This is a genomic window from Sphingomonas baiyangensis (genome assembly GCF_005144715.1).
Lineage (GTDB): Bacteria > Pseudomonadota > Alphaproteobacteria > Sphingomonadales > Sphingomonadaceae > Sphingomonas > Sphingomonas baiyangensis.
The window spans coordinates 504,661-562,331 of the sequence record NZ_SWKR01000002.1; the positions used below are offsets into that span (position 1 = coordinate 504,661).

Genomic DNA, 57,671 nt, shown 5'->3' on the forward strand with positions numbered 1-57,671 from the left:
ATGTGCGCACGCTCACCAGCCCGCTGGTGCGGCTCGATCGGCTGCCCGAGCTCAACGAGGTGCCGAGCGACCCCGATGCGCCGCTGCTTCCCGACATCGACATCGACGTCAACCGGCTCGAGATTGCGCGGATCGAACTGGGCGAGGCCGTGACCGGCCAGCGCCACATCGCGCGCGTGGCCGGCGGAGTGCATATCGCCGATCGGCGCGCGCAGCTGACGGCGAACGCCGCGACGATCGCCGCGCCGGGCGTGGCAGGCGGCGACCGCATGACGCTCGCGCTCGATGCGGTGCCCGACGACGATCGCTTCGACCTCGACCTCAAGCTCAATGCACCGGCGCAGGGCCTGGTAGGCACGATGGCGGGCCTGCAGGCGCCGCTGTTCGTCACGATCGATGGCGACGGGACATGGGCGCGCTGGCAGGGCCGGCTGGCCGGAACGCTAGGCGGCGCGCAACTCGCCAATATCGGCGTCGATGCGCGCGACGGCTTCTTCCGTGTGCGCGGAGCCGCGCGACCGGGCGTGTATCTCGAAGGCCCGGTCGAGCGGCTGACCGCGCCGCAGCTCGATATCGCGCTCGACGCGCGGCTGCTCGAGAACCGCCGGCTCGAGCAGCAATTGCGCGTGCGATCGGATGCGCTGTCGGTTGCCAGCCAGGGGCTGATCGATCTCGGCAACAGCCGCTTCTCGAACGTCCGCGTCGAGGCGCTGCTGCTGACGCCGGGGGCAATCCTCGACAATCTCAACGGTCGCTCGGTGCGCGCGGCAGTGGCGCTCGAAGGTCCGTTCGCGACGCCGACGGTCGATTACAAGGTGCAGGCCGCGGCGATCGGCTTCGGCGAAACGATCGTCGAGCAACTCTATGCCGAAGGCCGCGCGACCGTCGATGCCGACCGCATCCTCGTACCCGTCAATGCACGCGCCGCGCGGATCGCGGGGCTGAACGCGGCGGTGGGCGGCCTCGTCACCAATGTCGCGATCAATGGCGACATCGCCTATTCGGGCACGCAGGTGCTGTCAGACAATCTGCGCATCCGTTCGGACCGCATCGACGCGACCGCGATCATCGTCGCGGATCTCGAATCGGGCCGCTACACCGGCGCGCTCAACGGCCGCGTCAACGAATATGAAGTTGCCTCGATCGGCATCATCGATCTGCAGACCAATGCCGATCTGGTCGCCACTGCCGATGGCTATGGCATTCGCGGGCGCGTGGTGGCGCAGACGCGGCGGCTGTTCAACGAGGGCATCGCCAATTTCCTCGGTGGCAACGCGACGACGGCGTTGAATGTCGCGCTTTCGCCCGAAGGCATCGTGACGTTCGACAATCTGCGGCTCAACGCGCCGCAGTTCCGCATCACCAATGGTTCGGGGCGCTATGACTTCGCCGGACCGCTGCTCGTCAACGCCGATGCCTATTCGACGCAATATGGTCCCATCACGGCGCGCGTATCGGGCAGCGTCGCGGCGCCAGTGGTGCTGGTGCGCGCACCGCGCCCCGGTGTCGGCGTCGGGCTTGTCGATCTCGTCGCCAACATCCGCGGGCAGGGCGACGCCTATGCGATCAACGCGACGGGCGGCACCGATTACGGACCGTTCGATGCCAATGTAGTGCTGCGCACGGCACCGCGGCTCACCGCCGATATCCGCGATACGGTGTTCGCCGGCGTCACCTTCAACGGCCGCGTCGCCGCGACCGATGCAGGGCCGTTCACTGGCGCGCTCAATTTCGCCGGATCGGGCATCGCAGGCGATGCGCGGCTCGGCGCCGCTGGGCGCTTCCAGCGCGTCGATGTCGATGCGCGCGCGGCCAATGCGCGTATCCCGGGTGACCTCGGCATCACCATCGGTCGCGCGCTGATCGACGCGTCGGTCGTGCTGTACGACGATGCTCCCGCCGCGGTATTCGATGCGCAGGTCGCCAATTTCCGCCAGGGCGAGTTCGTCATCACCGAGGCGCGCGCGCGTGGCGACTATCGCGGCGGATCGGGTACGGTGCAGGCGCTCGCGACGGGCTCGTCGGGCGTGCCGTTCCGGGTTGCCGCCAATGCGCGCCTCAGCCCGCAGCAATGGCTGGTGGCACTCGACGGCGAGGGCAACGGCATCGGTTTCCGCACCGCAAGCCCCGCGCGAATCCTGCCGGCGAATGGTAGCTATCGCCTGTTGGCCACGCGCATCGATTTCGACCAGGGGACCGCGCGCATCGCCGGCAGCTATGGCGACGGCTATGCGGTGCAGGGGCGGCTCGACAAGCTCGACCTCCAGATCGCCAACGCCTTCGTGCCTGGGCTCGGCCTGAGCGGCAGCGCGACGGGCAGCTTCGACGTGCGTCAGCCCGCAGGCGCGGCGAGCCCCACGGGCAGCACGCGCTTCCGCATCGCCAATTTCCAGCGCACCAGCCTGTCGACGGTATCCGATCCGGTCGACATCCAGGCGGTGGGGTCGCTGGGCTCGGGCAACAGCAATCTGCGCGCTATCGTCCAGCGGCGCGGCGCCACGATCGGCCGCATCAACGCAGGCATCGGTGCGGGCAGCGCGCTGACCGGCGGCATCCGCTACAACGGGCCTGCCTCGGTATTGTGGTCGTTGAGCGGAATTGCCGACCAGCAGCTCGAAGGGCCGATCGGCATCGCCGCCGACTTCTCGGGCACCACGGGCGCGCCGCGCGTCGCGGGCGTCGTGCGCGCGAACGATCTCGTCTACGAGAACGAGACCTTCGGCACACGGCTTTCGAACATGCGCATCAACGGCCGCTTCTCGAACGACCGGTTCGAGCTGACCGAGCTGCGCGCGACTGCGGGCGAGGGTACGGTTACGGCGCAGGGTTATGTCGGGCTGGCCGCCAATAGCGGCTTCCCCATCGACGTGCGCGCGCAACTCACCAACGCCAGTCTTGCGCGCAGCGACATGCTGGGTGCGACGGCCAATGGTAACATCCGCGTCACCAACGGCCCAGATGGCGGGCTGATCCAGGGCGACATCGTGATCCCCGAGGCGCGCTACCAGTTCATCCGCCAGGGATCGGCCGAAGTGCCCGAACTCACCGGCGTGCGCCGCCGTACCGACGCGCTCGAATCGCCCGCGAGCGAGCAGCGCGCGGCCGCCGGACCGCCGGGGCTGTTCCGCCTCGCGATCAACGTGCGCGCCGACAATCGGCTGTTCGTATCGGGCATGGGCCTCGAATCCGAATGGGAAGCCGATCTGCGCATCACCGGCACGTCGGCGGCGCCGCGCATTGCCGGCACGATCGAATCGATCCGCGGCACCTATTCGTTCGCGGGCAAGCGCTTCGAGCTCGATCGCGGGATCATCAGCTATGAGGGCAACGACCTCACCAACCCCAACATCAACCTGTCGGCGAGCACGACGGCCGAGGGGGTGACGGCGATCATCAACGCGACGGGCACCGCACAGCGCCCCAACATCACCTTCACCTCGACGCCGGCTTTGGCGCAGGACGAGGTCCTCGCGCGATTGCTCTTCGGCCGCTCGGTGACCAATCTGTCGGCGACCGAGGCGATCCAGCTCGCTTCGGCACTCAATTCGCTGCGCGGATCGGGCGGCGGGCTCAATCCGCTTGGCGAGTTGCGTCAGGCGGCGGGGATCGACCGGCTGCGCATCCTCGGCGCCGACGAGGCGAGCGGACGCGGCACCGCGCTGGCGGCCGGCCAGTATCTCACTGACGACATCTATATCGAGATCATCACCGATGCGCGCGGCTTCACCGCGACCCAGCTCGAGGTGGCGCTCAGCCGCGCATTGAGCGTGCTCTCGCAGACAGGGTCGTTCGGCGGGTCGAGCGTCAACTTCCGCTATTCGCGCGATTATTGAGGGCGGCTGGGACTTCCGTTGCGAAACGAAATCGAATAATCGGTACGGCCTGAGAGGGTCGCCGATGCAGACGCAGGATTTCGACGTGATCGTGGTGGGTGCCGGGCTTTCGGGCATCGGCGCCGCGTGGCATCTCCAGTCGCAACACCCGCAGCTCCGCTATGCGGTGCTCGAAGGCCGGGCGCGCAAGGGCGGCACCTGGGACCTGTTCCGCTATCCCGGCATCCGCTCGGATTCGGACATGTTCACGCTCGGCTACGGCTTCCGGCCTTGGACCGAGCAGAAAGCGATCGCCGATGGTCCCTCGATCCTCAACTATGTCGAGGAAACCGCGCGCGAGGCTGGGATCGACGCGCATATCCGCTACAATCATCGCGTCGTCGCCGCCGACTGGTCGAGCGATGACGCACGCTGGACGTTGACCGTCGAGGTGGGCGAGGATCGCGAGCGCCAGCTCTGGCGCTGCGGCTTCGTGCATATGTGCACGGGCTATTATCGCTACGACCGCGGCTATACGCCCGACTTCGCCGGCACCGACGACTTTGTCGGCACGCTGGTGCATCCGCAATTCTGGCCCGAGAACCTCGACTATGCCGGCAAGCGCGTGGTGGTGATCGGCAGCGGGGCCACGGCGGTCACGCTGGTGCCCGAAATGGCGAAGCAGGCGGCGCATGTGACGATGCTGCAGCGATCGCCCACCTACGTCGTCTCGCGCCCCGCCGAGGATCGCATCGCCAACGCGCTGCGCCGCGTGCTGCCGGCGGCTGCCGCCTATGGTCTCATCCGCTGGCGCAACGTGCTGTTGCAGCAATTCTTCTACAAGCGGATGCGCGCCAATCCCGCCAGCGCCAAGAAGCGCCTGCTCGGCTGGGTGCGCGACCATCTGGGCCCCGACTACGACATCGATACGCATTTCACGCCGCGCTACGATCCGTGGGATCAGCGGCTGTGTCTGGTGCCCGATGCCGATCTGTTCGCCGCGATCAGCGCCGGCCGCGCCGAGGTGGTGACCGACCATGTCGAGAGGCTGATGCCCGAGGGTATCCGGCTCGCGTCGGGCCGGGTGCTCGAGGCCGACATCATCGTCACCGCCACGGGCCTTGAATTGCAGCTCATGAGCGATATGCCCGTCACCGTCGACGGCGCGCGCGTCGATTTCAGCCGCACGCTCAACTACAAAGGCATGATGTTCAGCGACGTGCCGAACCTTGCCTACACCTTCGGCTATACCAACGCCTCGTGGACGCTGAAGGCCGACCTTACCAGCGCCTATGTCTGCCGCCTGCTCGGCGAGATGCGCGCGCGCGGCGTCCGCATCGCGACGCCGCGGCCCGGACCCGGCGACGTGGCCGACGAGCCGTTCCTCGATTTCAGCTCGGGCTATGTCCAGCGCGCGATGGAACGCTTCCCCAAGCAGGGCGCCCGCGCACCGTGGAAGCTCCACCAGAGCTATGCGCGCGATCTGCTGGCATTGCGCTTCGGCCGCATCGATGATGCGATGGAGTTCTCGAACCCGCCGGACGCCGCTCAGGCCGCCTGATCTTCGTTTTTCGCCGCACTGCGGAACCGCAACGGCAGCGAAACATTGGCCGTGCGGGAGGCCGTTTTGCACGATATGATTTCCGCGCCCGCTGGTGATGCGCCGCCGACCGGGCTGCTCGATGGCGCCAGCCTGTTTCTCGATTTTGACGGTACCTTGGTCGAGCTCGAGGATCGTCCCGATCTGGTGCGTGCCGATGCCGAGCTGATCGAGCTGGTCCATGCCGTGCAGGCGCGGCTCGATGGACGCCTGGCGATCGTCACGGGGCGGTCAAGCGCGCATATCGCCGAGTTGTTCGGCGATCCGGGGTTCGCGATCGGCGGCAGCCACGGCGTCGAGTTCCGCTGGCCCGATGGCCGCGTCGCGGCGCCCGAAGTGCCGGCAACGCTTGACGAGGCGGTAGCCGCGCTGCGGGCATTCGCATCGTCGCGCGAAAATGTGCTGGTCGAAACCAAGCTCTTCGGTGCGGGCCTGCATTATCGCATGGCGCCGCAGCATGAGGCCGCCGCGCTCGAGATCGCCGAGCAACTCGCAGCCGATCACGGGCTGCATCTCCAGCCGGGCAAGATGATGATCGAACTGCGCGCCGCCGCCGGCGACAAGGGCACCGCGATACGCCACCTCATGCAGACAGAGCCCTTTGCCGGGACGAAGCCGATCTTCATGGGCGACGACGTGACCGACGAGGACGGCTTTCGCGCGGTAGCGGAGATGGGCGGGGCAGGGGTACTCGTCGGCGCACCGCGTGACACTGCCGCCGGCTGGCACCTGCCCGATGTAGACGCGGTGCGCGCATGGCTTGCGGAGGCGGTGCGATGAAAAGCCCCTCGATGGAATTATGGCCGATCGGCAATTGCCAGGTGTCGGCGCTGATCGACGATCGCGCGCGGATTGTCTGGGGCTGCGTGCCGCGTGTCGATGGCGATCCGACCTTCTCGTCGCTGCTCGACGGTCGCGATCCCGACAATGCCTCGGCCGTGGGGCTGTGGGCGATCGACCTTGAGGATTGCGCGCAGGTCGAGCAGCATTATGTGAAGAACACCCCCATTCTCGTCAGCCGGATGACCGACAGTCATGGTGGCGTGATCGAGGTCACCGATTTCTGCCCGCGCTTCGAGCGGATGGGGCGTACCTATCGCCCGGTCGCGTTCGTGCGGACCGTGCGGCCGGTGGCGGGCAGTCCGCGCATTCGCGTGCGGTTGCGGCCGACGCGAAGCTGGGGCGATCCCAATGTCGAGCGTACCAGCGGATCGAACCATATCCGCTATCTGCTCGAAGGCTTGCAGCTGCGCCTGTCGACCAGCGCGCCCGTGGGGCTGTTGCAGGAGGAGCGCAGCTTCCGCGTCGAGCAGCCGCTGCACTTCTTCCTTGGCCCCGACGAGAGCTTCGCGGGCAATCTAGCAACCGCCGTCGAGGAGATGCTCGGCTATACGCGCCAGCACTGGCAGAACTGGGCGCGCGGGCTGGCGACCCCGTTCATGTGGCAGGACGTGGTCATCCGTTCGGCGATCACGCTCAAGCTGTGCCAATATGAGGAGACGGGTGCGATCGTTGCGGCGCTGACGACCTCGATCCCCGAACATGCGGGATCGCAGCGCAACTGGGACTATCGCTACTGCTGGATTCGCGATGCCTATTACACCGTGCAGGCGCTCAACCGCGTGGGCGCGCTCGACGTGCTCGAAGGGTATCTCGGCTATCTTCGCAACATCGTCGACGATGCCAAGGGCGGCTATATCCAGCCGCTCTACGGCGTGCTGGGCGAGGCCGAGCTGCACGAGTGGGAAGCGCCGCGGCTGGCGGGCTATCGCGGCATGGGGCCGGTGCGCGTCGGCAATCTCGCCTACGAGCAGGTGCAGCACGATGCCTATGGCCAGATCGTGCTATCGAACGTGCAGGCCTTTTTCGACGAGCGGCTGCTGCGCATGGCAGGCGTCGAGGATTTCGAGGCGCTCGAGCGCGTCGGCGAGCGTGCCTGGGAGCTGTACGACAAGCCCGATGCTGGGCTGTGGGAGCTGCGCACGCGCCAGTCTGTGCACACCTACTCGGCCGCGATGTGCTGGGCCGCCTGCGACCGGCTTGCCAACGCCGCCGAGCGGCTGGGCCTGGGCGAGCGGCAGGCCTATTGGGCCGAGCGCGCGGCGACGATGCGCGCGACGATCGAGACGCGCGCATGGCGGCCCGATACAAATCGCATGTCGGCGACCTTTTCGGGCGATGATCTTGATGCGAGTCTGATCCAGTTGCTCGATCTGCGCTTCCTGTCGCCCGACGATCCGCGATTTCGCGGCACGCTTGCGGCGGTCGAGCAGGGGCTGCGGCGCGGCAGCCACATGCTGCGCTACGATACCGAGGATGACTTCGGCCTGCCCGAAACGGCGTTCAACGTATGCACCTTCTGGCTGATAGAGGCGCTGCATTTCACGGGTCGCGATGCCGATGCACGACAATTGTTCGAAGAGATGCTATCAAGGCGCACCGCCGCCGGGCTTTTGAGCGAAGATATCGATCCGCAGACCGGCGAATTGTGGGGCAATTACCCGCAGACCTACTCGCTTGTCGGCATGATCAATTGCGCCGTTCTGCTGAGCAAACCCTGGAGCGCGATCCGTTGAGCCGCCTCATCATCATTTCCAACCGCGTGTCGGCGCCGACCGATTCGAAATCGGGCGCGCAGGGGGGGCTGGCTGTGGCGCTCTCGGCGGCGCTGCGCGAGTATAAGGGGCTGTGGTTCGGCTGGTCGGGCGAGGTGACCGAAAAGTTCAGTGGCCACATCAATTTCCAACGCAACCACGGCGTCACCACCGCCACGGTCGACCTCGAGGAGCAGGATCTCGAAGAATATTATAACGGCTACGCCAACCGCACGTTGTGGCCACTATTTCATTACCGCATCGACCTCGCCGAATATGAGCGCGATTTCGCCGGCGGCTATCAGCGCGTCAACGATCGCTTCGCCGACACGGTACGGCCGCTGATCGAGGCCGACGATATCGTCTGGATTCAGGACTATCACATGTTCCCACTCGGGAGCGCGCTACGCAAACGCGGCTGCCGCAACCGGATCGGCTTCTTTCTCCACATACCCTGGCCGCCGCGCCGCCTGCTGGCGGTGCTGCCCGAAGCCGCGGAGCTAGTCGGCCATCTGTTCGACTATAATGTCATCGGTTTCCACACCGACGAGTGGCTCGAAAGCTTCTGCGACTATGCCGTCGACGAGCTGGGCGCCGCCCGCGAGGGCGATACGCTCACGCTTGGCGATCGCACGCTCGAGGTGATGGCCAATCCCATCGGCATCGACACGACCGAGTTCGTCGAGGCATCGCGCAGCCCGACGGCACGGCTTGCCTATCGCCGGATGCGCGATTCGGCAGTGGGGCGTGACTTGATCGTCGGGGTGGATCGTCTCGATTATTCGAAGGGGCTCGAGGAGCGCTTCCTTGGCTATGAGCGCTTTCTTCAGGAGCATCCCGAGGAGCGCAAGGAGGTGTTCCTGCTCCAGATCGCGCCGCCCTCGCGTGGCGGGGTGGAGAGCTATCAGAAGATCCGCACCACGCTCGAAGGCCTGTCGGGGCGTATCAACGGCGCCTATGCCGATGTCGACTGGGTGCCCATCCGCTATGTCAACCAAGGCTATCCGCGCGACCAGCTGGCGGGCATCTATCGCGCGGCGCGCATCGGGCTGGTGACGCCGCTTCGCGATGGCATGAATCTCGTGGCGAAGGAATATGTCGCCGCGCAGGATCCCGAAGATCCCGGCGTCCTGATCTTGTCGCGTTTCGCGGGGGCCGCGGCGCAGCTGGGCGAGGGCGCGGTGCTGGTCAATCCGTACAGCGCCGAGGAAATTTCGGACGCCATCGTGGTGGCGCTCAAGATGCCCCGAGACGAACGCATCGCACGCTGGCGCGCGATGATGGCGAATGTCGAGGCGCAGGACGTGCGGTGGTGGCGCAAGCGCTTTACCGACGTGCTGATCGGCAGCGGCGAAGCCGCCGAGACCTTGCCATCGTCACGGGCGGTGGACGCCGGGCGCGACAGCGCATAGATAGCGGCGCGTGAACCTGCTGCCTCTCCTGTACGCGCTGCTGGCGGCGATGACGGGTATCGTCATGCCCGGCGCGAGCGCGGCCGAACGGCAGCTATCGGCGCCCGCCGCTCTTGCCGTCGGCGCACAGGCGCAGAAGGTTGCCGCGCTCGCCATTTCGGCGCGCGCTTCGGCAGCCGCGCCGTTCGAGCATTTGCGCCCGACGCCGATTGCCCTCGAGATTGCGTCACCAGCCGCCACGCGTCTGATCGATCAGCCGCGTGACCGGCTTACGGGACGCCGGCGCGAATAGCGCGACAGCGCATCCTTTGTCGCGCGACTGCGGCGTTTGCTTCGTTTTCTTTCCGCCCCGATCCGCCGCCATGCGCGTGCCGAGGGGCATTCGCACATAGACTGGATTTCTCGATGCTGGGTGGCCTTGCCAAGACCTTTTTCGGATCGTCGAACGACCGTTACGTCAAATCGCTCAATCCCATCGTGCAGAAGATCGCGAGCTTCGAGCCCGCGATGCAGGCGCTGTCCGATGACGACCTCGCCGCGCAGACGCAGCGCTTTCGCGAGCGGCTCGATGCCGGCGAGACGCTTGATGCGATCCTGCCCGAAGCCTTTGCGACGGTGCGAGAGGCATCGGTGCGCGTGCTCGGGATGCGGCATTTCGACGTCCAGATGATCGGCGGCATCGTGCTGCATCGCGGCGAGATCGCCGAGATGCGCACGGGCGAAGGCAAGACGCTGGTGGCGACGCTCGCGACCTATCTCAACGCGCTGCCCGCCACCGGCGTGCACGTCGTCACCGTCAACGACTATCTGGCGCGGCGCGATGCCGAGTGGATGGGGCGGTTGTATGGCTTTCTCGGCCTTACTACCGGCGTGATCGTGCCCAACCTCGCCGATCATCAGCGGCGCGAGGCGTATCATTCGGACATCACCTACGGCACGAACAACGAGTTCGGCTTCGACTATCTGCGCGACAACATGAAGTATGACCGCGAGTCGATGGTCCAGAAGCCCTTTAGCTTCGCGATCGTCGACGAGGTCGACTCGATCCTTATTGACGAGGCGCGCACTCCGCTCATCATCTCGGGGCCGACCGACGACAAGTCCGAGCTGTACCTCAAGGTCGACGCGATCGTCCGACAGCTCGAGGCCGACGATTACGAGAAGGACGAGAAGCAGAAGTCGGTGATCCTCACCGAGGACGGCACCGAGAAGGTCGAGCGGATGCTCGAGGCCGCCGGCCTGCTCGAAGGCGCCAATCTCTACGACTTCGAGAACACGCAGGTCGTGCACCACGTCAACCAGTCGCTGCGCGCCAACATGATGTTCAAGGTCGACACCGACTATATCGTCAAGGACGGCAAGGTCGTCATCATCGACGAATTCACCGGCCGCATGATGGACGGCCGCCGCTGGTCCGACGGTCTGCATCAGGCCGTGGAAGCCAAGGAAGGCGTCACCATCGAGCCCGAGAACCAGACGCTGGCCTCGATCACCTTCCAGAATTATTTTCGCATGTATCCCAAGCTTTCGGGCATGACCGGCACCGCGGCGACCGAGGCGGCTGAGTTCCACGACATCTACAAGATGAACGTGGTGTCGATCCCCACCAACGTGCCCGTCCAGCGCATCGACGAGGAAGACGAGTTCTACAAGTCGATGCGGGACAAGTTCATGGCGATCGCGCGCGCCATCAAGGAACATGCCGAGAAGGGCCAGCCGGTGCTCGTCGGCACCGTCTCGATCGAGAAGTCCGAGCTGCTCAGCGAGTATCTCCAGCAGGAGAATGTGCCGCACAAGGTGCTCAACGCGCGCTATCATGAAATGGAGGCACACATCGTGTCGCAGGCCGGGCGCGCCGGCGCGGTGACGATCGCCACCAACATGGCCGGCCGCGGCACCGACATCCAGCTGGGTGGCAATCTCGAGTTCCGCATCGCCGACGAGCTTGGCGAAATGCCCGAAGGGCCTGAGCGCGATGCCGCGATCGAGCGGATCAAGGCCGAGATCGTCGAGGAGAAGGCTGCAGTGCTTGCCGCCGGTGGCCTGTTCGTGCTCGGCACCGAGCGGCATGAGAGCCGCCGCATCGACAACCAGCTGCGCGGCCGTTCGGGACGCCAGGGCGATCCGGGTCTCAGCCGCTTCTATCTGAGCCTCGACGACGATCTGCTGCGCATCTTCGGGCCCGACACGATGTTCGCCAAGATGATGCGATCGAACATCGCCGATGGCGAGGCGATCGGATCGAAGTGGCTGACCAAGGCGATCGAGACCGCGCAGAAGAAGGTCGAGGCGCGCAACTACGATATCCGCAAGCAGGTCGTCGAGTATGACAACGTCATGAACGACCAGCGCAAGGTCATCTACGAACAGCGCGCCGACATCATGGATGCCGAAACGGTGGGCGACGTGGTGGCCGACATGCGCGCCGAGACGGTGAACGCCATCGTCGCCGAGGCGATTCCGATGAACAGCTATCACGAGCAGTGGGACGTCGAGCGACTGAAGGAGCGCGCGCGCGAGGTGCTCAATGTCGAGGCGCCCGTCGACCAGTGGATCGCCGAGCAGGACGGACTCGAGCCCGAAGGTGTCGAGAACCGTATCCAGGCAGCCGCCGACGCGCTGATCGAGGAGAAGTCGAAGGATCTGCCGCCCGAGAGCTGGGCGCAGGTCGAAAAATCGATCCTGCTCCAGAATCTGGACCATCACTGGAAAGAGCATCTGGCGATCCTCGATGCGCTGCGCCAGGTCGTGCACCTGCGCGCCTATGCGCAGAAGACGCCGATCAACGAATACAAGCAGGAAGCATTCGCGCTGTTCGAGCGGATGCTGACCAACATCCGCGAGGATGTGACGCGTACGTTCGCGATGGCGCAGTTCGGCATGCAGGCGCCGCCGCCGCTGCCCGAACTGCCCGACTTCCTGACGCACCATTTCGACCCGCTGACGGGCGAGGACAACAGCGACGACTTCGACGGATCGATCAACGTCGTTCCGCCGCGCCAGACGCCACGCCCCGAGCCCGAGGCGTTGGGCGACGATCCCGCAGCGTGGGAAGGGCGCGTCAGCCGCAATGCGCCGTGCCCCTGCGGGTCGGGGCGCAAATACAAGCATTGCCACGGCGCGCTGGTAGCCTGAGAAACGAAAAGCCCCGCGCGATGGCTCGCGCGGGGCTGATTACCGATTTCGACAGGGCGCCGACTTAGCGGCGCACATCCTCGGGATAGCGGATGTTCGGACCGAGATTCTCGATCACGTCGCGAGCGTCGAAAGCGCGGACGTCTTGCGGTTTCGGACCACGGCCGACCAGAATCTCGGCACTCGCCTCGTAGCGGTTGATCTGACGTACGTCGGTGATCCCGCCGCCGAAGCCGCCGCCCCAGCCGCCCCACGGACCCCAGCCGAAGCCCGGCCGCGCGAAACGCCACGACGGGCCCCAGAAGCCGCCACCATAGAGGCCGGGACCCCAACCCGGGCCGAAGCCGTTGTCGATGATCTGCGTGCGCGACTGGCGCTCGGTATCGCGGTTGGCGAGGACGAAATGGTCGTAGCCACGCTCGAGCGTGAGCTGCGCGGCGCGGAACAACAGATAACGCTCGACCGTCTCGCGCGAGGTAAGGCTGTTGCCCGCGAAGGTGATGCGGAAGCGGTCGCGCTCGATCTGCTCGTCGAAATAGCCGTTGGGCGCATAGCGCGAGCCCGTTGCAGGCTGATAGGGTGTCGGCGTTGCGCAGGCGGCAAGCGCAAGCGTGCTTGCCAGGGCCATCGCCACTGCCTTGTGCGCGTTGAGGGATCGAACGGGTCGCATCATGCGAGAACACTCCAGTCGTGGCCGACGCTAGCGGCGCGACGGCATGTCATCATTCAACGTCCGGCGCGCGCTTCGGCTCCCCGTTCGCAATTCGGTGAAGTGTGCAGGATCGTGGATTGCCCGACGATGAACGCGTGGCGTAGCGCACCCGACGGTCGCAAGCCAAAGTGCAAGCGCCAAAAAAAACGGCCCCCGAAGAGGCCGTCTCATTCAATCGCAAAGGCAGTCAACTCAATCGGGGCTGACCGGCTCGCCGTCCTCGTCGACAGCGGCCCAGATGCCGGCGCCAATCGCCGCCGCAGCAAGGACCGCTACCAGCACGGTGCCCGCTCCAGTGCCTTCTTCCTGCACGACGGCAGCCGATGCCGCGCCTACAGCGTTGTTCACGCGGGCATTCGCCTCTGCGCTCATCGCCGGCGCTGCGACGGCGCCCAGAAGAAGCGCGGCCATCGCGGTCTTCGCCGCTGCTTTCCGGATAACCATGTCAACTTCTCCCTGAATTCGTTTCGACGGCGCATTAACACTGACCGGCGAGATGTTCAACCCTGTTTGCCGCATCCCAGCACGAAATGCCGCAACGCAGTATCAGCTAGCTCGATCGTGAGTCGCTGTACGCCAAAACCCTTAATCGATCCTGCCGTTCCCTGCAAACGCGGCCTAACGCGTTTTCAGGTCTCGGGTACTCCGTCCGTTGCGCCGCGCTTCCGCAGGGTGCGGGTCGCGGCGGCGGGTTTCCAATTCTTTCATATTGGAATATGCGCGCTGCGGTGATGCTCGTGTTCGGGCGGGGGAGTGCGTGACATGATGGTACCGGCGATGCTGCGTGGCAGCCGACAGCTGATGGCGATCGCATTCGCGTTCGGCATGGCGCTTCTTCTTGCGGGGTGCTCGACGGGTTCGCGCGGCGGCCCCGTAGCCTATGACCGCACCGACTTCGTGGCGCCCGACCTTCCGGCGATCCAGCGCACTGCCGATCATCGGCTGATGCCGGGCGACGTGGTGACGATCAATGTTTTCCAGGTCGAGGCGCTGTCGGGCGAGCATACGGTCGATTCGACCGGAAACATCCAGCTGCCGCTTATCGGCGCGATCGAGGCACAGGGGCGTACGACGAGCGAACTCGCGCAGACGCTGACGACGCAGCTCGACGCGCGGTATCTGCGCCAGCCGCGCGTGCAGGTGGCACTTAAGGAAGCCGAGGCGGGCCGCATCACGGTCGACGGGTCGGTCACGCAGCCCGGCATCTTCGAGATTCGCGGCCCGACCACGCTGATCCAGGCCGTCGCGATGGCGCGCGGCACCGACCAGAACGCCAATCCCAAGCGCGTGGTCGTGTTTCGCACGATCAACGGCCAGCGGCAGGCGGCAGCGTTCGACCTGACCACGATCCGCACCGGGGTAGACCCCGATCCGGCAATCTACAGCAACGATATCATCGTGGTCGACGGATCGCGCTCGCGCCAGGCATTCCGCGACTTCATCCAGTCGGTGCCGCTGCTGGCGATCTTCCGCCCTTTCTAACGGCGTGCGCGCCCTGCGAGACCAGATATGAACGAACACGCGCCACGTAAGCTGCTGACCGCCGGACGGTCCGAACTCGCGACCGCGGGCGGCGTCGAAACGCTGCCCGATCACGTACGCGGCAATCTGTATGACCACACCGGGCGCGACGCCGAGGAATCGACCTATGCCGATCTCTGGCGCACGATCGTCAAGTGGCGGCTGGTGGTGCTCGGCGCGTTTCTGCTGGGCGTAGCGATCGCGCTGACCGTCACGCTGCTGACGACGCCGATCTATCGCGCGGCGTCGACGATCGAGATCGCTTCGGAAGAAGTGCAGATCATCGATACCAACGAATCGCAGACGTCGAAGATGCAGATGGCGCGTGCCGATTATCTGCGCACGCAATACGGGCTGCTCGAAAGCCGCGCGCTGGCCGAGCGGGTGGCCCGCTCGCTGGGCCTCGCCAATGTCGCGGGCTTCGGCTTCGCCGAGGGCGAGCAGCCCACGCGCGCAGCCGACGAGGCGGTTCGCCGCGCGACCAACGCAGTGCTTGGCGGTCTCGAAGTGACGCCGGTGTCCGATAGCCGGCTGGTGCAGATTTCGTTCGATCATCCCGATCGGCAGCGCGCGGTTCAGGTCGCGAATGCCTATGCGCGCAACTTCATCGAGTTCAATCTCGACCGCAAGCTGGGGTCGACGAGCTATACGCGCGACCTGCTGGCTCGGCGCCTCACCTCGACCAAGCAGCGGCTCGAGGAATCGGAGCGTGCCGCCGTTGCCTATGCGCGCCAGGCAGGCATCATCAACGTCGGCACGGGCGAGGGCGGCGATGGCGAAGGCGGATCTGGGTCGCTCACGTCCTCATCGCTCGTCGACCTCAATTCGTCGCTCAGCGATGCCGTGCGCGATCGTGTCGCCGCCGAGCAGCGTTTCCGCCAGTCGGGCGGCACCACGACCGAGGAGCTGACCAACCCGACGATCCAGGGCCTTCTCTCGAGCAAGGCGCAGCTCACCGCGCAGTATAGCGAGCTGTCGAACCTGTATCGCGAGGATTATCCGCAGATGCAGCAGATCCGCTCGCGTATCCAGGACATCGATCGCAGCATCGCGGCCGAGCGCGCGCGTGTGCGCAACGCGCTGCGTTCAGAGTTCGCCGCCGCGCAGGCGCGCGAGGGTGCGCTTCGCGGGCGCGTCGAGCAGCTCAAGGGTTCGGTGCTCAACCTCAACGACCGCAGCATCCAGTACAACATCCTGCGTCGCGAGGTGGAAACCAACCGCGAACTCTACAATGCGTTGTTGCAGCGTTACAAGGAAGTCGACGTCGCCGACGGCGTCGCCGCGAGCAACATCTCGATCGTCGACGAGGCGCAGGCGGCGCGGCAGGTGGTGCCCAAGCCGATCATCAACCTTGGACTTGGTGCGTTACTAGGTCTCGCGATCGGCCTACTCGGCGCGTTCGTCTGCGAGTTCATGGACGATTCGATCAAGACGCCTGACGATGTGGTGATCAAGCTGGGACTGCCGCTTCTGGGCGCCATCCCCAAGGCGCCGGGCGGTAGCAACGTGGTCGACGAGGTGACGACGTCGTTCGGCGAGATAGGCGAGGCCTATTTCTCGGTCCGCACCGCGATCGAGTTCGGTACGTCGGCCGGCGCGCCGCGTACGATCCTGGTCACGAGCAGCCGGCCGGGCGAAGGCAAGTCGATCTCGGCCTTCGCGCTCGCCAACGCCTTTGCCCGCGTGGGCAACCGGGTGCTGCTGATCGATGCGGACATGCGCAAGCCTACTCTCAAGGTGAAGAAGGGCGAGGCCGTCGGACTTTCGAACCTGCTGACGGGGCATAACGAGTTCGACCAGGCAATCTATGCCACCGGCAACGAGCATCTCTCGCTGATGCCGTCGGGGCCGGTGCCGCCGAACCCTGCCGAGCTGCTCGCGAGCCGCCGCACCGCCGAGGTGCTGGTGCGCCTGCTCGAACAGTTCGACCACGTCATCATCGACAGTCCGCCCGTGATGGGGCTGGCCGATGCCCCGATCCTTGCGGCGTTGTGTGAAGGCACAATCTTCGTGGTCGAGTCGGGTGGCAGACGGCTTGCGGTGCGGCGGGCGCTTTCGCGGCTGATTTCGGCCGATGCGCACATGCTGGGCGGCGTGCTCAACAAGTTCAACGCGCGCACCGCCGGCGCGGGCTATGGCTACGGTTATGGCTACGGCTACGGCTATGGTTCGGGCTATGGCTATGGCCAGGGCGCGCGATCGAAGGCGACCGAGATCCGGTTGTACAACGACGCCGAGAGCTGATTTCGGTGGCGCGCGACCTATCGATGGGCGCGATGCCACGCTTGGTGCCGCTGCTGGCAGGAGGCGCCATGCTGCTGGTGGCAGTGGCGGCGACGCAAGCGGCGCTGGCGGGAGCATTGGCGCGCAGCAGTCCCGCCACGGCGCTCGCGATCGACGATTCGCAGTCGGTTGCGCTCATCGCGGCGGGACGGGCGATACTTGGCGACGCTGACGGCGATTCGGCGCGCGCTGCGGAAGCGCTTGGCTATGCCCGACGCGCGGTCGCTGCGGCGCCAGCCTCGGCCGAGCCATTCTATCTTGGTGCAATCGCCGCCGAGCGACAGGGTGACGCGGACGCGGCGCTGCGGCTGATGCGTGCCGCGGTGCAGCGCGACCCACGCCTCACCAGCGCGCGGTACTGGCTGTTCGACCGTTCCCTGCGCGCACGGCGTTTCGGCGAGGCGATCGAGAATATCGACGCTTTCATGCGCATCCGGCCGAGCGTGCGCTTTGCCGTGGCCCAAGCACTAGTGCCGCTGCTCGGCGAGCCCGAGGCGCGCGCCGGCCTCGCACGCGCGCTCGCCGACAATCCCAATTGGGGACCGGCGTTCCTGATGCACGCTTCGCGCGATGCCGGGGTTCGGGGCCAGTTCGTGGGCATGTTGATCGACCTCAGTCGCGACCCCGATTTCATTCTGCCCCAACCGCTCCTCAGCGCCACCGTGAATGGTGCGCTCGGTGCGGGGTCGGTCGATCTGGCTCGAACCCTGTACGCAAGCTACGCCACCAACGCGGCCGAACCGTCGCCCAACCAGGTGCAGGACCCGCAATTTACGGGGCGTCTGCCGGCGCCGTTCGGCTGGACCTTCGTGAATGGCCGCCACGGATTCGCAGAGCCGCGCGAGGAAGCGGGTGCGCGCCATGTGTTCGCGCGGATGTTCAACGACGAGGCCCAGTCGCTTGCGTCGCAGACGCTGACGCTCGCACCGGGTGACTATCGTTTCGAAACGCGCTTCCAGTCGGCCGAGACCGGGTTCTCCGCCGGCTATGCCGTGCGGCTGGCGTGCACGCGATCGAACCAGCCGCTGGCGGTGTTGCGCCTGCCTGAAAGCGGAACCGGTGCAATCACGCTGGCGCGCCGCTTCACCGTGCCGGCCGGTTGCGGCGTCCAGCAGATCGAGCTCGGGTTCGACCCGGCCTTCGGGCGCGCGGCGAGCGTGCGGCTTACCGCCATCGCGATCACGGCGGCCGGCGTCGCGGATGCCGGATCATGAAGGCCTTGCGCGTCGTATCGCATCATGCCGAGAAGGCCTTTCTCGCATTCGTGCTGCTCGCGGTTGTGCTGGGCGGGTCGGGGCGTGCGGCTTTCGCTAATCTGTTCCTGCAACTGGCAGCAATCGCGCTGATCGCGATCGCGGCCTGGCGCCTGCGCGGGATCGTGCCGACGCGGGCGCTGCGCTGGTCGTTTCTGCTGCTGGCGGCGATCATCGCGCTGCCGCTGGTCCAGCTTATCCGGCTCGATCCCGATATCTGGCGCCTGATGCCGGACCGGGGCTGGATCGCCGAGGGGTTTGCCCAGCTCGACGTCGATGCGCCCTGGCTTGGCATCTCGCTGACGCCGGGCGCGACATTGGCGGCGTGGTTTCATCTGTTGCCGCCAGTGGCCGCGTTCCTGTTCGCGCTCACGCTCGATCCGCGCGGACAGCGACGGGCGCTCGGGGTGCTTCTGGTCGCCGCCATGATTTCGCTGGCGCTCGGCACGCTCCAGTTCGCTGCCGCATCACCATCGCTGCATTTCCATGCGATATCGAACGTCGGCAGCGCGACGGGCTTTTTCGCCAATCGTAACCATCTGGCCACCTTGCTCCTCATGGCGATGCCCGCGTCGGCCACGCTGATCGCGACCTGGCGCGTTGATCGGAAGGGCGATGCCATTCCGCAGCGTCGTCGCTGGCTGCTGGCCGGTCCGCTGCTCCTGCTGCTCTTTTCGGGATTGCTGATGACCGGGTCGCGGGCCGGCTTCGGCCTCGGCATTGCCGCGATGCTGCTCTCGCTGCTCATCGTGCGTCGCGGGAGCGGCGGCGGTCTGCCGGTATCGTTGGCGCTGGTGGCAGCGGTGACATGCGTTGCGGTGATCGTGCTTGCCTATGTGTCGGGACTCGGCACGCGCGCGGTTGCGGAGGCCGCGTCGCTTTCGACCGACGAATTGCGGATCGTAGCGGCGCCGATCACTGCCGAACTTGGATGGCGCTACTTCCCGTTCGGGTCGGGGTTCGGATCGTTCGAGACGATGTTCAAGTCGGCCGGCGGTGCGGTCAATCTCGGGCAATATTACGTCAATCATGCACACAACGATTATCTGGAGCTTTGGCTCGAGGCAGGCGCTGCGGGGATTGTCGTGATCGTCGGCTTCCTGATTTTGTGGCTCGGCACGACGCGGTTGCACTGGCGCGCGCCGCCGGGCGATGCCGCGACGCTGGGCAAGGCGGCGAGCATGGCCGTGGGTCTCGTGTTGTTGCACAGCGTTGTCGATTTCCCCTTGCGCACGCTCGGGGCAGCAGTGCCTTTCGCGATGATGTGCGCGTTCGCGCTGGCGGCGTCGGTAGGCGTGGCGACGCCGGCACGCCATGCGCGCGGCGAATTGCGCATCCATGTCCGCAACGCGACACCGCAGCGCGCCTGACGCTTTCACGCACGAAGTCGCGTCGCGAGGAATTCCGCATGACCAGTTTCAGCATCTGCATTCCGAACTTCAATTACGCCGGCTACATCGGCGAGACGATCGGCAGCGCCCTTGCGCAGCCCGAGGCGACACAGGTGCTGGTGTGCGACAATGCGAGCACCGATGGGTCGGTCGATGTCGTGCGTGCGATCGCCGATCCTCGCCTGCGGTTGCGCGTGAACCGCTGGAATGTCGGCTTCGCGGCAAATCTCGATCGCGCGTGCGAAGGCGCCGATGCGGATCGCATGATCCTGCTCTCGTCCGACGATCTGCTCGAGGCCGGAGCACTCGCGACCTATGCGCGGGTCGCTGAAGCGCTAGGCAGCGGCGCTTCCGCCACGGTGTTCAATTCGGGCGCCCATGTCATCGACGGCGCAGGCCGGCGCACCGGTAAGGTCGGGTTCGATGCGCGCATCTGGCACGGCGCACGTCGCGATGCCGCGCTCGAAGCCGCCGCGGGCGCGCCGGTGTGGCGCATCGATGCCGCCCTGCTGCTGCGCAACGCGATGCTGTCGATGCGCACGCCGTTCCAGTTCGCCTCGACCTGCTATCCGCGTAGCTTGTATGAAGCCGTGGAGGGCTATGCGGCGGTTCGCTTCTTCTCACCCGACAAGTTCTTCGCGTGGAAGTTGCTCGGCGTCGCCGCGGAGGCGATCCACGTCGATGCGCCGCTCGTGTCGTACCGGGTCCACGACCAGAACCAGAATGCCGTCCAGAAAGCGCAGCGTGCGCTCCGACATATGGCCGATCAATATGCCGCTACCTTCGACACGCCCGCCGAACTGCTTGAACGCGCAGGCATCGACCGGGCCGCGCTCGAGCGCGCGTTCATCGAGCAGGATGTCGCCCTGCGCGGAATGAAGTTCGTGGCCGAAGGAAATCGCAGCGAGGCGCGCCGTGGCCTTGCGTTCGGGAAGGCCGCCTATCCGCGCCTTGCGCGCTCGAATGCCCGCGTTCAGGCGCTGAGGGCCTTGCTCGCCGCAGGGCCTGCCGGCACCGGTCTTGCCCGCATCGCCATGCGCCGTGCGCTGGCCCGATGGCGCGATACACCAGCCGCACCATAACGAGACGCTCGGGCCGTGCTGCGTTTGCGTAATGGCACCGTTTCTGGTAATTCACTCCATATCGGGCTGGTCCGGGGTCGCGCACCCAGCCCCAAGGATGGCGGGCGCCGGCGAACGGCGCGTCGTGAAATCGGGGAAGAAGCGGCTCATGCAACTCACGATGCTGATCGAACGCTGTCGCGACTGGCTCGGACGCCGCCGCTTTTCGATGGCCTGCGATCTGCTGCTGGCGCTGGCCGCGCAGTTCATCGTGCTCGTGCCGTTGCTCAATTTCCCCTATCTTCGCGACATCCTGGTACTGCAGGGCCTGACGGTTACCGCGTCGCTTGCCGCACTCTACCGCGTCCAGGCGCATCGCCAGTCATGGAGCCGGGTATCGCTTTCCGACGTGATCGCGCTGGCCATCGCGTCGGCGATCGTCAGCGTCGTGGTGGCGGCAGGCACGTTGGCGCTGGAATACACGCTGGCTGCGAGCCGTATCCTCATCGGTTCGTTCGTCATGCTGCTGGCGGGCTGGGTGGCGCCGCGGCTTTTACTGCGACTGTATGCCGAATGGCAGCACGAGCGGGCCAATGCTGGCGGGCCGGCGCCCGAAGCGGTGCTGCTCTATGGTGCGGGACCGCGCGCGGAGCAGTTCATTCGTTTCAACGCCGCGCATCGGCGGTATCGCATTGCGGGCATTCTGCATGAACAGGCCGCGCTTGTCGGGCGCCGCATTCGCGGCGTCGAGGCGTTAGGCTCGCTCGACACGCTCGACGAGCAGATCGAGATGTTGCGCGCGCGCGGTATCCAGCCGTCGCGACTGATCGTAACCGAGGATGGCGAGCGGCCCGACGAGCTTCGCGACGCGCTCGATATCAGCGCACGCAGCGGGCTTCGGCTGGCCCGGTTGCCCAGCCTGCTTACGCTGGTCGAGCCGGGCGGCGTGGGCGATGTGGTACGCGACGTATCGATTCAGGATATCCTGCAGCGCGAGCAGGTGACGCTCGACGACCCCGCCATTCCACAGACCTTTGCGGGCAAGGTGGTGATGGTGACCGGCGCGGGCGGATCGATCGGTTCCGAGCTGGTGCGCCAGATCGCCGCGCAGGCACCGGCGCGACTGGTGCTGGTCGAGTTCAGCGAGTTCAATCTCTACCAGATCGATCTCGAAATGGCGCAGCGTTTCCCGCGCGTCGCGCGCTCGCTCGCCTTGTGCGACATTCGCGATGTTGCCAGCCTGCGTCGCGTATTCGAACGCGAGCGCCCCCAGCTTGTCCTGCATGCCGCAGCGCTCAAGCACGTGCCGATGCTCGAGGATGCACCGGCGCAGGCCATCCTCACCAATGTATTCGGCACGCACAATGTGGCGCGGCTGGCGTCCGAACACGGCGTCGAGCTCTGCACGCTCGTTTCGACCGACAAGGCGGTCAATCCCACCAATGTGATGGGCTGTACCAAGCGTTGGGCCGAAATCATCTGTCAGGCCTATGATCCCGGCGCAGATGCGGCGGCAGGCGCCACACGCTTCAGCTGCGTGCGCTTCGGAAACGTGCTCGACTCGGCAGGATCGGTCGTTCCGCTGTTTCGCAGGCAGATCGCCGAGCGCGGACCGCTGACCGTCACGCATCCCGACATCACGCGCTATTTCATGACGATTCCCGAGGCGTGCCTGCTGATCCTTGCAGCCAGCGCAACCGTTCACCGCGGCGGCGCCGAGGGTGGCAGCGTGTTCGTGCTCGACATGGGCGAACCAGTGAAGATCATGGCGCTGGCCGAGCGGATGATCCAGCTCCACGGTCTGCGCCCGCACGTCGACGTCGAGATACGCGTGACCGGGTTGCGGCCTGGCGAAAAGCTGTTCGAGGAGCTGGCTCACGCCGAAGAGCGCCTGCTGCCGGCTCCGTTCCCCAAGGGCAACATCGCGCGCGCGCGCAGCTGCGATCAGGAAACGCTGCGCATGCATCTCGATCGGCTGCGCGAGGCCGTTCGGCTCGACAGCGAAAACGCGATGCTGGCCGAACTTGCGCGGCTCGTTCCCGAATTCCGGTGCCCCCGATTGCAGGAGCAGACGCCCGCGATCGGGCTGCGCGGCGATCATGTGGCTGGCGATAGCGCTCTGCTGAGCGTGCAAGCCTGAGCGAATGCGCGAAGACGGGCGGGACATGAGCGCATCTGCGCGCGCCAATGTCGCGCTGGCGATACCCGAGCTCGATGCCGGCGGGCCCGACCGGGTGATTCACGAGCTTCTGTGCCATTTGCCGCGCGACCGGTTCCGCCTCACGCTCGTCACGCATCGCGCGGGCGGCCGCTATTACGAAGACCTGCCTGATGACGTCGAGCGCGTGGTGATCGGGCAGGGCCGGCGCTATCCAGTGCGAGCCTTTGCACGCTGGATCGACACCGCTCGGCCCGATCTGATGTTCACCACGTTGCGCATGAACCTGACGGCGGCGCTCGCGCAGCCGTTGCAGCGGCATCGGCCGGTGCTGGTCAGCAGGCAGGCGAACGCCGTCGCTGCCGATTTCGCGCTTCTCAAGCGCCGGTCGCTCGTAAAGCACCGCATTGCCGAGCGGCTGGTACGCTGGTCGCTCGGGCGCCCCGATGCGCTGGTAGCGCAATCGCGCGATATGGGCGATGAACTGGCCAGAATGACCGGACGCGGAGAGGCGGTGCATGTCATCGGCAATCCTGTCGATCGGTCGAGTGTCGAGGCCCAATACCAGGCGCAGGCCGTCAGAGGCGCGCCGCTCGCGCCCGGAGCGCCCGCAATCGTAGCGGCCGGGCGGCTGATGCCGCAAAAGGGTTTCGACGTCCTGCTACGCGCGATGCCGGCGGTGCTGGCGCGTCACCGCGATGCGCGCCTGGCGATCCATGGCGAGGGACCCGACCGCACATCGCTCGAAGCGCTCGCAAGCGAGCTGGGAATCACGGATTCGGTGGTGATGCCGGGGTTCAGCGACACGCTGCTCGCCACGATCGCGGGCAGCGACGTCTTCGTATCGTCCTCGCGCTACGAGGGGTTCAGCAACGCGATACTCGAGGCGATGGCGCTGGGCGTCCCGGTGGCAGCCACCGCATGTACCGGCGCGACTCGCGAGATGATCCTCGATGGCGAAACAGGGTTTCTGGCTGAACCCGAGAATTCCGCAGCGCTCGCCGATGCCATGTTGCGCGCAATTGGAGCGGATCGCAGCACGCTTGCCCTTCGCGCGGCGACCCATCTCGATACTAATTTTGCCCGCGCGTCGATCATCGGCGAATATGCTCGCCTGTTCGACCGGCTACTCGATAGCAGACCTTAATCAGGACGCGCGAGGAGCGCCTCATATTCGGCGGGCGTGCCGCAGAAAACGACTTCGTCCGGCTCGATGCACTCGTAGCCGATCGTGGCGCCGCCGCCAATCAGGTGGTTGTAGAGCGGCGCGACATATAGTTCGTGGCTTTGGGGTGCGGTCCGCTCGGCATCCAGTGCGCGGCGGAAGTCGGCGGCGCGCGCGAAATGATACAGGCCAGTGCAGCAGAGATCGGATATCGGACGCTTTTCGGCGGTTTCGGCGGCGATCCGCTCGCCTTCAGGCGCGGGCCGCACATAGGACCAGTTGGCGCCTTCGCCTCGGAAAACCTCGAGATATCCGTCGAGCATCGCCAAGCGCGCGGTATCGGGCTCGCGATATCCGGCCCGGAACGTGTCGATATTGAAGATCGTAAGCGGCGTGCTGCCATCGACCGCCGCTCGATCGATTCCCTGCTCCACCGTCTCGGCCTGTCCAGCGGTCGGTTGGTCGAGCAGCGCTACCCGCACATCGCGCACTCCCAGCATCGCGCAGTGCGTTTCGATGAACGCCTCGACGCCGCCGCTCTCCCGCGCGATGAACAGGAACGGCCGATCGGCGAAATATCGCTCGAAGCTCAGCACCGAGAGATCGAATGCCGTGCGCTCGCCCAGGGGCAGCATGAACTTGGGCTGGGTATAACCGGCCTCGACGAAGCGTCTGCTCAGCCCGGCCATGGGAATCACGATCATCGGCAATTACTCAACATGCTCGGAAAACAGGCGCATCGCGTTGACGTACAACGCCTTCTGACGAACCGGATCGTCCGAGTGCAGGGGGATCATCGACACGAACAGCGTCACCATAGTCGCAAGCACTACCGGATCGGCAAAAGCGAGGCCGTCGATCGATCGCGCTGCAAAGGCAGTTTCCAGCCAACGCTTCGTCGCATCTTCGGGAAAAGCGAGTTCAAGCGCCTCACCATCTTCCCGCAGGCTATATTCGCCGGCGATGATCTGGTCGTACCGTCCGATCACGCTGTGCGCGAGCTTGGCAACGTCGTAGCGCAGATCGCCCTCGATGCTGGCGACCCCGTCATGCACATAGCCGCGCGGATCGATCAGCAGAATGCGCTGATTGCGGCTGTTGTAGAGGATGTTCGAGAAGCAGAGATCGCCGTGCATCACAGTCGAAGCGCGCGGCGGCGCGCCTTCGATGATCGCGAAGCAGCGATCGAGAACGGCATGGCCCGTCGGGCAATCGCGGCCGTTTACCCGAAGCGCCCGGTCGAGCCAGGGATAGGCATGGGGCGCGGCAGCAATACGCTGTCGCGTCTTTTCCACCGCAAGCGCCGCAAGCGCATTTCCGGGCGCGCCCGTCGATCGTGTCGCCTGCGTCAGATAGTCGCCGATGGCATCAAGAATGCGGTTCCAGCCGGGGATGCCCAGCCGCGATAGATAAAGCTCTGCAACCGTAGGGAGATAGCTGTATTCGGTCGAATAGCTGCCGTCGGGTATGCGGTCGCGCGGTTCGATCAGGCGCGCGCAGTGGAGCTGGATCGCCGGCGGCACCGAGCGGAGCCAAGCGGCTTCCGCATCGATCTTGAACGCGTTGTCGCTGCTTTTGTGCACCACGCCAGCTTCGATACGCAAGGCATTGAAATGACGCGCTGCAGCCAGATGGTGGCGCGAGCGGAAATAGGTTTGCAGATGGCCGAAATCGAGCCAGCTGCCGTTGGGGATCGCGGCTACTGGATGGCGTGACGCATAGAGATCGAGTGCGCGCGCAAAGTCGTCGCCCGATTGGATCAGCGCGCGGAGCAGCGCCTGCGGACTCGAGAACCGGAAGAAGCCCGTGAGGATCGCCGGTGCGCAGGCCGGCTCGCGATCAAGCGCGCCCTGCTTCACCTCGGTGATGCGATCATCCTCGACGCGCACGACTGCCCAATGATAGCCGTCGCTCACTTCGCCGACGGTCATCGCATCGGCAGCGTCAGGTTCGGGCGGTGCGATGAGCGTGTCGCCATGCACGATCTCGACCGGGCCGGTCTTCTCGATCGCGGCGAGCACGCAGGCGATCGAGCGGCCGAGCGAAAGCCGCGGATCGAGCCGGACGATGCGTACGCGGGCGGCGGCAATGCGTTCGAGCTCGATCGACGTGAGCTCGAAGTCATCGGGCAGCGACAGGATCAGGTCGACGCCGGGCGCGGCAAGCCTCTCGATCTGCCGATACAGCAACAGCGATCCGCCCACGGGCAGGAAGGCGGGAGGAATGCGGCCAAACTCGGCCTCCAGTTCGCCTCCGACATAGGCGCCCGAGGTTATGATGCGTGTCGTCACGGCGCGTCCCCAGGGGCCGCCGAGCCGACGAGCGCATAGATTTCGTCGAGCGAGAGGCGGGCGAACTCGTCGGGCCGTACGGTCTTGTCATCGACGTAGAAACCGCCTTCGCCGCACCAGGGCTTTCCCATGATTACCTCGTCGAACGGTACGTCGTGCCGAGCAAGCCATTCGAGCACGATCGGCAGCGTATGCACGTTGATGCGCCCGATGGCGCCCGCGAAGCTTCGCATGTTGCGCGCCGAATGGATGACGATCTCGAAGCCCTGCGCACGATACTCGCGAAGCTTCTCGACCACGTCGAGGTTGGGCAGCTTCTCGCGATACTCGGCCGAACTGCGGTCCTGCGTGATCGTATCGTCGAGGTCGATCACGATACGTGGCATTGACGGATTTTCCCCCTTGGCGCCGCCGCAGCGAACGTTGCCGCGGGTTCGGGGATTTCGGACGATATTGCAAGCCGTGTCTCCGGTTTGCCCGGCTCTCGAGCTTGTATCGCCGCGCATGGCTGGTATCGGTCGCGCCGGACGGGCAGGGGAGCGCGCGCGATGACACGACGCAAGCTGGTGGCAGGCAACTGGAAGATGCACGGCATGGCCGCCGATCTCGTCGAGGTCGAGGCGATCGCCGCTGCCGCCGCCCGCCATTCCGGCGTCGACGTCGCGCTGTGCGTGCCGGCCACGCTGATCGCGCCTGCCGTGGCGCGCGCGGGCGCGCTGCCGATCGGCGCGCAGGACTGCCATGCCGCGGCGAAGGGCGCCCACACCGGTTGCTTGTCGGCGGCGATGCTGCGCGAAGCCGGCGCTTCGCTGACGATTGTCGGCCATAGCGAGCGTCGCGCCGACCAGAACGAGACGAGCCAGGACGCGTGGGCAAAGGCCGCAGCCGCCCGTCAGGCGGGCCTCAGCGTCATCCTCTGCTGCGGCGAGACCGAGGCCGAGCGCGACGCCGGCCGCGCCGAGCGCGTGGTACAGGCGCAGATCGAGAAATCGGTGCCCGAGGACGCGAGCGGCGACTGGTTCACGCTCGCCTATGAGCCGCGCTGGGCGATCGGCACGGGCCGCACTCCGACGCTTGACGAGATCGCCGCGATCCACGCTATCGCGCGCGCGAAGATGCGTCAGCTCGTCGGCGACGCCGCCGACGGCATCCGCATCCTGTACGGCGGATCGGTGACGGGCACCAACGCGCCGGCGATCCTTTCCACTGCCGATGTCGATGGCGCGCTGGTCGGCGGCGCCAGTCTCACCGCCGAGAAGTTCGTGCCCATCATCGACGCCGCCGCAGCGATCTGAGCGGCGCCGATCGATCGCGTCCTATTGCTCGGGCAGGAAGTCGGGGACCGAGAGATAGCGTTCGCCGGTATCGTAGTTGAAGCCGAGGACGCGCGCGCCCGAAGGCAGTTCGGGCAGCTTCTTCGCGATCGCTGCGAGGGTGCCGCCCGATGAGATACCCACCAGCATTCCTTCCTCGCGCGCCGCGCGCCGGGCCATGTCCTTGGCGGCATCGGCCGCCACCTGGATGACGCCATCGATCGCGCGGGTATGTAGATTGGTCGGCACGAAGCCTGCGCCGATACCCTGGATGGGATGCGGGCCGGGCTGCCCGCCCGAAATCACGGGCGATGCCTCGGGCTCGACGGCATAGACCTTGAGCGACGGCCAATGCTGCTTCAGCGTTTCGGCGACGCCGGTGATGTGGCCGCCGGTGCCGACGCCGGTGATGATCGCATCGAGCGGCGCATCGGCGAAATCGGCGAGGATTTCCTGCGCGGTCGTCTGTACGTGCACATCGATGTTCGCAGGATTTTCGAACTGCTGCGGCATCCACGCGCCTTCGGTCTGGCCGACCAGTTCGATCGCACGCTCGATCGCGCCTTTCATGCCTTTGTCGCGTGGCGTCAGGTCGAAGCTCGCGCCATAGGCGAGCATGAGGCGGCGCCGCTCGATCGACATGCTCTCGGGCATCACGAGGACCAGCCTGTAACCCTTGACCGCGGCGACCATCGCCAGCCCGACGCCGGTATTGCCGCTGGTCGGCTCGATGATCGTGCCGCCGGGCTTGAGGCTGCCATCGGCCTCCGCCGCCTCAACCATCGCGAGCGCGATGCGATCCTTGATCGAGCCGCCGGGGTTCGATCGTTCGGACTTGATCCAGACCTCGGCGTTGCCGAACAGCCGCTGGATGCGGATGTGCGGGGTGTTTCCGATCGTATCGAGGATGGTGTTCGCCTTCATGTCGTCGTCTCCTTGATCGGCGTGAACTCGAGCGTTTCGGGCGGGTCGAACGTGCGTGCGCGCCGCAGTTCGGGGAACAGCCTTGCCCACCATGCCGTCACCGCGATTGCAAGCACCCCGCCACCGACGACCGCGGCAACCGGGCCGATCGCCGCGGCGAGGAAGCCCGATCGTGCTTCGCCAAGCTCATTCGATCCCGAGATGAACAGGGTGGATACCGCGCCGACTCGCCCGCGCATCGCATCGGGCGTGTGCAACTGGATCAGCGACTGCCGGACGTAGACCGACACCATGTCGGTCGCGCCGACGAAGAACAGCGCCACCAGCGCGATCGCGACAGCCGGTGCCAGATCGTGGCCCACGGCCGATGGGCCGAGCAACGGTTCAAGCAGCGGCGCCGAAAAACCGAACACGGCATTGGCCGCGCCGAACGCGGCTACCGACCACAGCATCTTGACGCCGACCTCGCGCTTCAAGGGCCGCCAGGCAAATAGCAGCGCTACCGCCACGGCGCCAACGGCGGGCGCGGCGCGCAGATGGCCCAACCCTTCCGCGCCAATCATGAGAATGTCGCGCGCGTAGATCGGCAGCATCGCGGTGGCGCCGCCGAGCAGTACCGCGAACAGATCGAGGCTGATCGCGCCGAACACCAGCCGGTTGCGCCGCACATAAGTGAGGCCCTCGGCCATCTGCCGCCATGGATTGCGTGCGCCGGTCATCTGGCTGCGCGCGACGGGGCGGATGAGCATCAGCATCGCGAGGCCAAGGCCGAACAGCGCGGCGGATACGGCATAGGCCAGCCAATGCTCGATCGCATAGAGATAGCCGCCCATCGCCGGTCCCGCGATCGACCCGGCCTGCCACGCGATCGAGCTCATCGCGATCGCCGCCGGGAGTACCGCGACAGGGACAAGATTGGGCGCGAGCGCCTGCAGGGCAGGGCCGGCAAAAGCGCGTGCCACGCCGAGCAATGCCGCGACGAAGAACAGCCAGGGCAGGGTGATCGCATCGGCCCAGGTCAGCCATGCGAGTAGCGCCGCGCACAGCAGCTCGAGCATGACAGCCCCGCGGGCGATCCAGCGCCGGTCGAGCCGATCGGCCACCCAGCCGCCCACCAGCGACAACAGCGCAAGCGGCACGAACTGCGCGACGCCGATCCAGCCGAGCTGGAACGCCGCCTCGCGGATCGGCATCGTCTCGCGCGCGATGTCGTACACCTGCCAGCCGATGATGACGACCATCGCCATCTGCGCCAGCGTGTTCGACAGACGCGCGAGCCAATAGGCGCGAAAATTGTGAAGCCGGAAAGGATGCGTAGTCGCCATCCGCCCGCCCTAGCGATACGCGGACGCCGCGTGCAACGAAGCATTGCTGCACGCGGCGAAATGCAGATCAGCCGCCAAGAAAGGTGAGCAGATCGCTGGTCAGTCGATCGCCATGGGTCGCGAACAGGCCGTGCGGCGCGCCCTCATACTCGACGAGCTGAGCGCTCGGCACATGCTGTTTCACGCGGCGCGCGGTGGCATCGATCGGCACCGTCGCATCCTTGGTGCCGTGCACGACGAGGGTCGGCACCGTGAAAGCGGCAAGATCGGGCACGAAATCGGTGGTGCCGAACGCCTCCGCACAGGCCAACGTCGCGCGAAGCGACGCCTGCATCGCCACGGTCCACGACCAGTCGACAAGCTCGTCGCTCACGGGGTGCGAGAGGACGCCGACGCCATAGAAGTCGCGGAAGAAGCTTTTGAAGAACGCGTAGCGGTCCTCGGCGACCTTCTGGCCGATGTTCTCCAGTTCCTCTTGCGGCACGCCGTGCGGATTGGCCTCGCTCTTGAGCATGCCCGGCACTACCGATCCGATCAGCCCCGCCATCGCGACGCCGCGACCATCGTGCCGGCTCATGTAGCGCGCGACTTCGCCGCCGCCCATCGAGAAGCCGACGATCGCGGCGCCATCGCCCGCGCCAGTCGACTCGATCACGTCGGCGAGGTCGTCGGCGAGCGTATCATAGTCGTAGCCGCTCCAGGACTGGCCCGAGCGCCCAAAACCGCGCCGGTCGTACGCGATGGCGCGATAGCCCGCCTCGGCGAGCGCCATGGCCTGCGGATCCCAGCTATCGGCCGACAGCGGCCAGCCGTGGATCAGGATGACGGGGCGTCCGCTGCCCCAGTCCTTGACATATAGGTCGGTTCCGTCGCGCGTCTTGATATAGGGCATTGATCTACTCCGGCATGGCCTTGCCCGCTAACGAAGCGTGTATCGCCGCGTTCCGTCGAGGTGCGTTACTTATCAACAGGCTTGTCGGGTTGGAGGCGTGCCTTGTCGGGATAGGCATCGGCCGTCGTTTCCGACTGGTTCTGTACCGCGCCGCGCTCATCGACGGGCGTGGTTGTGCCATCGGTACGCTCGCCATCGGGCTTGTTGGTCTGGCCGGATTCCATATGTCTCTCCTTAATTTGCCATCTCAACGTATGAGCGGCGAATAGGAACCGTGCGACGGCGGTCACGTTCTTGCTGCGTTGCAGCAAAGGCGCTATATGACGGGCATGCAGCTTCTCGAAGAACAGGATCGCGTAGCGGCGACGGCGCCCGAGGGGCCGGCCCCCCGGGTGTTCGAAGCGATCGTCCGCAAGCGGTGCCTCACCGCTACCTATAACCGCACGCAGGTGCTGATGGCACCGCATGCCGCGTGGACCAAGCATGGCGATCTGTTCGTGGATGGCGTCACGTTGCGCCTGAACGGCGCGCCGCCGCGCGAGCCGAAGCTCGGCACCTTCAAGCTTATCGGCCTCGGCGATCTGGCGGTGACCGATCAACCCTTCTTCGTGAGCGATCTCTTCAATCCCGGCGATGCCAAATATGGTGGCGAGCTGCTGCTGTCGGTCGAGCCCGACTGACTACGTCCGGTCAGGGTGATTGCGGCGGTCGCGCTGGCCCGACAATGGGTGGTTTGGCCGCGGCAGGCTGCTCTGCCTTCTCGGGTGGCGGGTCACCGCGTCGGCGGACGCCACCGAGATCGAGGACCGGCTCGCGCGCGCCTTCCGCAATACCGGGACGTACGCCCAAGGCCGATCGCAGTCCCGATCCCGGCAGCATCTCTAACCGGAAATCGTCGGCGCGCCGCGTGCTCGGCAGAAAGACGCGCGCCTTCATACATTGCGCGAGGTCGGGTCGCTCGAACCGGTCGCAGTTCCACAAAGCCTTGTCGAAACCGCGCGCATTGTCGCGAAGATAGCTGAACGCCACGCGCTCCATGGTGCGCGCGTCGGTCGTCGCGGTGGCCGGAGTCTCGGCAGCGTCGGTCCATGCCAGCACCTTGCAATAGGGCCGGTCGCCACACAGGCGCAGTGCCCACCCGCTCCATTGCGCGGGCGCCAGACGCGGATCGAGCGTCACGAGAAAGCTGTCGGGGTCCGCCGCCGTTGGAGCGGGAAGCGCCGCGGTCTCGATCGATGCGGCAGCCTCGCCGTCATTTGCGGCGTCCGCCAGCGCGCCTTCGGCATGCGCGGGCGCAATCGAGGCGAGTTTGGCTATCGCCGGCTCGGCGCCCAGGTAGCGGCCGCGAAACGCCGGCGGCGTGCCCCACCATCCTGTCCAGCGGAAGAACAGATGCGTCTTGATCTCGACGATCTTGTCGAGGCTCGAGCTCCAATAGGGCACGACCCAGTTGGTATGGTAATGCGTGGCGGTGCCGACGGATTTGTCGACATAGCCCTTCAGTGCCGCCGTGGCGACCGCACGCGCACGCTCCCACGCGGCGTCCGAATAGCGGCGTCGCAGCGCGCCGTCGCAGGTGAAGGTGAACTGGCAGCCGGTACGCCGTTCGGCGCCCTGAAACACGACGCCGCAGACGCTCTTTGGAAAGGCCGGATGGCGGACGCGGTTGAGCACCACCTGCGCCACCGGGCGCTGCCCCTCAGTGTCGTCGCCGGCCTCGTACAGAACGGCAGCGGTGAGGCAATCCGCGGCGCGCGCGATGTCGGCTTCCGAGCCGGTGATGCGGAACGGTCGCGCGGGCAGATTGGGGGCGGTCGAGAAGGGGATCGATGCGTTGAACGTCTGCGCATCGTCAGGCGATACCGCGACGAAGGCGATCGGCTCGACCGGGGGCAGCTCGGCCGGCGGGATGACGCGGCGCGGCGCCTGCGCGATGCGCTGCTCGACGGCTATAATTGGCGGGGCGTTCGCGACGATCAGCGCGGGGATCGCGACGGCCGACAGCGAGAACGCTGTTAGCAGCCAGCGCAGGCGGCTCGATACCGTCGCCGGCGCAGCGGGCGCGGGAGTGATGAGGTCTTCGGAAAGGGCGCGTCGCTCGTGCATGGGCGGCGCGCCTTAGCCGATTTATCGTGGCGGTGGAAACGGGCGACGGCCGCCGCCCGATCCTAGCTGGCGATCAGGCGTCGATGCTGCGGCCGAGCGACGCGTTGACGAGGCCGCCGTCGACGGTGATCGTCTCGCCAACCACATAGTCGCCCGCTCGACTGGCGAGATAGATCGCGGCCGCCGCCATGTCCTCGGCCTCGCCGATGCGACCGGCGGGAATCGCCTTGGCCACTGCATCGCCATGGTCGCGCGCGGCCTTGTTCATGTCGCTGGCGAACGCGCCGGGCGCGATCGAGGTGACGTTGATCGCGTCGCCGATCAGCCGCGCGGCCATGCGCTTGGTGAGGTAGATCAGAGCTGATTTCGAGGCGTGATAGCTGTAGGTTTCCCAGCCGTTGAGCCGCATCCCGTCGATCGAGGTGATGTTGATGACCTTGGCGGGACGCTGACGGCTGGCGGCGCTCTTGAGCGCGGGATGGAGCGCCTGAGTGAGGAAGAAGGGCGACTTGACGTTGAGGTCCATCACCTTGTCCCAGCCCTTTTCCGGGAAGTCCTCGAACGGTTCGCCCCAAGCCGCACCGGCATTGTTGACGAGGATGTCGAGCGACGCCTCGCGCTCGGCGAGCTGGGCTGCAAGCGCCTTGCAGCCAGCGACGGTCGACACGTCCTGCGGCAATGCGTGGCAATTGTCGCCCAAGGCCTCGGCAGTCGCGATGCAGGCTTCGGCGCGGCGCGAGCTCACATAGACGCGCGCGCCCATCTTCACGAAGCCCTCGGCGATCATACGACCGATGCCGCGCGATCCGCCGGTCACCAGCGCGACGCGACCATCGAGGCGAAAAAGACTGTCGGTGTCGATCATCTGCATTGCTCCTCGCCGTTCCCGACTTTCCATGCGTGCCGGTTGATGTCGCCTTCGCTATAGCGCGCCGGCGTCAATCGCAAGCACATGGGGCATACCCGTTCTTCCAACTCTGCCGCGTTGACCTGTGAGGCGCCCCCTATATGGTCGCGCCGACCTGTACCGGAGTTGCCTGTGGCCGATACGCCTGCCTTGCCGCCCGTCCGCCGCGTCGGCACCACGACGACACTCGCCTACGGGTTCGGTGCGGTCGCCTATGGTATCAAGGACAATGGTTTCGGCACGTTCCTGCTGCTGTTCTACAATCAGGTGATGGGCCTGCCGTCGGCGCAAGTCGGCTTCGTCGTGATGTGCGCGCTGCTGCTCGACGCCTGCATCGACCCGGTGATCGGCATCGCATCGGATCGCACGCGCACGCGCTGGGGGCGGCGCCATCCCTGGATGTATTCGGCCGCGGTGCCGATCGCGCTCGGATGGCTGCTGCTGTGGAATCCACCCGAACTGAGTCCCGGCTGGACGCTCGCTTGGCTGTTCGGGGCGGCGGTGCTCGTGCGATCGGCGGTCAGCGCCTACGAGGTCCCGAGCCAGGCGCTGACGCCCGAGCTCACCGCCGATTACGACGAGCGCACGCGGATAACCGCCTATCGCTACATCTTCGGATGGGCGGCGGGCTTGCTGATGCTGCTGGCGGCGTACCAGATCTTCCTGGTGCCCGAGCCGGGGCAGGCCAACGGCCTGCTCAATCGCGACGGCTATACGGCGTTTGGAGCGACCGGGGCGGGCATCATGCTGGTGGCGATCCTCGTATCGGCGCTCGGCACGCATGCAGAGATCGCGCGGCTGCCGCGCCAGCCCGCGCCCAAGGGCGGCGTGCGCACGGCCTTTGCCGAGCTGCTGGCGGCGACGCGCAACCGGGCGTTTCTGATGCTGATGGCGGCGGGGCTGTTCGCCTATACCATCCAGGGCATCAGCTTCTCGCTGTCGAACTATCTTTACAGCTTCGTCTGGGAATTCGAGACCGCGACCTTCGGCTTGCTGGCCGGCGTGCTGTTCGTGGGCGTGGTTCTGGCGTTTCTCGGCGCGCCGGCGCTCGCCAAGCGGATCGGCAAGCCGCGCGCGGCGGCACTGTTGATCGCGACGGCGGGCACGCTTCAGGCGCTGCCCTTCGTGCTGCGGCTCGCGGGCTGGTTCCCAGCGCCCGGCGAGGCTGCGATGGTGCCGATCCTGTTCGGCATCTACATCGTCAACACGGCTGCCAGCATCGGTACCGCGATCCTCGGCGCGTCGATGATGGCCGACGTCGTCGAACATTCGGAGGTCGATACGGGGCGGCGCAGCGAAGGGGTTTTCTTTGCCGGCGCGTTCTTCGTGCAGAAGGCGACGGGCGGCGTCGGCATCTTCGTGTCGGGGCTGATCCTGGCAGCCGCGGGCTTCCCCGAGAATGCGACGCCGGGCGCGGTGCCGGCGGCGACGCTCGACTGGCTGACGATCCTGTTCGCGGGCACCTATTTCGCGCTGGCGATCACCGCGGCATGGCTGTTTCTGCGCTTTCCCTTCGGCCCTGCCGAGCACCGCGCGCGAATCGAGCGGCTGGCGCGCGCGGGCTGAGCCACACGAAAATGCCCGCCGGCGCTCATGGGGCGCCGACGGGCATCTTTCCTCCCCAGGAAAGCTCGAAAAGGGCCGGCCGCGCGCAAAGGGGGTGGGCGCGGACCGGCCAGGTGAAAGTCAGGCGGCCTGCTTGGCGAACTGGTCGGCCTCGGTCGATTCGGCGAGCGCGGTGGTCGAGCTGGTGCCGCCGGCCAGCGTGGTGGCGACGAGATCGAAATAGCCGGTACCGACCTCGCGCTGGTGGCGCGTGGCGGTGTAGCCATTGGCCTCGGCGGCGAATTCGGCCTGTTGCAGCTCGCTATAGGCAGCCATTCCGCGTGTCCGGTAGCCGCGCGCCAGCTCGAACATGCCGTAGTTGAGCTGGTGGAAGCCGGCGAGCGTGACGAACTGGAACTTGTAGCCCATCGCGCCGATCTCGCGCTGGAACCGGGCGATATCGTCCTTGTCGAGATTGGCTTCCCAGTTGAAGCTGGGCGAGCAGTTATAGGCGAGCATCTTGTTCGGATAGCGCGCCTTGATCGCTTCGGCGAAACGGCGGGCGTCGGCGAGATTGGGCTTCGAGGTCTCCCACCACAGCAGGTCGGCATGGGCTGCAAAGGCGAGGCCGCGCTGGATGCAGTGATCGACGCCGGTGCCGTCCTTGAGGCGGAAGAAGCCCTCGGGAGTGCGCTCGCCGGTGAGGAAGGGGTGGTCGCGCTCGTCGATGTCCGAGGTGATGAGGCGGGCGCTTTCGGCGTCGGTGCGCGCGCAGATGAGCGTCGGCACGCCGGCGACATCGGCAGCGAGGCGGGCGGCATCGAGGTTGCGGATATGCGCCTGCGTGGGGATGAGCACCTTGCCGCCGAGGTGGCCGCACTTCTTCTCGCTGGCGAGCTGGTCCTCGTAATGCACCCCGGCGACGCCGGCGGCGATATAGGCCTTCATGATCTCGTAGCAGTTGAGCGGCCCGCCGAAGCCGGCTTCGGCATCGGCGACGATCGGCGCGAACCAGTCGCGCGTGGCGCCGCCTTCGGCGTGCTCGATCTGGTCGGCGCGGGCCAGCGTGGCGTTGATCCGGCGGGCGAGCTCGGGGCCGGCATTGGCGGGATAGAGCGACTGGTCGGGATACATCTGCCCGGCGGTGTTGGCGTCGGCGGCGACCTGCCAGCCCGAGAGATAGATGGCCTTGAGACCGGCGCGGACCATCTGCATCGCCTGATTGCCCGAGAGCGCGCCGAGCGCGTGGACATAATCCTCGCTGTGTAGCAGTTCCCACAGCCGGTCGGCGCCGCGGCGGGCGAGCGTGTGCTCGATGGCGACCGAGCCGCGCAGCCGGGCGACGTCGGCGGGCGAGTAGGGGCGTTCGATGCCGTCGAAGCGGCCGGCGGGGGCGGGGATCAGCGCATCGAAGCTGGGCATTGTAACGTCCTTCACAACATCATCGGGTCGATGGTCCGTTTGTGCCGAAGTTGCCGCACAAAGCCATGATTGCATGGGCGAGAACGGGTCGTGCTGTCTTGCGCAGGCCAACAGCGATGGTAATGATGTAAATCCGTGACAAGGGGGTGCGACGCATGGGCGAAGGCAAGCTGATCGCGGGCCATGCGGTGCGGCGCGTGCGGCGGCAGGCGGGGCTGACACAGGCCGCGATGGCCGAGGCGCTGGGGATTTCGCCGAGCTATCTCAACCTTGTCGAGCGCAACCAGCGGCCGATCTCGGCGACGCTGCTGGTGCGACTGGCCGAGCGGTTCGACTTCGATGCGCGGGCGCTGGCGGCGGGCGAACCGGGGGGCGGCGCGGCAGCGCTGCGGCGGCGACTTGCCGATCCGATGTTCACCGATCTCGAAATCGACCGCGCCGAGATCGACGAATGGCTGGCCGCTGCACCCGGCGGTGCCGAGGCGTTTGCCCGCGTTTTCGACGCGCGGGGCGACGTGGCAACATCGGGCGAAAGCGTGCATTACGACGCGATCGCGCGCGAGGTGCGCGGCGCGATCGAGCATTGGCGCAACCATTTCGCCGACCTCGATGCCGCCGCCGAGGCGCTGGCCGACGAACTGCGGCTGGGCAGCGGCGATCTGGCGCAGGCGATTGCCGAGCGGCTGCGCACGCGGCACCAGCTTTCGGTACGCATCCTGCCCGCTGAGGTGATGCCCGATGCGCTCAAGCGGCTCGACCTGCACGCGCGCCAGTTGCAGCTCTCCGAAATGCTCGACGCCGCCTCGCGCAGCTTCGCGATGGCCGAGCGGCTGGCGGTGGAAGCCGGCGGCGAGATCGACGCGCTGGTGCGCGGCGCGGCGCTGGCAGACCGGACTGCCGAGCGCCTGTTTCGCCGCCACCTGACGGGCTATTTCGCCGCCGCGCTGATGATGCCCTATGCGCGCTTCCTACGCGCGTGCGAGGCGACGGGCTATGATATCGAGCTGCTGCAACGCCGCTTCGGCGCGGGCTTTGAGCAGGTGGCGCACCGGCTGACGACGTTGCAGCGCGTGGGCGCGCGCGGCCTGCCCTTCTTCATGCTGCGCGTCGACCGCGCCGGTCAGGTCTCCAAACGATATGCAGGCGCCAGTGCCTCGCCGCTGGTCGAGGGCGGGCTGTGTCCCTTGTGGGACCTGTTCGAGGCGTTCGCGCGGCCGGGCGACCTGATGGTGCAGCTTGTCGAGCACGAGGACACATCACGCTGGCTGACGATGGCGCGCACGGTGCAGCCGCAGGGCGCCCGCGCGGGCGGCGTGCGCGGACGCTTCGCGATCGGGCTGGGCGTGGCGGCAAGCGAGGCGGCGAGCCTCGCGGCGGCGCGCGGCATCGACCTTTATGGCCGCGCGGTGCCGATCGGCGCGGGGTGCCGTGCCTGCACGCGCCCGGCCTGCCCGCAGCGCAGTGCCGCGCCGGCGGGCCGCGCGCGCATCGTCAGCGATCGCGAGGCGGGGGTGACGCCGTTCGCGTTCGCGGGGGATTGAGGGGGCGGGGGCGGTCCTTCGATACGCCGGCTCGATAGGCGGCGGCACCGCTACTCGGCGACTGTTTAGGACGAACGGATAGGTGTGAAGGGGTTCGTGATCGCGAGGTGCGGAACCGGCGGCGTGGCGCGCCGTTGCGGTGCGATGGCGGATGATGGCGATTTCCAGAGCGTCGGTGAAATCCTCGATGCGATGCGGGACCTGGGCGAGAAGCAGGATCGCGTCGCCGTGGGCGACCTGTTCGAGACCTTCGGGCAGCGCAGCCACGGGCCGGCGCTGCTGGTACCCGCGCTGATCGAGATATCGCCGATCGGCGCGATTCCAGGAGTTCCGACGGCGCTGGCGATCATCCTCATCCTATTCGCGGTGCAGATCATGCTCGACCGCGACCATCTTTGGCTGCCGGGGTTGATCGAGCGACGATCGGTGCGCGGCGAGCGCGTTCAGGGGGCGGCCGACAAGTTGCGGGGTGTAGGGCGCTTCCTCGACCGCTGGTTCCACGGCCGGCTGACGCGCTTCACCGACGGGATATGGATGCGCGTGGCGGCGGGATGCGTGATCGTGCTGGCGCTCACCGTGCCCGCGCTCGAGCTGTTCCCTTTTGCCAGCACCGCGCCGATGGCGGCGATTGCGGCGTTCGGGCTGGCATTGCTGATGCACGACGGCGCGCTGATGCTGTTCGCCTATGGCGTCGCCGCCGCCGCGCTGGCGGGCGGGGCGGCGATCGTCGTTAGCGGCTGAACCTCAGACGCCGGCGTCGGTGAGGCGTGCGAGCTGATCGTCGTCGAGCTCGAGCGACCAGCTGGCGATGAGCGTGTCGAGCTGTTCGATGCTGGTGGCGCTGGCGATGGGCGCGGTGACGCCGGGTTGCGCGGCGAGCCAGGCGAGTGCGATCGCCGCAAGCGACGCGCCGGTCTCGGCAGCGACGCCGTCCATTGCTTCGAGCACGCGCGGGCCGTTGCCGTCGAGCAGCTTGCCCGCCATGCCGGCACGCGCGCGGCCTTCAAGATCGGCGCGGCTGCGGTACTTGCCCGTCAGGAATCCGGCGGCGAGCCCGAAATAGGGCAGCACGCCCAGATTGTGCGTGACGCACAGATCCTGCCGCTCGCCCTCGAAGCCGTGGCGCTCGACCAGATTATAATGCGGCTGGAACGCGCGATAATGCGGCAGATCGTGCTCGCGCGCGCAATCGAGCGCGGCCTTGAGGCGCATCGCGGTGAAGTTCGATGCGCCAATATGGCGGACCTTTCCCGCCGCGATCAGTGCGTCGAACGCGCCGAGCACATCGGCCTGCGGCACGGCTTCGTCGTCCTTGTGCGCATAATAGAGATCGATGCGGTCGACGCCCAATCGTTGCAGCGAAGCGTCGCACGCCGCGGCGATGCGCGCGGGCGCGAGGCCCGAGCCGCCCTCGCCATCGAGCATGCCCACCTTGGTGGCGATGAGCACGCGGTCGCGCTTGCCTGACTGGCGGAGCCAGCGGCCGAGCACGCTTTCGCTCTCGCCGCCCGAATGGCCTTCGATCCAAGCCGAATAGACATCGGCAGTGTCGATCATCGTGCCGCCGGCATCGACGAAGCGACCGAGGATGGCGAAGCTGTTGGCCTCGTCGGCGGTCCAGCCGAAGACGTTGCCGCCAAGCACGAGCGGCGGCGTGGTCATGTCGGTGGCGCCGATGGTGCGCATGGGGGTCATGGCTGGTCGCTTCCGTTGTCGAGCGCGTTGGCCGAGACGCTGTCGGGCTCGAGCATCGCGGCGGCTTCGTTGAGTTCGCGCGCCTCGCTCATCGTGACGCCGCCGGGGCCCGGATCATTCTCGCCGGGGCCGCAGGCGGCGAGCAGCGCGAGGGCGATGAGCGGCACGAAACGCATGGTTTGCTCCGAATGGCGAAAGGGCCGCGCCCCGAAGTGGAACGCGGCCCTCGATACAATCAGTCGATCTCGCGGATCAGCGCTCGAGTTCGCGGCCGGCTTCCTGAAGCTCCTGGCCGGCTTCGCGCTGCGCTTCGTCGGTCTCGGCGTCGATGCGATCGCCGGCATTCTCGAGCGACTGGCCGGCCTGGTCGACGGCGCGCTCGGCGGCGCCGAATGCTTCGTCGCTCGCCTGCTCGACGTCCTGCGCGGCTTCACCCATCGTATTCTCGACATCGGCGCCCACGGCATCGGCGGCCTGCTCGGTCTGCGTCTGCGCGTTCTCGCTGCAAGCGGCCACGCCCAGTGCTGCGACGAGCGCCAGCGGCATCACGATCGACTTCTTCATAGATCACATCCCTTTGTTGTGAAACTTGGCCCCTTCCGTCCGCTTGCACGAACGGCTGGCTGGTCAGCGTAGCGCCAGCGATCCGAAATAGTTCCATCTGCGAGGCGACTTCGCAATCATTGACCGCATATAAAGATATGTTTATATCTCTAAACCGATGAACCGGACTGCCGACATCTTTCAGGCCCTGGCCGACCCGACACGCCTTCGCGTGCTCGCGCTGCTGCGCTCCATGGAGCTTTCGGTGGGCGAGCTGGCACAGGTGCTGGGGCAGAGCCAGCCGCGTGTAAGCCGGCACGTAAAGATCCTGTGCGACATGGGGCTGGCCGAGCGGCGCAAGGAAGGCAGCTGGGTGTTCGTGGCGTTGGGCGCCGCCGATCGCGTGGCGCCGGTGTTCGCCGCGATCGACGCGTGGAGCGATGGCGTGCCCGATCCGTGGACGCTGGCCGACAGCGCGCGGCTGGCGGCGGTGCGCGCCGATCGCGCGGCGGCGGCGGCCGAGTGGTTCGAGGCCAATGCCGCGCAATGGGACGCGATCCGCGGGCTGCACGTCGCCGAGAGCGAGGTCGAGGCGGCGATGGCGCGTGTTCTGGGTGACGCGCGCGTGGGGCAGCTGATCGACATCGGCACGGGCACCGGGCGGATGCTCGAACTGTTCGCGCCTTCGGCCGAGCGCGCGCTGGGGATCGATCGCTCGTCGGAGATGCTGCGGCTGGCGCGCGTCAAGCTCGCCGAGCGCGGGCTGGCGCATGCCGAGCTGCGCCAGGCCGATCTCTATGCGCTGCCGATGGCCGATGCCGCCGCCGATGTGGCGATCGTCCATCATGTGCTGCATTTCGCGCAGCAGCCGGGTGCCGCGATTGCCGAGGCGGCGCGCGTGCTGGCGCCCGGCGGGCGGCTGCTGATCGTCGATTTCGCCGCGCACGAGCGCGAGGAACTGCGCACGCGCGACAATCATGCGCGGCTGGGCTTTTCCGACGAGCAGATCCTCGGCTGGGGCGATGCCGCCGGGCTGGCGCCGGTGCGGACCGAAACGCTCGAGGGTGGCGAACTGACGGTGCAATTGTGGTTGCTGCGCAAACGGGGCGCGGCACGGCTGGAGGTACAGGCGGCATGACGCTTTCGCTGGGGCAGCTCGAGGAGGCGCGGCGCGCCCTCGACGCGCCGCTGTTTGCCGATGTGGCGGGCGACGCGCATGTGTCGTTCGAGTTCTTCCCGCCCAAGACCGACCGGATGGAAGCCGCGATGTGGGACGCGGTACAGACGCTGGCACCGCTCGGGCCGCGCTTCGCGAGCGTAACCTATGGCGCGGGCGGCACCACGCGCGACCGCACGCACGGCACCGTTGCGCGGATCGCGCGCGAGACGAGCGTGCCGGCAGCGGCGCACCTGACCTGCGTCGACGCCAGCCGCGACGAGGTGGATGCAGTGGCGCGCGAATATTGGGCGGCGGGCGTGCGCCATGTGGTGGCGCTGCGCGGCGACCCGCCGACGATGAGCGAGCGCTTCGTGCCGCACCCCAAGGGCTATGCGAATGCCGCCGATCTGGTGGCGGGGCTCAAGCGGCTGCACCCGTTCGAGATATCGGTCGCGGCATACCCCGAACGGCATCCCGATTCGGCGAACGACGATGCCGATCTCGACAACCTCAAGCGCAAGCTCGATGCCGGCGCGAGCCGCGCACTGACGCAGTTCTTCTTCGAGCCCGAGACCTTCTTCCGCTTCCGCGACCGCGCGGCGGCGGCGGGGATCGGCGCCGAGATCGTGCCGGGCATCCTGCCCGTCTCGAACTTCGCGCAGACGCGCAAGTTCGCCGGGCTGTGCGGGGCGGCGATCCCCGACTGGATGGGCCGGCTGTTCGAAGGGCTCGACGATCATCCCGCCGCGCGCCAGCTGGTGGCGGCGACGATCGCCGCCGAGATGTGCCGCAAGCTCTATGCCGGCGGCGTGCGCCACTTCCATTTCTACACGCTCAACCGCGCCGAGCTGAGCTATGCGATCTGCCACCTGCTGGGCCTGCGCCCGCAGGCCGGCGAAGCGCGCGCGGCGGCCTAGGACATCGACATGACGACTGCACGCGACCGCCTGTTCGCCGAGGCTGCCCGGCGTATCCTGATTACCGACGGGGCGTTCGGCACCGAAATCCAGAACTGGAAGCTGGGCGAGGCGGCCTATGCCGGCGAGCTTGGTCTTGCCCACGACCAGAAGGGCAACAACGACATTCTGGCGCTGACGATGCCCGAGGTGCCGCGCAAGATCACGCAGGCCTATCTGGAGGCGGGCGCCGATATCGTCTCGACCAACACGTTCAGCGCCAACCGGATCAGCCAGGCCGATTACGGCGCCGAGCATCTGGTACGCGAGATCAACATCGCCTCGGCGCGGATCGCGCGCGAGGCGGCGGACGCGGCCGAAGCCGCGGATGGTCGGCCGCGTTTCGTGGCGGGCGCGATCGGGCCGACGAACAAGACGCTCTCGCTCAGCCCCGACGTCAACGATCCGGGCTATCGCGAGATCGACTTCGACCATCTGAAGCAGGTGTATCGCGAGCAGGTCGACGCGCTGGTCGAGGGCGGCGCCGATTTCATCCTGATCGAGACGATCTTCGACACGCTCAACGCCAAGGCAGGCATCATGGCGACGATCGAGGCGGGCGAGGCACTGGGGCGCGAGGTGCCGCTGATGCTCTCGATGACGCTCACCGATCTCTCGGGGCGCAACCTCTCGGGCCATACCGTCGAGGCGTTCTGGCATGCGGTGCGCCATGCGCGGCCGGTGACGATCGGGCTCAATTGCTCGTTCGGCGCCGAGCAGCTTCGCCCGCATGTCGCGACGCTGGCCAAGCTCGCCGACACGCTGGTGATGGTCTATCCCAACGCCGGCCTGCCCAACGAGCTGGGCGAATATGACGAAGCGCCCGCGACTACGGCCGCGCTGGTGGGCGAGTGGGCCGGGGCGGGGCAGGTCAACGTGCTGGGTGGCTGCTGCGGGTCGACGCCGGCGCACATCGCCGCGATCGCGCGGGGCGTGGCGGGGTTGGCACCGCGCTCGCTACCACGGCCGCCGGTGGTGACGCGGCTCGCCGGGCTCGAGCCGTTCACGATGGCGGCATAGCCTCACTGCGATCACCGTTCGTCCCGAGCGAAGTCGAGGGGCGGAGCCGAGCGGAGCCGAGGCATCTCGCTGCGCTCGAAACGGTGTCTCGACTTCGCTCGACACGAACGGATTTGATGTGAACGCGCAGACTGCCCCAACCCCCATCTTCGTCAATGTCGGCGAGCGGACCAACGTGACCGGATCGGCGCGCTTCAAGAAGCTCGTCATGGCGGGCGACTATGCCGCCGCGGTCGAGGTGGCGCGCCAGCAGGTCGAGAACGGCGCGCAGGTGATCGACGTCAACATGGACGAGGGACTGCTCGACGCCGTCGAGGCGATGACGACGTTCCTCAAGCTCATCCAGGCCGAGCCCGACATCGCGCGCGTGCCGGTGATGGTCGATTCGTCGAAGTGGGACGTGATCGAGGCGGGGCTGAAATGCGTGAGCGGCAAGCCGATCGTCAATTCGATCAGCATGAAGGAAGGCGAGGCGGCGTTCCTCGAGCAGGCGCGAAAATGCATGGCCTATGGCGCCGCCGTGGTGGTGATGGCGTTCGACGAGGTGGGGCAGGCCGACACCAAGGACCGCAAGGTCGAGATCTGCGAGCGCGCCTACAAGCTGCTGACGGGCATCGGCTTTCCGCCCGAGGACATCATCTTCGACCCCAACATCTTCGCGGTGGCGACGGGGATCGAGGAGCATGACAATTACGCCGTCGACTTCATCGAGGCGTGCCGCGAGATCAAGGCGCGCTGCCCGCATGTGCATATCTCGGGCGGGCTGTCGAACCTGTCGTTCAGCTTCCGCGGTAACGAGCCGGTGCGCCGTGCGATGCATTCGGTGTTCCTCTACCATGCCATTCCGGCGGGGATGGACATGGGCATCGTCAATGCCGGGCAGCTCGACGTGTACGACGCGATCGACGCCGAGCTGCGCGACGCCTGCGAGGACGTGATCCTCAACCGCGATCCGCAGGCGGGCGAGCGGCTGGTGGCACTCGCCGAGAAATATCGCGGCACCGATGCGGTGGCCGAGAAGGCGGCGCAGGAATGGCGCGGGTTCGAGGTTTCCAAGCGGCTCGAATATGCGCTGGTCAAAGGCATCGACGCACATGTCGTCGAGGATACCGAGGAGATGCGCCTCGCGATGGCGGCGCGCGGCGGCCGGCCGATCGAAGTGATCGAGGGGCCGTTGATGGACGGCATGAACGTGGTGGGCGACCTGTTCGGCTCGGGCCGGATGTTCCTGCCGCAGGTGGTGAAATCGGCGCGCGTGATGAAGAAGGCGGTGGCGCACCTGCTGCCCTATATCGAGGCGGCCAAGGAGCCCGGCGCGCGCGGCAAGGGTCGCGTGGTGATGGCGACCGTGAAGGGCGACGTCCACGATATCGGCAAGAACATCGTCGGCGTGGTGCTCCAGTGCAACGGCTTCGAGGTGATCGACCTCGGCGTGATGGTGCCGTGGTCGAAGATCCTCGAGGCGGCGAACGAGAACGATGCCGACATGATCGGGCTGTCGGGGCTCATCACGCCGAGCCTCGACGAGATGGTGACGGTGGCCGAGGAGATGCAGCGCGCAGGCATGGACGTGCCGCTGCTGATCGGCGGGGCGACGACATCGAAGGTGCATACCGCGCTGCGCATCGCGCCGGCGTACACGGGGCCGGTAGTGCATGTGCTCGACGCGAGCCGCGCGGTAGGCGTGGCGACGACCTTGGTAAGCGATACGCAGCGCGACGATTTCGTCGCCAAGGTGAGCGACGAATATGAAGCGGTGCGCGTGGCGCGCGCGGGCAAGGGCCAAAGTACGCTGGTGCCGATCGAGGCGGCGCGCGCCAATGGCTTCGTCGCCGACTTCGCGCTCAAGCCCGCGGCGCCGAAGCAGCCGGGGCTGCACGTGTTCGACGACTGGGACCTGGCCGATCTGCGCGAGGTGATCGACTGGACGCCGTTCTTCCGATCATGGGAGCTGGCGGGCAATTATCCTGCGATCCTGAGCGACGATGTGGTGGGCGAGAGCGCGAGCGCGCTGTTCGCCGACGCGCAGGCGATGCTCGATACGATCATCGCCGAGAAATGGCTGACCGCGCGCGGCGTGGCGGGGCTGTGGCCGTGCCGGCGCGAGGGCGACGATGTGGTGGTGTCAAGCACCTCCCCGGAACGGGGAGGGGGACCGCTCGCCGAAGGCGAGGGGTGGAGGGGTGCTGCGGCGGGCGATGCCGTGGCGGCCGAACCCCTCCACCACCAGTTGGCGGCTGGCGGTCCCCCTCCCCGTGCCGGGGAGGTATTGGAGACGCGCTTTCCCTTTCTGCGCCAGCAGGTGGCGAAGCGCGAGGGCCGGGCGAACATGTGCCTCGCCGACTTCGTCGATCGCGCGGGCGACTGGATCGGCGGCTTCGCGGTGGGCATCCACGGCATCGACGCGCATATCGCGCGCTTCAAGGCGGGGCATGACGATTATCAGGACATCCTGCTGAAGGCGCTGGCCGACCGGCTGGCCGAAGCCTTTGCCGAGCGGCTGCACCAGCATGTGCGCACGACCTTGTGGGGCTATGCCGAGGGCGAGCAGCTGACCAACGAAGCGCTGATCCGCGAACAGTATCGCGGCATCCGCCCGGCGCCGGGCTATCCCGCATGTCCCGATCATTCGGCCAAGCCGGTGCTGTTCGACCTGCTCGACGCGCCCGCCAATGCCGGGCTGACGCTGACCGAAAGCTTCGCGATGCTGCCGACGGCGGCGGTATCGGGCTTCTATTTCGGCCACCCGGAGGCGGCCTATTTCGGCGTCGCGCGCGTGGGGCGCGACCAGCTTGAGGACTATGCCGCGCGGCGCGGGGTGGACCTGGCGACGGCGGAGCGGTGGCTACGGCCCAATCTGGACTGACGTGACATACCTCCCGGCACGGGGAGGGGAACCATGCGCAGCATGGTGGAGGGGGCGGGCCACGGGCGCTGTGTTTGCGGCGGCGCTCCCTCCACCACGCCGCTACGCGTCGCGGTCCCCCTCCCCGTGCCGGGGAGGATCAGGCACGCCGCAGCCTCGGCGCGACCATCGGTACCGTCAGCATCGTGCTCGCCACCGCCATCAAGAGCAGTGCGGTGAAGGTGGCGCTGGTGATGATCTGGCGGTCGAGCAGGATGTTGGCGAAGACGATCATTATGAGCGCCTTGGTCTGGAGCAGCCAGCCGATCGTCAGCGCCTCGCCCTTGGCCCAGCCGAGGATGCGGCCGGCGAGCGCGACGCCGGCGAGCTTGCCGCCGACCGAGGCGACAAGCAGGAGTCCGGCGGCGGCGAATACCGCGATGCCGCCGACATCCCATTGCGTGCGCAGGCCGGTCGAGAGGAAGAAGACGGGCATCAGTACCAGCAACAGCGTGTCGCGGAATTCGTCCATGCGGCGCTGGTCGAACCAGTGGCCGTCGAGCACGGCGCCGGCGAGGAAAGCGCCAACCATGTAATGGATGCCCGCCCAGTCGGCGGCGAGGCCGCAGGCGGCCAGCCAGATCGGCAGCGCGTACCAGCGATCGCGCTCGTCGATCGCGCGCATCAGCCGGCGCATCGCCCAGGCTACCAGCGCGAAGCCGATCAGGAACATCGCCTGCCGGCCGACGCGTTCCCAATCGAGCAGGATGAGCGCGAGCACGCCCCAGATCGCGATGTCGTCGAGGCTGGCATAGCGCAGGATGCGCTGGCCGAGCGGGGCGCGCAAGATGGCAAGCTTGTCCATCAGCAGCACGAGGATGGGCAGCGCGGTGACGGCACACGCCATGCCGATGCCGAGCACCACCTGCCACGCCGCCGCCGCCGGCCCCGCCCAGCCGGGAAAGCGCAGCATCACCGCCGCCGCCGCCGCGCCGGCAAGCAGCGGCACGACGAGCGCGAGGCCGGCGGTCACGCCCGTCTCGCGGCGCTGGCGCCACGCCTGCGACAGATCGAGCTCGAGCCCGGCGACGAACACGAACAGCATCACCGCCCACCACGCAATGCCATTGAGCGCGGCGATGACGTCGGCGCGGAACACGAAGGCGTAGTAATCGGGAAAGGCGGCGCCGAGCACGCCCGGCCCCAGCAGGATGCCGCCGACGATCTGCACCACCACCAGCGGCGCCCAGTAATCGGTGCGCAGCAGCCGCCAGACGAGGAACGGCGCACCGAAGATCAGCAGCATCGCCAGCAGGAATATCTCGGTCGTCGTCATCGCAGCCCCCGCCGGCAGCGTTAGCCGCTTGCCGGGGCCGTGCAAGCCGGTACATGCTGGCGCGAAACGGGGGAGCGGGCCTGCATGGCGAACGAGGCGATGGCGGACGGGATTGTGGGCAGCGACACGCCCGAGCCCTCGGCCAAGGACATTCGGCTGGTGATCGGCGCATCGTCGCTCGGCACGGTGTTCGAATGGTACGACTTCTTCATCTACGGCACGCTCGCCGCCTCGGGCATCATCGGGCGGACCTTCTTTCCCGCGGGTTCCGAAGTGATGCAGGCGCTGCTCGCCTGGGCGGGCTTTGCCGTGGGCTTCGGCTTCCGGCCGCTGGGTGCCATCCTGTTCGGCTATCTGGGCGACAAGCTGGGGCGCAAATATACCTTCCTCGTCACCATCACGCTGATGGGCGTGGCGACCGCGGGCGTCGGACTGGTGCCCTCGGCCGCGGCGATCGGGCTGGCGGCGCCGGCGCTCATCATCCTGCTGCGCATCGCGCAGGGGCTGGCGCTGGGCGGCGAATATGGTGGCGCCGCGATCTACGTCGCCGAGCATTCGCCGGCGCGCAAGCGTGGTTTCTACACCAGCTTCATTCAGGCCAGCGTGGCGGGCGGCTTCATACTGAGCCTGGTCGTGGTGCTCGGCTTCAAGGGCGCGATGAGCGATGCGGCGTGGCTCGACTGGGGATGGCGGCTGCCCTTCCTGTTCTCGATCGTGCTGCTGGCGGTTTCGCTCTGGATGCGCCTCAAGCTGTCCGAGAGCCCGGTGTTCAAGGCGATGAAGGCCAAGGGATCGCTGGCGAAGAACCCCTTCCTCGAGAGCTTCACCTATCCGGGCAACCCCAAGCGGCTGTTCGTCGCGCTGTTCGGCATCGCGGCGGGGCTGACGGTCATCTGGTACACCGCGATGTTCACCGTGCTGAGCTTCCTGACCGGGCCGCTGCGCGTGGAGGAGACGACGGCGCAGCTCATCACCGGCGGCGGCGCGGCGGCGGGGCTGTTCTGGTTCGTGTTCTTCGGCAAGCTTTCGGACAGGGTGGGGCGCAAGCTGCCCATCGTGATCGGCATGATCGCCACCTTGTTCTTCCTGTTCCCGCTGTTCTGGATCATCGGCCAGGCGGCCAATCCGGGGCTCGCCGCCGCGGCCGAGCGGGCACCCGTGGTGGTGATGGGCCCGGCCTGCGCCTATGATCCCTTTGCCGCGACGCAGGCCGATGCATGCGGCCGCGTGCTCGATCACCTCTCGAAGAAGGGCGTCGCCTACACCAAGGCGGAGGCGGGCGTGGTGCGCGTGTCGGTGGGGGGAACGCCGGTGGTCGATACCAGCCCGGCGGGGCTCGATGCCGCGCTCGAGGCAGCGGGCTATGATCTCGACCGAGTCATTCCCTCGGGCGGCAATCTGGTGGTGATCCTGCTGGCGATCGTCGGGCTCAGCGCCTTGTCGGGCGCGACCTACGGTCCCGTCGCGGCAGTGCTGACCGAGATGTTCCCGCCGAGCATCCGCTACAGCTCGATGTCGATCCCCTATCATATCGGCACGGGCTATTTCGGCGGCTTCCTGCCGTTCATCAGCCAGTATATCGTCGCGCGCACGGGCGATCCCTATGCCGGGCTCTGGTACACCTGGGCGGTGGTGCTGATGGCGCTGATCGTCACCGCATGGGGGCTGAAGGAGACGCTCGGGCGCCCGTCGCCCGAATGAGCGCGCCTGCATGACTGCGATTGCACGGGCCGCGACACGCGCCTAACCGGGCGCGATGATGGACGTTCCCGCGCCGCTGCGCCTTGCGATCGACGACGATGCGCTCGCCGCCAACTGGCGCGCGATGGCGCGGCTGAGCCGCGATGCGGCGTGCGGCGCGGCGGTGAAGGCCGACGGCTATGGGCTGGGCGCGCGCCACGTGGTGCGCGTGCTGGCGGCGGCGGGGTGCCGCGACTTCTTCGTCGCGACGTGGAGCGAGGTCGCCGCGATCGCCGACCTGATCGCGGGCCACGACTTGCGCCTCTCGGTACTGCACGGCGTGCGCGACGAGGACATGGCGGCGGCGACGACGCTTCCCGCGCGCCCGGTGCTCAACACGCCGCAACAGGTGGCGCGCTGGCGCGAGGGCGGCGGCGGTCGCGCGTGCGACGTGATGGTCGATACCGGGATGCATCGGCTGGGCGTGGCGGCGGGCGATGTCGCGGGAGGGCTGTTGGCGGGGCTCGCGATCGATACGCTGATGAGCCATCTGGCGTGCGCCGACGAGCCGTCGCCGATGAACATGGTACAGCGCGATGCGCTTGCCGCGCTGGCAGGCAGCACCGATGCGGTACGGCTGAGCCTCGCCAATTCGGCCGGCGTCACGCTGGGGCGCGACTATCGTTTCGGCCTGACGCGGCCGGGGCTGGCGCTCTATGGCGGCGAGCCATGCGCGGCGCTCAGCGGTGTGGTGCGGCAGGTGGTGCGGCCGCAGGCGCAGATATTGCAGCGCCGCTGCGTGCGCGCCGGCGGGGCGGTGGGCTACAACGCCACCTGGACCGCGCCGGTCGATACCGAAGTGGCGATCCTCAACCTGGGCTATGCCGACGGCTATCTGCGCGGCTTTTCAGGCCGAGGCGCGGCACGATGTGACGACGCGCGCCTGCCGGTGATCGGCCGCGTATCGATGGACCTGACCGCGATCGACGTGACGAACGCCGCGCATCTGGCCGAAGGCGATTGGGTGGAGATCGACTACCACCTGCCAAGCGCCGCGGCGGCGAGCGGGCTGTCGCAGTATGAATTGCTGACGGGGCTGGGAATACGGTTCGACCGACGCGCGGCATGAAAAAGGGGGCCGCTGTCGCCAGCGGCCCCCGGTAAAGGTGTCAAACGCGATCAGAACTTTGCCGAGAAACCGGCGTAGAAGCTGCGGCCGAGGTTGCCGTAGGGCGCATTGCCTTCGGTCCCCAGCAGACCCAGCGGCGGCAACGTGTCGAGCAGATTGTCGACGCCGAGATAGAAGCGGTGGTCCTCGCTTGCCTTAATGCCGAGTCGGACGTTGTGGTAGAAGGTCTCCGGATAGAACACGAAGTTGTTCGCGTCGGGATTCAGCGGGTCACGACCATCGAAAGGGAAGAACGTCTCGAACTCGTTGCCCGAGATGATCTGCTTGTCGAGATACCGTATCTGGTAGAACAGATCGAAGGTCGGCATGTCGAGGTTCGCGGTGAACTGGGCTTCCCAGCGCGGCTGCCCCAGCTCCGAAAGCGTCCGGTTGCGGAAATCGGGGCGCGAGATGTCGGTGAAGTTGTTCCGACGGAAAACGTGCGTCACGATACCGCGCAGGTCGAGGCTGCCGGCGCCGACGGGCGTCCGGTAATTCAGGTCGACGTCGATGCCGTTGGTCTGGAACCGAGCGAAGTTGAACGGCTGGTTGAAGAAGCCGGGGCCGGTACGCGGGATCGTGACGGTGACACCGCCGTTGATGACGTCCTGCTGGCCGGCGAACGTGCCGTCGGGATTGCGGAAGACAGCCGCGCAGAACGGATTGTCGATACCGCCTTCATTGTCATAGCACTGATTGATGATCGTCTGGCCGGTGAGGCCCTGGATCGCCTGCTCGATCTCGATGTCGTAATAGTCGACGGTCAGCGTCAGGCCGGGGACGAAGCTCGGCTGGATCACCGCGCCGACCGTGAAGCTGCGGCTTTCCTCGGGATTGAGATTGGCGTTGCCCTGGTTGAGACCCGCGACGCCCGAGGCCGGACGGTTGGTGAACGGCTCGGTAATCCCGTTGAACGTCTGCGTGGTGGGAACGCCGGCCGCAGCGCAGTTGCGCACGCGGTTGGGGTTATTGTTGATGTTCTGCTGGCCGCAGGGGTCTGCAAGGCCGTTGGCGAAGGTCTGCGCCGGCGTCGAGAACAGATCGCTGAGCGTCGGCGCGCGCACCGACTTCGCATAGGAAGCGCGAAGGCGGATGTCGCGAACCGGCGAATAGATCACGCCGAGATTGTAGGTGAAGGTCTGGCCGGTATTGCCGACATTATAGTCGGAGAAACGACCGGCTGCCTCAAGGCTCAACTCCTCGGCGAAAGGGATGGCGCTGAGGATCGGCACGCGAAGCTCGCCGAACAGTTCGGCGACCTCGAATGCGGGCGGCTCGAAGGTGGCGATCGCGTTCAGGAAGGTGAGGCCGGCGGCGGTGACGTCGTCATAGGTCGAGAACGCCGTTTCGCGGCGATACTCTGCACCCACCGCGAAGCCGATCGGGCCGCCCGGAAGCGAGAACAGGCCAGCGAGATTGCCCGAAAGAAACGCCGAGGCGACGAACTGTTCGGCTTTTTCATCGCGCGTCGAGTTGTAGCCGAAATAATCCACGGCGGCCTGCGACACCTGACCCTCGCCGAACAGGTTCACCGGTACGCACGACGGATCGTCGTTCGCGGGATTGGCATCGGCATTGACGGCACAGACGATCTGCCCGGCGCTGTTGCGCACTGCGTTGATCGACCGGCCATATTCGGCGAGCAGAACGTTACCGCGCGTTTCGTAGAAGGTTTCGGTCCGCCCGTAATTTGCCGCGATCTCGTACCGCCAGTCGCCATTGAACGTGCCCTCGACGCCGGCCACGACGCGATACGTATCGCGGCGATGGTCTTCACCGCGGCCGGCGAAGTCGGTGTTGAAGCGCTGCGCGGTAAAGCTCGTGGCGCCCGGCGCCAGCACGCTGCTGAGCGTCGCGCGTGCCTGGTCGGTCAGGAAGGGATTGTTGACGCTGAAACTGTTGTTGAAAAAGGTCGGCTGGCCTTCCTGAAGCGAGGTGACGCGGACGAACTTGGCCTCGATGAAAGGCCGGAACGCCTGCGATACCTCGAAGCTCGCTAGCAGATTGGCTGCATAGCGATCGATCTGCGGCTGGAGCATGCCGGTTTCCCGCAGCGTCGAGCCCTCGCCGCCGACGCAGTTGGTCGAACCGAAGGGGCGGAAATCGGTGACGCAGTTGTTGCGCACCAGCGAACCGTCCGGGCGGAACACGAAGGTGTTGCCGAATTGCGCGAGCGGGTTGGCGAGGCCAGGATTGGCAAGGCCGCTGCAGGCCGCCGCGCGGCGCGCTGCGAATGCCTCGGGGGTTTCGCCCGCTGCCGCGGCCGTCGGGCACGCTGCGGTGAGCAGGCCGCCCGTCGAGATGTTGACGTTGCGGATGCCGGTCAGGAATGCGTTGTCCGGGATACCGTTGCCCGTCGACGCTTCGGGCGTGGGCCGCAGCGCGCCCGCATTGGGATTAAGATTCGGGCCGGTATTCTCGACCAGCTGGAACTGCGAACGACCCGAATAGGCACCCGTCAGATCATCCCGCTCGGTGAAGAAGAGGACGTCGCTGCGTGCGTATTCGAGGTTCACGGCGATGTTCGCGCGATTGTCGGCGAAGTTCTTGCCGGCGGTGACGCTGACGAAATAGTTTCCGGCGTCGCCTCGGTCCGAAATGCCGCCCTGCCCACGGACCGTCAGACCTTCGAAATCGCGGCGCAGCCGGAAGTTGACGACGCCCGCGACGGCATCGGGGCCGTAGATCGCCGAGTTGCCGCCGGTCAGGATATCGATCCCCTGGACCAGATCGGTCGGGATGGTGTTCACGTCGACCGAGTTCGAGCCCGGCTGCGCGGTCACGTGGCGGCGACCGTTGACGAGCACCAGCGTGCGCGCGGTGCCGAGGTTACGCAGGTCGAGAATGCTGAGGCCGGCAGTGCCGATGAACCGGGTCGAGTTCGCCGACGTGAAGGTTTGTCCGAGCTGCGGCAGGTTCTGCAGTGCGTTGCCGAGCGAGACGTCACCAGTGACGATGTCGTCGATCTCGACGGTCGTGATCGGGTTGGTCGATTGCAGGTTCGGGCGATTGATGCGCGACCCCGTGACGATGATGGTTTCGGAATCATTGGCTGCTTCGAGGCTCTCCTCGGTCTGCGCCGGATCACCTTCTTCCTGACCCGCAGTGGTCTGCGCCGCAGCGGCGGCCGGCATCATCAGACCGGCCGCCGGAACAAGCGCAGACGCGCAAAGCAACATACTAAAACGCATGGCAAAACCCCTTTTTTGGATAGGGGCATACGACTAGATGATTGCGCGACGTGCAAACAAAAGAAGCAAGATTGGTAATATTGATGTGAGACGTTGCAATATTGCAACACGGGTGTGTTATCTTATTAGGTCAGTCTACCGCTCGACGCACATCGCGATGCCCATGCCGCCGCCGATGCACAGTGTCGCGAGGCCCTTCCTGGCGTCGCGCTTCGCCATTTCGTAGATCAGCGTCGTCAGCACGCGCGCGCCCGAGGCGCCGATGGGGTGGCCGATGGCGATGGCGCCGCCGTTGACGTTGAGCTTGTCGTCGCTCCAGCCCATGTCCTTGCCGACGGCGAGCGCCTGTGCGGCGAACGCTTCGTTGGCTTCGATGAGGTCGAGGTCGCCGACGCTCCAGCCCGCTTTTTCGAGCGCGCGGCGGCTGGCGGGCACGGGGCCGATGCCCATGATCGAGGGATCGACGCCCGCCGACGCCCAGCTTTTGATCGTGGCGAGCGGGGTGATGCCGCGGCGATCGGCTTCCTCGCGGCTCATCAGCACGAGCGCGGCGGCGCCGTCGTTGATGCCGCTGGCGTTGCCGGCGGTGACGGTGCCGTCCTTCTTGAACGCAGGGCGCAGACCGCCCATCGCATCGACGGTGGCGCCCGCGCGGATATATTCGTCGTCGGCGACGACGGTCTCGCCCTTGCGCGTCTTGACCGTCACGGGAGCGATCTCGTCCTTGAAGCGGCCTTCGCCGCGTGCCTTCTCGGCGAGGTTCTGCGAGCGGACGGCGAACGCATCCTGATCGGCGCGCGTCACCTGATACTGCTCGGCGAGATTCTCGGCGGTGATGCCCATGTGATAGCCGTTGAACACGTCGGTTAGGCCGTCCTTTATCATCGTGTCGACAAGGCTGACGTCGCCCATCTTGGTGCCCGGCCGCAGCGACTGGGCGTGTGCCGACATCGACATCGATTCCTGGCCGCCGGCGACGACGATGGTGGCGTCGCCATTGGCGATCGCCTGCATGCCGAGCGCGACGGTGCGCAGCCCCGAGCCGCAGACCTGATTGACGCCCCAGGCGGGCACTTCCTTGGGGATGCCGGCGGCCATCGACGCCTGGCGCGCGGGGTTCTGGCCCTGCGCGGCGGTGAGCACCTGGCCGAGGATCACTTCGGACACTTCCTCGCCCTTGACGCCGGCCTGCTCGAGCGCCGCCTCGATCGCGACGCGGCCAAGCTCGTGCGCGGGCGTGGCGGCGAAGGCGCCGAGGAAGCTGCCCACGGGCGTGCGCTTGGCGGCGGCGATCACGATCTCGGTCATGCTGGCTTGCTCCTTTGGAAGTGGTTGGGGGCTATCTAGGGGCGGCGGCGCTGGTTAGCCAGTCGGCGAGCGGCTCCCACAATTGCGCGCGGGCGTGGCGGCCGACGATCATGCCGACATGGCCCGCCGACAGCACGCGGCGATCGGCGAGGCCGATGGCGCTGGCGGCAGGCACGATGCGGTCGCTCGCCGATACGAACTCGATGAGCGGGCAGTCGAGCGCGGCCGGATCGACGATGCGTCCGCCGACGTGCCAACGGCCGGTGCCGGGCAGGTCGGCGTCGAACAGATCGTCGAACAACTGCCGGCCCGCGGCATAGGTGAGGGGGGCGCCGCCATTCGCCCAATCCTCGAGCATCACGAAATCGCGGGCGGCGTTGCTGGCGGGATCGAGGCCCGCGAACCGCGCGAACTTGGCGACGATGCGGGCGGGATCGAGCTGCCAGAAGCCTGACTGGAGTACTTCCATCGGTACAAGGCCGAGCGCGGCGCAGGTCGGCTCGGCGGCGGCCCACAAATCGGCGATGCGCGCGCGCGCCGCTTCGCCGAAGCCTGCGAAGCGCCATGGCGCGGCGATCAGCGCAACGCCCGAAACGGGCGTGTGCGCCGCCGCCGCGAGCGCCAGCGTGCCGCCGAGGCAATAGCCCGCGAGCAGCGGTGCGCCGCCAATGCTGCGCAGCAACGGCAGCAGCAGATCGGTGACATGCGCAACGAGATCGCGGCCGCGATCGGCGGGCTCGGGCGTACCCCAATCAATCATGTGTGCGGCAAAGCCGCGACCCGCGAGCCAGCGCAGTAGCGAACGATCGGGCGCGAGGTCGAGCACTTGCGGCGGGTTGATGATCGACGGGACGACGACCAGTGGCGTGCCGTCGTTCGAATAGCGCCGCAACGTAGCGTGGCCGGCCGTCGCGACAACGGGCAGGGGAGCCGGAGGAATGTCTCGGGGCGCGGCTTGATAGGCGGCGAGCCCGGCAAGGGCGCGTGCGCGGATTTCGGGCGCATCGCGCGTTTCATGCTGCAGCAGCGCAAGAAACAGCGGCAGCGGGCGCGGCGCTTGTTGCGGCGCGACATTGATCGGTGATAGGCAGGAGGCAGTCATGCAGCGAGGGCCTCAATGAAGAAAGCATCCGCGGCCGATGGCCCCGTCGTCATCAAGAAATACGCCAATCGCAGGCTCTACAACACCGAAACCTCATCGTACATCACGCTCGATCATCTCGCGGCGATGACGCGCGAGGGCCGCGACTTCAAGGTGATCGACGCACGCAGCGACGACGACATCACGCACAACGTGCTGACGCAGATCATCATGGAGGAGGAAGCGCGCGGCGGCCAGACGATGCTGCCGGTAAGCTTCCTGCGCCAGCTCATCAGCCTGTACGGCGACAGCATGCAGACGATGGTGCCGGGCTATCTCGAAGCCTCGATGGACAGTTTCCGCCGCAATCAGGAGCAGTTCAAGTCGGCGGTCGAGGGTGCGTTCGCGCATTCGCCCTTCGCCGAGATCGCCAAGCGCAACATGGAGATGTTCGAGGCCGCGACACAGGCATTCAAGCGGCCCGGCGCCGCCGCCACGCCGGCGGCGAAGGACGACGAGATCGCTTCGCTAAAGGCACAGCTCGCCGAATTGCAGGCGAAGGTCGACAAGCTCGGCTAGATCCTGCCGCAGCGCCGCGCGACGCGGCGTTGCCACAGCAGGATGACGGGGACGACGCCGAGTTCGATGCCGAGACCGACCAGATGGCCGGTCGAGGGCGCGCCGACGACGAGCAGGCTCGCCAGCCGGGCGATGCCGCCTGTGATGACCATCGCGCCCAGGAGCGCGAGGCGCGGTGCCATCGTCTCGATGCGCGGCACGGTGCCTAGGAAGGCGAGCCCCATCACGAGGAAGATGCCCGAGAGATAGCGGAAGTGGCTGTCGAGATCGGTGGGCACGGGTGCCGGCGCGCCGAGCCATCGCGGGCCGTGGATGAGGCTGAGCGTCGCCGCCGACAGCGGCACGGCGCAGGTGACGGCGATCGCGATCTGGAGCGCGCGGCGTTCGGCGCCGGGGCTCATGGGCGCTGTTCCAGTTCGAGCAGTTCGGAGCGGATGTGGATCGCCTTGAGCGACAGTCGTACCTCGACGAGAAAGGCGAACAGCCCGAGCATCAGCGCCAGCATCGACAGGATGAAGGCGACCGCGACGACGGTGCCGATCGCGAGCTTGATGAGCGAGGCGATGAACATCAGCGCGACGACGATGCAGATCATCACCGCGCTGGCGGTGACGAGCACGATCGCGGCGTTGATGACGGTGATGCGCCGGTCGATGCGGCGCAGCTCCCAGACGTGGCGATCATGCTCGGGCCCGGTCGATCGCGGATGGAGCTGCTCGAGGCTGCGCGCACGATCGATGATGCGCG

47 protein-coding genes (2 of these 47 only partly in view) are annotated in these 57,671 nt (G+C 66.9%); 26 read left to right on the top strand and 21 right to left on the bottom strand.

Going from position 1 to position 57,671, the window contains the following annotated elements:
• From FBR43_RS05660 to secA, 7 genes are all read left to right on the top strand, one after another.
• Nucleotides 1–3,833, top strand: partial view of a translocation/assembly module TamB domain-containing protein gene (locus FBR43_RS05660; protein WP_136942243.1) — the 3' portion only. 358 nt of this gene lie to the left of the window's left edge; the window shows 3,833 of its 4,191 coding nt (coding positions 359–4,191); its start codon lies off the left edge, out of view; its stop codon occupies nt 3,831–3,833.
• Between the two features lie 64 nt (nt 3,834–3,897).
• The gene (locus tag FBR43_RS05665; RefSeq protein WP_136942244.1) at nt 3,898–5,373 is read left to right on the top strand and encodes a flavin-containing monooxygenase; all 1,476 of its coding nucleotides are present in this window, start codon (nt 3,898–3,900) and stop codon (nt 5,371–5,373) included.
• Between the two features lie 75 nt (nt 5,374–5,448).
• Complete coding sequence (otsB, locus tag FBR43_RS05670) at nt 5,449–6,192, top strand: trehalose-phosphatase (RefSeq protein ID WP_136942245.1); 744 nt, start codon at nt 5,449–5,451, stop codon at nt 6,190–6,192.
• Complete coding sequence (locus FBR43_RS16425) at nt 6,189–7,988, top strand: glycoside hydrolase family 15 protein (protein ID WP_249276469.1); 1,800 nt, start codon at nt 6,189–6,191, stop codon at nt 7,986–7,988. Before otsB ends, FBR43_RS16425 begins: the two co-directional genes overlap by 4 nt.
• A complete protein-coding gene (locus FBR43_RS05680; protein WP_249276470.1) occupies nt 7,985–9,418 on the top strand; it encodes an alpha,alpha-trehalose-phosphate synthase (UDP-forming) in 1,434 nt (477 codons plus the stop codon). Before FBR43_RS16425 ends, FBR43_RS05680 begins: the two co-directional genes overlap by 4 nt.
• 10 nt (nt 9,419–9,428) lie before the next feature.
• The gene (locus FBR43_RS05685; protein ID WP_136942248.1) at nt 9,429–9,710 is read left to right on the top strand and encodes a hypothetical protein; all 282 of its coding nucleotides are present in this window, start codon (nt 9,429–9,431) and stop codon (nt 9,708–9,710) included.
• A 113-nt stretch (nt 9,711–9,823) separates the two neighbouring features.
• On the top strand, nt 9,824–12,553 hold the full coding sequence (gene secA, locus FBR43_RS05690) for a preprotein translocase subunit SecA (RefSeq protein ID WP_136942249.1): 2,730 nt from the start codon (nt 9,824–9,826) through the stop codon (nt 12,551–12,553).
• Nucleotides 12,554–12,617: 64 nt separating this feature from the next.
• On the opposite strand, the gene FBR43_RS05695 is transcribed toward secA, so the two are convergent.
• Nucleotides 12,618–13,181, bottom strand: a complete 564-nt coding sequence (locus tag FBR43_RS05695) for a CC0125/CC1285 family lipoprotein (RefSeq protein WP_136942250.1) — start codon at nt 13,179–13,181, stop codon at nt 12,618–12,620.
• Nucleotides 13,182–13,457: 276 nt separating this feature from the next.
• Nucleotides 13,458–13,769, bottom strand: a complete 312-nt coding sequence (locus tag FBR43_RS05700) for a hypothetical protein (protein WP_136942251.1) — start codon at nt 13,767–13,769, stop codon at nt 13,458–13,460.
• Nucleotides 13,770–14,027: 258 nt separating this feature from the next.
• On the opposite strand from FBR43_RS05700, the gene FBR43_RS05705 reads away from it, so the two are divergent.
• From FBR43_RS05705 to FBR43_RS05735, 7 genes are all read left to right on the top strand, one after another.
• On the top strand, nt 14,028–14,747 hold the full coding sequence (locus FBR43_RS05705; protein WP_136942252.1) for a polysaccharide biosynthesis/export family protein: 720 nt from the start codon (nt 14,028–14,030) through the stop codon (nt 14,745–14,747).
• 27 nt (nt 14,748–14,774) lie between these two features.
• Entirely contained in the window at nt 14,775–17,030 is a 2,256-nt protein-coding gene (locus FBR43_RS05710; RefSeq protein ID WP_136942253.1) for a GumC family protein, read from the top strand.
• Nucleotides 17,031–17,062: 32 nt separating this feature from the next.
• Complete coding sequence (locus FBR43_RS05715; RefSeq protein WP_136942254.1) at nt 17,063–18,283, top strand: tetratricopeptide repeat protein; 1,221 nt, start codon at nt 17,063–17,065, stop codon at nt 18,281–18,283.
• A complete protein-coding gene (locus tag FBR43_RS05720; protein WP_136942255.1) occupies nt 18,280–19,692 on the top strand; it encodes an O-antigen ligase family protein in 1,413 nt (470 codons plus the stop codon). Before FBR43_RS05715 ends, FBR43_RS05720 begins: the two co-directional genes overlap by 4 nt.
• 38 nt (nt 19,693–19,730) lie before the next feature.
• On the top strand, nt 19,731–20,795 hold the full coding sequence (locus tag FBR43_RS05725) for a glycosyltransferase family 2 protein (protein ID WP_136942256.1): 1,065 nt from the start codon (nt 19,731–19,733) through the stop codon (nt 20,793–20,795).
• Between the two features lie 148 nt (nt 20,796–20,943).
• Entirely contained in the window at nt 20,944–22,914 is a 1,971-nt protein-coding gene (locus FBR43_RS05730; RefSeq protein ID WP_169542511.1) for a polysaccharide biosynthesis protein, read from the top strand.
• A 25-nt stretch (nt 22,915–22,939) separates the two neighbouring features.
• Nucleotides 22,940–24,079, top strand: a complete 1,140-nt coding sequence (locus tag FBR43_RS05735; RefSeq protein ID WP_169542512.1) for a glycosyltransferase — start codon at nt 22,940–22,942, stop codon at nt 24,077–24,079.
• Here FBR43_RS05735 and FBR43_RS05740 read toward each other — a convergent pair.
• The 3 genes from FBR43_RS05740 to FBR43_RS05750 are packed head-to-tail and all read right to left on the bottom strand — an operon-like array spanning nt 24,076 to nt 26,774.
• The gene (locus tag FBR43_RS05740) at nt 24,076–24,801 is read right to left on the bottom strand and encodes a glycosyltransferase family protein (protein ID WP_136942259.1); all 726 of its coding nucleotides are present in this window, start codon (nt 24,799–24,801) and stop codon (nt 24,076–24,078) included. The genes FBR43_RS05735 and FBR43_RS05740 overlap by 4 nt on opposite strands.
• A gap of 6 nt (nt 24,802–24,807) precedes the next feature.
• Nucleotides 24,808–26,388, bottom strand: coding sequence for a capsular biosynthesis protein (locus FBR43_RS05745; protein ID WP_136942260.1), 1,581 nt, complete (start codon nt 26,386–26,388; stop codon nt 24,808–24,810).
• Nucleotides 26,385–26,774 (bottom strand): HAD-IIIC family phosphatase, encoded by a 390-nt coding sequence (locus tag FBR43_RS05750; protein ID WP_136942261.1) that lies wholly within the window; start codon nt 26,772–26,774, stop codon nt 26,385–26,387. The genes FBR43_RS05745 and FBR43_RS05750 overlap by 4 nt, the downstream gene beginning before the upstream one ends.
• A gap of 162 nt (nt 26,775–26,936) precedes the next feature.
• Here FBR43_RS05750 and tpiA point away from each other — a divergent pair, with 162 nt between their 5' ends.
• Nucleotides 26,937–27,683, top strand: a complete 747-nt coding sequence (gene tpiA, locus FBR43_RS05755; RefSeq protein WP_136942262.1) for a triose-phosphate isomerase — start codon at nt 26,937–26,939, stop codon at nt 27,681–27,683.
• 21 nt (nt 27,684–27,704) lie between these two features.
• Here the strand turns inward: tpiA and cysK are convergent, their stop codons facing one another.
• The 4 genes from cysK to FBR43_RS16095 form a co-directional block, all read right to left on the bottom strand.
• Nucleotides 27,705–28,625, bottom strand: coding sequence for a cysteine synthase A (cysK, locus tag FBR43_RS05760; RefSeq protein ID WP_136942263.1), 921 nt, complete (start codon nt 28,623–28,625; stop codon nt 27,705–27,707).
• Nucleotides 28,622–29,950, bottom strand: a complete 1,329-nt coding sequence (locus FBR43_RS05765) for an MFS transporter (RefSeq protein ID WP_136942264.1) — start codon at nt 29,948–29,950, stop codon at nt 28,622–28,624. The genes cysK and FBR43_RS05765 overlap by 4 nt, the downstream gene beginning before the upstream one ends.
• Before the next feature lie 67 nt (nt 29,951–30,017).
• Entirely contained in the window at nt 30,018–30,842 is an 825-nt protein-coding gene (locus tag FBR43_RS05770; RefSeq protein WP_136942265.1) for an alpha/beta fold hydrolase, read from the bottom strand.
• Between the two features lie 65 nt (nt 30,843–30,907).
• Nucleotides 30,908–31,066 (bottom strand): hypothetical protein, encoded by a 159-nt coding sequence (locus tag FBR43_RS16095; RefSeq protein ID WP_169542513.1) that lies wholly within the window; start codon nt 31,064–31,066, stop codon nt 30,908–30,910.
• Between the two features lie 105 nt (nt 31,067–31,171).
• On the opposite strand from FBR43_RS16095, the gene FBR43_RS05775 reads away from it, so the two are divergent.
• The gene (locus FBR43_RS05775) at nt 31,172–31,522 is read left to right on the top strand and encodes a hypothetical protein (RefSeq protein ID WP_136942266.1); all 351 of its coding nucleotides are present in this window, start codon (nt 31,172–31,174) and stop codon (nt 31,520–31,522) included.
• Between the two features lie 10 nt (nt 31,523–31,532).
• Here the strand turns inward: FBR43_RS05775 and FBR43_RS05780 are convergent, their stop codons facing one another.
• Together FBR43_RS05780 and FBR43_RS05785 are read right to left on the bottom strand one after the other, a co-directional pair.
• Nucleotides 31,533–32,948, bottom strand: a complete 1,416-nt coding sequence (locus tag FBR43_RS05780; RefSeq protein ID WP_169542514.1) for a cell wall hydrolase — start codon at nt 32,946–32,948, stop codon at nt 31,533–31,535.
• Nucleotides 32,949–33,021: 73 nt separating this feature from the next.
• Nucleotides 33,022–33,810, bottom strand: a complete 789-nt coding sequence (locus FBR43_RS05785; protein WP_136944055.1) for an SDR family oxidoreductase — start codon at nt 33,808–33,810, stop codon at nt 33,022–33,024.
• A 177-nt stretch (nt 33,811–33,987) separates the two neighbouring features.
• Between FBR43_RS05785 and FBR43_RS05790 the strand changes: the two genes are divergently transcribed.
• Nucleotides 33,988–35,421 carry an MFS transporter gene (locus FBR43_RS05790; RefSeq protein WP_249276471.1) on the top strand — a complete coding sequence of 478 codons (1,434 nt, stop codon included), beginning with the start codon at nt 33,988–33,990 and terminating at the stop codon, nt 35,419–35,421.
• 120 nt (nt 35,422–35,541) lie between these two features.
• Here the strand turns inward: FBR43_RS05790 and aceA are convergent, their stop codons facing one another.
• Entirely contained in the window at nt 35,542–36,822 is a 1,281-nt protein-coding gene (gene aceA, locus FBR43_RS05795; RefSeq protein ID WP_136942268.1) for an isocitrate lyase, read from the bottom strand.
• Between the two features lie 155 nt (nt 36,823–36,977).
• On the opposite strand from aceA, the gene FBR43_RS05800 reads away from it, so the two are divergent.
• Together FBR43_RS05800 and FBR43_RS05805 are read left to right on the top strand one after the other, a co-directional pair.
• Nucleotides 36,978–38,363 (top strand): helix-turn-helix domain-containing protein, encoded by a 1,386-nt coding sequence (locus tag FBR43_RS05800; RefSeq protein WP_136942269.1) that lies wholly within the window; start codon nt 36,978–36,980, stop codon nt 38,361–38,363.
• A 123-nt stretch (nt 38,364–38,486) separates the two neighbouring features.
• Entirely contained in the window at nt 38,487–39,104 is a 618-nt protein-coding gene (locus FBR43_RS05805) for an exopolysaccharide biosynthesis protein (protein WP_249276472.1), read from the top strand.
• A 3-nt stretch (nt 39,105–39,107) separates the two neighbouring features.
• On the opposite strand, the gene FBR43_RS05810 is transcribed toward FBR43_RS05805, so the two are convergent.
• From FBR43_RS05810 to FBR43_RS05820, 3 genes are all read right to left on the bottom strand, one after another.
• On the bottom strand, nt 39,108–40,058 hold the full coding sequence (locus FBR43_RS05810; RefSeq protein WP_136942270.1) for an aldo/keto reductase: 951 nt from the start codon (nt 40,056–40,058) through the stop codon (nt 39,108–39,110).
• The gene (locus tag FBR43_RS05815; protein WP_136942271.1) at nt 40,055–40,234 is read right to left on the bottom strand and encodes a hypothetical protein; all 180 of its coding nucleotides are present in this window, start codon (nt 40,232–40,234) and stop codon (nt 40,055–40,057) included. Before FBR43_RS05815 ends, FBR43_RS05810 begins: the two co-directional genes overlap by 4 nt.
• A 76-nt stretch (nt 40,235–40,310) precedes the next feature.
• Entirely contained in the window at nt 40,311–40,622 is a 312-nt protein-coding gene (locus FBR43_RS05820) for a hypothetical protein (protein ID WP_136942272.1), read from the bottom strand.
• Between the two features lie 157 nt (nt 40,623–40,779).
• Between FBR43_RS05820 and FBR43_RS05825 the strand changes: the two genes are divergently transcribed.
• From FBR43_RS05825 to metH, 4 genes are all read left to right on the top strand, one after another.
• Nucleotides 40,780–41,739, top strand: coding sequence for an ArsR/SmtB family transcription factor (locus FBR43_RS05825; protein WP_136942273.1), 960 nt, complete (start codon nt 40,780–40,782; stop codon nt 41,737–41,739).
• The gene (metF, locus tag FBR43_RS05830; protein ID WP_136942274.1) at nt 41,736–42,677 is read left to right on the top strand and encodes a methylenetetrahydrofolate reductase [NAD(P)H]; all 942 of its coding nucleotides are present in this window, start codon (nt 41,736–41,738) and stop codon (nt 42,675–42,677) included. Before FBR43_RS05825 ends, metF begins: the two co-directional genes overlap by 4 nt.
• Before the next feature lie 9 nt (nt 42,678–42,686).
• Nucleotides 42,687–43,736: a homocysteine S-methyltransferase family protein gene (locus tag FBR43_RS05835; protein WP_136942275.1), complete on the top strand. Its 1,050-nt coding sequence runs from the start codon at nt 42,687–42,689 to the stop codon at nt 43,734–43,736.
• Nucleotides 43,737–43,854: 118 nt separating this feature from the next.
• Nucleotides 43,855–46,602 (top strand): methionine synthase, encoded by a 2,748-nt coding sequence (gene metH, locus FBR43_RS05840; RefSeq protein WP_136942276.1) that lies wholly within the window; start codon nt 43,855–43,857, stop codon nt 46,600–46,602.
• Nucleotides 46,603–46,741: 139 nt separating this feature from the next.
• Here metH and FBR43_RS05845 read toward each other — a convergent pair whose 3' ends face one another.
• The gene (locus FBR43_RS05845; RefSeq protein WP_136942277.1) at nt 46,742–47,917 is read right to left on the bottom strand and encodes a cation:proton antiporter; all 1,176 of its coding nucleotides are present in this window, start codon (nt 47,915–47,917) and stop codon (nt 46,742–46,744) included.
• Between the two features lie 84 nt (nt 47,918–48,001).
• Between FBR43_RS05845 and FBR43_RS05850 the strand changes: the two genes are divergently transcribed.
• Together FBR43_RS05850 and FBR43_RS05855 are read left to right on the top strand one after the other, a co-directional pair.
• Nucleotides 48,002–49,618 (top strand): MFS transporter, encoded by a 1,617-nt coding sequence (locus FBR43_RS05850; protein WP_249276473.1) that lies wholly within the window; start codon nt 48,002–48,004, stop codon nt 49,616–49,618.
• A 55-nt stretch (nt 49,619–49,673) separates the two neighbouring features.
• On the top strand, nt 49,674–50,726 hold the full coding sequence (locus FBR43_RS05855) for an alanine racemase (protein WP_136942278.1): 1,053 nt from the start codon (nt 49,674–49,676) through the stop codon (nt 50,724–50,726).
• 50 nt (nt 50,727–50,776) lie between these two features.
• Here FBR43_RS05855 and FBR43_RS05860 read toward each other — a convergent pair whose 3' ends face one another.
• The 3 genes from FBR43_RS05860 to FBR43_RS05870 all read right to left on the bottom strand — a co-directional run bounded on the left by FBR43_RS05860 (nt 50,777) and on the right by FBR43_RS05870 (nt 56,366).
• Nucleotides 50,777–53,902: a TonB-dependent receptor domain-containing protein gene (locus FBR43_RS05860; protein WP_169542515.1), complete on the bottom strand. Its 3,126-nt coding sequence runs from the start codon at nt 53,900–53,902 to the stop codon at nt 50,777–50,779.
• Between the two features lie 189 nt (nt 53,903–54,091).
• Nucleotides 54,092–55,264: an acetyl-CoA C-acetyltransferase gene (locus tag FBR43_RS05865; RefSeq protein ID WP_136942280.1), complete on the bottom strand. Its 1,173-nt coding sequence runs from the start codon at nt 55,262–55,264 to the stop codon at nt 54,092–54,094.
• A 31-nt stretch (nt 55,265–55,295) separates the two neighbouring features.
• The gene (locus tag FBR43_RS05870; RefSeq protein WP_136942281.1) at nt 55,296–56,366 is read right to left on the bottom strand and encodes an alpha/beta fold hydrolase; all 1,071 of its coding nucleotides are present in this window, start codon (nt 56,364–56,366) and stop codon (nt 55,296–55,298) included.
• Between the two features lie 15 nt (nt 56,367–56,381).
• On the opposite strand from FBR43_RS05870, the gene phaR reads away from it, so the two are divergent.
• On the top strand, nt 56,382–56,924 hold the full coding sequence (gene phaR / locus FBR43_RS05875) for a polyhydroxyalkanoate synthesis repressor PhaR (protein ID WP_136942282.1): 543 nt from the start codon (nt 56,382–56,384) through the stop codon (nt 56,922–56,924).
• Here the strand turns inward: phaR and FBR43_RS05880 are convergent.
• Nucleotides 56,921–57,325, bottom strand: coding sequence for a DUF4345 domain-containing protein (locus FBR43_RS05880; protein WP_136942283.1), 405 nt, complete (start codon nt 57,323–57,325; stop codon nt 56,921–56,923). The genes phaR and FBR43_RS05880 overlap by 4 nt on opposite strands.
• Nucleotides 57,322–57,671, bottom strand: the 3' portion of a protein-coding gene (locus FBR43_RS05885; RefSeq protein WP_169542516.1) for a DUF2721 domain-containing protein. It continues 115 nt past the right edge of the window; the window shows 350 of its 465 coding nt (coding positions 116–465); its start codon lies off the right edge, out of view; the stop codon is at nt 57,322–57,324. The genes FBR43_RS05880 and FBR43_RS05885 overlap by 4 nt, the downstream gene beginning before the upstream one ends.

Coding starts and splice junctions, on each gene's coding strand:
- FBR43_RS05665 (WP_136942244.1), top strand. CDS start 3,898: ATGCAGACGCAGGATTTCGACGTGATCGTGGTGGGTGCCGGGCTTTCG.
- otsB (WP_136942245.1), top strand. CDS start 5,449: ATGATTTCCGCGCCCGCTGGTGATGCGCCGCCGACCGGGCTGCTCGAT.
- FBR43_RS16425 (WP_249276469.1), top strand. CDS start 6,189: ATGAAAAGCCCCTCGATGGAATTATGGCCGATCGGCAATTGCCAGGTG.
- secA (WP_136942249.1), top strand. CDS start 9,824: ATGCTGGGTGGCCTTGCCAAGACCTTTTTCGGATCGTCGAACGACCGT.
- FBR43_RS05695 (WP_136942250.1), bottom strand. CDS start 13,181: ATGGCCCTGGCAAGCACGCTTGCGCTTGCCGCCTGCGCAACGCCGACA.
- FBR43_RS05705 (WP_136942252.1), top strand. CDS start 14,028: ATGATGGTACCGGCGATGCTGCGTGGCAGCCGACAGCTGATGGCGATC.
- FBR43_RS05710 (WP_136942253.1), top strand. CDS start 14,775: ATGAACGAACACGCGCCACGTAAGCTGCTGACCGCCGGACGGTCCGAA.
- FBR43_RS05715 (WP_136942254.1), top strand. CDS start 17,063: ATGCCACGCTTGGTGCCGCTGCTGGCAGGAGGCGCCATGCTGCTGGTG.
- FBR43_RS05720 (WP_136942255.1), top strand. CDS start 18,280: ATGAAGGCCTTGCGCGTCGTATCGCATCATGCCGAGAAGGCCTTTCTC.
- FBR43_RS05725 (WP_136942256.1), top strand. CDS start 19,731: ATGACCAGTTTCAGCATCTGCATTCCGAACTTCAATTACGCCGGCTAC.
- FBR43_RS05730 (WP_169542511.1), top strand. CDS start 20,944: ATGCAACTCACGATGCTGATCGAACGCTGTCGCGACTGGCTCGGACGC.
- FBR43_RS05735 (WP_169542512.1), top strand. CDS start 22,940: ATGAGCGCATCTGCGCGCGCCAATGTCGCGCTGGCGATACCCGAGCTC.
- FBR43_RS05740 (WP_136942259.1), bottom strand. CDS start 24,801: ATGATCGTGATTCCCATGGCCGGGCTGAGCAGACGCTTCGTCGAGGCC.
- FBR43_RS05750 (WP_136942261.1), bottom strand. CDS start 26,774: ATGCCACGTATCGTGATCGACCTCGACGATACGATCACGCAGGACCGC.
- tpiA (WP_136942262.1), top strand. CDS start 26,937: ATGACACGACGCAAGCTGGTGGCAGGCAACTGGAAGATGCACGGCATG.
- cysK (WP_136942263.1), bottom strand. CDS start 28,625: ATGAAGGCGAACACCATCCTCGATACGATCGGAAACACCCCGCACATC.
- FBR43_RS05765 (WP_136942264.1), bottom strand. CDS start 29,950: ATGGCGACTACGCATCCTTTCCGGCTTCACAATTTTCGCGCCTATTGG.
- FBR43_RS05770 (WP_136942265.1), bottom strand. CDS start 30,842: ATGCCCTATATCAAGACGCGCGACGGAACCGACCTATATGTCAAGGAC.
- FBR43_RS16095 (WP_169542513.1), bottom strand. CDS start 31,066: ATGGAATCCGGCCAGACCAACAAGCCCGATGGCGAGCGTACCGATGGC.
- FBR43_RS05775 (WP_136942266.1), top strand. CDS start 31,172: ATGCAGCTTCTCGAAGAACAGGATCGCGTAGCGGCGACGGCGCCCGAG.
- FBR43_RS05780 (WP_169542514.1), bottom strand. CDS start 32,948: ATGCACGAGCGACGCGCCCTTTCCGAAGACCTCATCACTCCCGCGCCC.
- aceA (WP_136942268.1), bottom strand. CDS start 36,822: ATGCCCAGCTTCGATGCGCTGATCCCCGCCCCCGCCGGCCGCTTCGAC.
- FBR43_RS05800 (WP_136942269.1), top strand. CDS start 36,978: ATGGGCGAAGGCAAGCTGATCGCGGGCCATGCGGTGCGGCGCGTGCGG.
- FBR43_RS05810 (WP_136942270.1), bottom strand. CDS start 40,058: ATGACCCCCATGCGCACCATCGGCGCCACCGACATGACCACGCCGCCG.
- FBR43_RS05815 (WP_136942271.1), bottom strand. CDS start 40,234: ATGCGTTTCGTGCCGCTCATCGCCCTCGCGCTGCTCGCCGCCTGCGGC.
- FBR43_RS05820 (WP_136942272.1), bottom strand. CDS start 40,622: ATGAAGAAGTCGATCGTGATGCCGCTGGCGCTCGTCGCAGCACTGGGC.
- FBR43_RS05825 (WP_136942273.1), top strand. CDS start 40,780: ATGAACCGGACTGCCGACATCTTTCAGGCCCTGGCCGACCCGACACGC.
- metF (WP_136942274.1), top strand. CDS start 41,736: ATGACGCTTTCGCTGGGGCAGCTCGAGGAGGCGCGGCGCGCCCTCGAC.
- FBR43_RS05835 (WP_136942275.1), top strand. CDS start 42,687: ATGACGACTGCACGCGACCGCCTGTTCGCCGAGGCTGCCCGGCGTATC.
- FBR43_RS05845 (WP_136942277.1), bottom strand. CDS start 47,917: ATGACGACGACCGAGATATTCCTGCTGGCGATGCTGCTGATCTTCGGT.
- FBR43_RS05850 (WP_249276473.1), top strand. CDS start 48,002: ATGGCGAACGAGGCGATGGCGGACGGGATTGTGGGCAGCGACACGCCC.
- FBR43_RS05855 (WP_136942278.1), top strand. CDS start 49,674: ATGATGGACGTTCCCGCGCCGCTGCGCCTTGCGATCGACGACGATGCG.
- FBR43_RS05860 (WP_169542515.1), bottom strand. CDS start 53,902: ATGATGCCGGCCGCCGCTGCGGCGCAGACCACTGCGGGTCAGGAAGAA.
- FBR43_RS05865 (WP_136942280.1), bottom strand. CDS start 55,264: ATGACCGAGATCGTGATCGCCGCCGCCAAGCGCACGCCCGTGGGCAGC.
- FBR43_RS05870 (WP_136942281.1), bottom strand. CDS start 56,366: ATGACTGCCTCCTGCCTATCACCGATCAATGTCGCGCCGCAACAAGCG.
- phaR (WP_136942282.1), top strand. CDS start 56,382: ATGAAGAAAGCATCCGCGGCCGATGGCCCCGTCGTCATCAAGAAATAC.
- FBR43_RS05880 (WP_136942283.1), bottom strand. CDS start 57,325: ATGAGCCCCGGCGCCGAACGCCGCGCGCTCCAGATCGCGATCGCCGTC.